Origin of the sequence: Streptomyces bugieae (assembly GCF_036352915.1) — a bacterium.
Classification (GTDB): Bacteria; Actinomycetota; Actinomycetes; order Streptomycetales; family Streptomycetaceae; genus Streptomyces; species Streptomyces endophytica.
This window is the reverse complement of record NZ_JAZBJP010000002.1, coordinates 625517-683187: the sequence shown is the minus strand read 5'-3', so window position 1 is coordinate 683187 and position 57671 is coordinate 625517. Positions and strand designations below refer to the sequence as shown.

Here is a 57671-nt window from a genome sequence, read left to right as displayed (position 1 = left end):
GGTCAGGGAGCGGCCGGCGGCGATGAGCAGGAAGTGGACGAGGAAGCCGGTGTAGCTGGGGGCCCAGACCGGAGCGAGGTTGGCCGCGGTCATGACGACCGCGCCGGCCCGCAGGCAGTTGCGGGTGCCGATGCGGTCGGCGACCAGTCCGGTGGGGATCTCGAAGAGGCAGAACGCGGTGTAGTAGATGCTCTGGATGCCGAAGATCTGGCCGTCGGTGAGGCCCGCCTGTCGTTGGTAGGCGTAGAACACCGGCATCCACCAGAGCAGGTTGAACAGGAGCTGGAAGCCGTTGTTCAGGCGGATGATGCGGCGGGCCCGGGGCGGCAGGGGCGGCGCGTCCGTCGAACTCTTCGCGCGCCCGCCCGCATGACGGAGGCCCCGGGAGCCGGGGAGGTGGCCGCTCACCGGGCGTAGGGGCGGATCTGGACCAGGTGGAAGGCGCCCTGATCGGTCATCAGCCATTCGATGTCCAGCGGCCGGTCTACGTCCGGGGCCATGTCCACGTCCAGGCCAACGTTCTGGCCCATGTCCACGTCCACGCCAACGTTCTGGTCCACGTCCACGTCCACATCCGCGCCAACGTTCCGGTCCCCATCCACGTGCGCGTCACCGGAGCCCACACGGCTGGGGGCGGTGCCGCTGAAGTGGGACTGCAGCAGCCGGCCGGTCAGGGCGAGGTCCGCAAGTCGTTCGCGGGTGGCGGCCGGCAGGTCCTCGGCGGACGAGCCCAGCGCGACGGTGCGGCCACCGCCCTCGACCGTGTTGTAGAGGTACTGCAGCGGCAGCGCGGTGCCGTCGACGACGTTCTCCGGGGAACCGGGCGAGCAGTTGAGGTAGACGTTGCGGAAGTCCGCGCGCCGGGTCGGGTTGCAGGTCACCAGCACGCCGCCGAGGTCCGCGGGCTGATAGCGCTGGATGATCACGCCCATGTAGGTGTCGTCGGGAGAGATGCCCGCCTGGTGGCGCAGCCGGACGCTGCGCGGCGACAGCAGGGAAGCCCACACCTGACGTACCGCGGCGACGAGCTCGTCCGCACCGTGCACCGCCGTGACCGAGTCGTACACCCCCGCTGCCGAGAACCCGGGCAGGTCTTCGGCGTTGGAGGACGAGCGCACCACGAGCCGACCGGCAGCGCCGGACGGGCCGGAGGACAGCCCCCGGAGGGCGGCGGTGATGGCACGGGCCACGTCGTCGGGCATCGGGGCGGCGTGCTGGACGAGGTCCTGAAGTCGCCGACAGAGCGGGTCGATGACGTCGACCGTGACGGCCGTTTCGCGCTCCAGGACGGCCTTCAGCTCGCTGATGGCCTGCTGTATGGCGGGGGAGGAGGTGAGAAAGCGGTGCTGCAGGGCGAACGGAAGGGCGATGCCGTCGGGAGCGGTGACCGTGGCCCGGACGAAGTCCCGTGCGGCGGCGCGGAGTTGCGCGCCCCGCGTGCCCTCGGGAAGGTCAGGAAGGCCAGGACGTCCGGAAAGGCCCAGGCGGGTGGTGAGGTGGGCGTAGAGATCGGCGCGGGGCGGCCTGGGGCGGCCGTAGTACGCGGTCAGGTCGACGGAGCGGCTGGACGATTCACCAGCCGGTCCAGCCGGTCCAGCCGGTCCAGCCGGTCCAGCCGGTCCAGCCGGTCCAGCCGGTCCAGTCAGTCCGGCCCGTGCAGGCTGTTCAGCCGTGTCGCCGGCCAGGACGTGATGCAGTTCCCCGAGGTTGGCCGCCTTGGTGCCGTAGCGGTTCTGGTCGGTGCGGCGCAGTTGGCGCAGGGGCAGCGCGGGTATGTCGGCGTGCAGGAGCGGGGGTTCCAGCCGGATCGGGTGCGAGGGGCGTGGGTCCGACGCATCCATCGTCGACGTCTGGGCGCCCGCCGCAGACGACGGGGAAGGCGACGGGGTGAGCGTCGGGGTCGGTGGCTGGGAGAGCCGTACGAGGGCGATGTCGTCGTCCCGCACCTCGTAGCGGACCCATGCGTCCGCGTCCGCGAGTCCCTCCGCCTCCATCAGCTGGTCCAGGTCGCGGATGATGGCGTTGGGGATGCCCCAGCCGGATGCGAGGACGTTGGTGTGCGAGAGTGGCGTGGTGGGCGCGGTGTTGATGAAGCCGGCGACCCTCGGTACGTCGTCGGGCAGGCACGGCATGGCGACGATGTCGGACCCGCCGAGCGTGCCGGCGCCGGCCGCGTAGACCTCGTACTCCCGGGCGGTGCGGAAGTGGCGCAGCCGGCCGACGGCCTCGCCGGGGTTGAGCGGGGTGCGGGTGCGGCTGCCGAACAGCTGGTGGCTGAGGATCCGCGGCACGCGGACGTCGCTGATCGCGGTGAGGGCGTGTTCCTGACCGTGGTTCGCGGGCTTCAGCAGCAGCGGCAGCCGGCTGTCGAGCCGGTGGCGAACGAACGTGTAGAACTCCTGGAGCATCGGGCCGCTCATGGTGTCGGCCTCGGTCGTCTCCAGTACGAGGAAGGGACGCGCCCGGCGGCCGGTGGGAATCCGGGTGCCCGCACCGGCCGTCCCCGCGCCCATGTCGGTGTGCAGGGAGAGCACGCCCAACAGGAACCTGCGCTCCGGGGCGGCGTAGACCGAGGCGTTGAACGCGTCCAGGCAGGAGTCGAGTTCCGCCAGCTCCATACCCAGGACACGGGTGGCGATGTAGTCGACGTGGAAGGGGTGGACGGCGGCGTCCAGCAGGTGCCAGGTGTTCTCGACGCGGTCGACCACGACCTTCACGTAGGGGTGGCCGGCCAGGGTGCCGCAGAGGGTGTGGAAGAGCGGGAGGGCCAGCTGCGCGCCGATGGTCGTACGGTCTTCGGCTGTCGAGTGGCCGTCAACTGCCGTGCTGTCGTCAACTGCCGTGGGGTCGGGGGCGGTGGTCGTGGCGATGGTCATGGCGAGGGTCATGAGCGTGCCTCCACGGTCTCGGCCTTGCACTGCCCGTCCTTCTCGTCCTTCTCGTCCTTCTCGGCTTTCTCCGTCTTCGTCTCCGTCTTCGTCTCCGCGTCTGTTTCCGTCTCCTTGTGGCTCTCCGCCTGGGGGAGCACCGACGGCAGTGCGTCCATCAGGGTCCGGAAGTCCTGGAGCACGGTTTCGGGGTCGGCGGCGGACAACAGGCACAGCGCGGCCATGGTGTTGGCGCCCGCGGCCGGGTCGTACACCGGGACCGGCGATCCGTCCGGGAGCGAGTTTTCGGCCACCACGGACAGCCGGCTGCCGGCGCTGAGCGGCACCGCGTCCCGTACGGTCGGGAAGTCCCACCGACGGCGGTCCGGCCAGGCGTCACCGGCGCCGTCCACGGCCAGTACGACGAAGGAGCCGGCCGCGCCGCGCGCCTCCTGCGGGGTGAGGGCCCGGGCGGGCCAGGTCACCGGGCGGCCCAGCAGATGGTCGACGAGCATGCCGATGAGGTCCAGGCCGAAGACCTCCTCGATCTGCGGGACGGTCATCGCCCCGCCGAACCGGGCCGCGGTCTCGATGACCCACATCCGGCCGTCGGCACCGAGCTTGATCTCGGTGTGCGTACCGCAGTTCTCCAGGCCCAGCGCGTCGACGGCTTCGCGGGCGAGGGCCACGACGCGCTGCTGGGCGTCGGTCGGCAGCGCGGCCGGGGTGATGCCGGCGCGTTCGGTGAACGGTTCCACCGTCGGCATCCGGCCACTGAGGCAGACCGGTCGGAACACGCCGTCGACGACGACGCCCTCGACGCTGACGTAGTCTCCCCAGCCCGGCTGGTCGAACCAGCCGCCCGCAGTGCCCGGCACGATCTCCTCGACCAGGAAGTCGGCCCCGGCGTCGGCCACGTGCAGCTCGGCGTAGCCCAGTTCGGCGGATTCGGCCATCACCTCGCGGGCCCGCTGCCAGGCGGCCGGTACCTCCTCGGCGGAACGGATGATCCGGTGCGCGGTGGAGCCGGCGCTCCAGGCGGCCTTCAGCAGCAGGGGGAGGCGGAGCTCGGCGGCCGCGTCGTGCAGCTCCCGCTCGTCGGCCACCGGGCGGAACCGCGGTTGCGAGATGCCCCGCCGGCCCCAGGTCCGGCGCATCAGCCGCTTGTCACGGGCGAGCGCACAGGAGGCACCGGCGCCGGCCAGGCCGAGCTTCTCGCAGGCCTCGGCGACCGCGACGACGGCGTACTCGGAGAAGGTGATGACCGCGTCCGCGCCCACGGCCTGGGCCCGGGAGACGATCAGGGACACCAGGTCGCCCCGCTCGGGCCCGGTGGCGGTCCGCACGGACGCGCACCGGCGCTCGGCGGAGGCGGCGACGGTGGGCGGAAGCGTGCTGAGTGCCAGCAGGTGCACTGCCGACCGAGCGGCGACCCGTGACAGGGCATACCCCAAGGGCGGCCCGCCCTTGGCATACACGAACAGCACCGTGCTCACTGGAATCCGTCTCCTTCACAGGCGGGGAGGGCCGTGGGAACGGCCGTTGATGACGCGGCGGCTGACGCCTCGACGCGGTACCTCCAGAGAACCAGCCCGGCGGTGCCCGATCCGCTGTCATGGGCGCCGAACGCTCAGGCAAACGCCAGAGTTGTGGAGTTCGCCGAGCGGCTGTGAAGGTTCTGTGATGCCGTATGGAGCCCGGCGCCCACCAGATCGGCCGAGAACCGGGCATACGGCGTAGCGGCGGGGGATACGCATGCCAAGGGCGAGGGGGCCCGGCGCGCGAGCCGGCCGGGACGCGAGGTAGCCGAACGCCCCGCCCATCTCTCCGTCTCTTCGTCACAGAGAGGCCGTCGTGGACGAGACCGGTCTGAAGTCGCTGCTCCAACACCTTCCGGTGTCCTGGTGGGAAGCCGACCGCGAGCTACGGGTGATCGACAGCGGAGGAGGGGCCTTCGACGACACCCGCACCGCCCAGCGCTTCCTCGACACCGTCACGGACCAATGGCAGGCCGTCGACCAGCCGCACGTCACCGATGCGTCGCAGGTCACCGAGCACGAACGGGCAGCCGACCACCTGCCCGCCGGCAACCACCGGCGGGCACGGTTCGACGGCCGGCTCTTCGACGTGAACTGGCCGCTGGACCCGCCCCGGCAGGACCGCCTCCGCGGCATCGCCGTCGAGGTGTCCGGGGAGGGTCGCGACCCGGCCCCGTCCCCGGCTCCCGCCGTTCCCCTTCCCGCCGCCGCCCGCCGCTACGACGCCTTCGCCGATCTCGCCCCCGCCGCCGCCTTCATCCGTGACCCCGATGGCCGCTACCTCTGGGCCAATCACGCCTACGCGCACCTCTACGGAACGACCCCGGAGCACGTCATCGGCAAGAACGTACGCGAGGTCGACGCCCCGGCCGACGCCGACCGGGTGCTCGCCCTGGACCAGGAGGTGCTGGCCCGAGGCAAACCGGTGCGGCACACCCTCACCTACCACCGCGCGGACGGCGCCACCGGCCACGCGGCCGGCCACCGCTTCCCGGTACGCGAGGGCACCCAGACCTGCGTGGCCGGTATCTATATCGACATCAGCGACCACACCCGCGCCCTCCACCAGCGCCAGCAGGCCGAGGAGAACCTGTACGCGCTGCGCGACCACAGCGGACTGCCGTGTGCCCTGATCTCCGCCGGCGGAAGGATCCTCCAGGCCAGCGCGGCAGCCGCCGAACTCCTGCAGACCCGGCTCTCCGACCTCGTGGGCCGCCGGGCACACACCCTGCTCGCCCCCGCCCCGGAGTTACCCGCACTCCGGAAGGGCTGGCACGCCCTGATAGCCCGCCGCAGCCGGCGCATCCAGACCTCCGCCGTCCTCGTCGACGGCCGCGGCCGCCAGCGCCGCGCCCAACTGCACCTGACCACCGTGGGCCGGGGCCCGTCCCGCGCCGCCAGTGTCTGGGCGGTGATCACCCACCAGAGCCTCGCCCACGAACCCCATCCCGCGCTGACGGCCAGTCAGGTACGCATCCTCTCCCTCCTGGCCGCGGGCCGCAGCAACGCCGAGATCGCCACCTCCCTCCGCCTCTCCCGCCAAACCGTCGACTACCACCTCAGCCGCCTGCGCGACCTCCTCAACGCCCCCACCCGATGCGCCCTGGTCGCCCGCGCCTACGTCCTCGGCATCCTCGCGCCCCAGTCCTGGCCACCCCGCTCGGCAACGGCCGGCCATCCACAGAGCGCCACATGAGGCGAGAGGGCGCCGACGTGATCCTCACCGCTGCGCTCTCGCCGCAGGACCGGCATCCTGATCCAACTCTTGTGGCACTACGCCGACTTGATCAGGACAGGATGAGGCACTCCATGGCAGCGGAACAGCACCCGACCGGTTTTCACCGCGACACCTTCACCCATGACGGAGTCACCCGCGAGGTCCTGCGTCGCGGTACCGGTCCCGCGGTGATCGTGATGGCGGAAATCCCGGGGATCACGCCCAAGGTGCTGGACTTCGCGGAACGGGTGGCCGCCATCGGCTGCACCGCCGTCCTCCCGGTGCTCTTCGGCACGCCCGGCCGCCCTGCCGACTTCGCGGCCGGCCGCCGGCTCAAGTCCGCCACGTACGTGGCCTCTTCCCTGGGCAAGGTGTGCGTGAGCCGCGAATTCACCATGCTCGCCACCGGGAAGTCCTCCCCCGTGGTGACCTGGCTACGGGCCCTGGCCGCCCATGAGCACCAGCGCTGCGGCGGCCCCGGCGTCGGCGCCGTCGGCATGTGCCTCACCGGCGGTTTCGCCCTGGCGATGGCCGTCGACGAGCGCCTCGTGGCCCCCGTCCTGTCCCAGCCTTCGCTGCCCTTGCCCGTCACCAGGGGCCGGGCCGGCGGCATCGACATCTCCAGCGAAGACCTCGCCGCCGTCCGCACCCGCTGCGCACGTGACGGCCTTCAGGTCATGGGGCTGCGCTTCCGCTCGGACCGCCTGGTGCCGGGCGACCGGTTCGCCTTCCTCCGCCGCGAACTCGGCGACGCGTTCGTCGCCGTCGAACTCGACGACGACGCCGCGAACCCCGACGCGGTGCTGCGCCCGCACTCCGTACTCACCGAGCACCTCATCGACGCGCCGGGCCAGCCGACCCGGGCAGCACTGGACGACGTACTCGACCTGTTCCGCAACCGTTTGCTGGAGGGACACGACACCGCCCCGGCCACCCCGGCCGGTTGACTCTCCCACCGTGGGAGACCCAAGGGTGGAGGGCATGCGCGTCGGCGAAGACACGTTCTGGAACATCGGAGAGGTCGCCCGGAAGACCGGGCTGACGGTGAAGCTGATCAGGCACTGGTCCGACCTCGGGATCGTGCCTCCCGCGCGCCGGACGCCCGGCGGCTACCGGCTCTACGGCACCGAGGCCCTGGCCCGCCTCCAACTGGCGCGGACCCTGCGCGGGCTGGGCCTGGGGCTGGCGACCATCCGGGACGTGCTGGAGCGCGAGGACACCTTGACGCAGGTGGCCGCGACCCACATCGACGCGCTGGAGGCGCAGATCCGCACGCTGCGATCGCAGCAGGCCGTGCTGCGCTCCGTCATCCGCCGCGACACCACTGCCGAGGGACTCACCACCATGACCGAGCTGGCGCGCATGTCCGACGCCGAACGCCGCACCATCATCCAGGACTTCGTCACCGAGACCCTGGGGGAGCTGGACGTCCCCACCTACCGGAGGGGCCTGCTGGCGGCCACCCCCGACCTCCCGGCCGACCCCAGCGACGAGCAGGTCGACGCCTGGCTGGAACTGGGCGCACTCGTCCAGGACCCCGCTCTACGGGCCGGTATGCGCCGCATGGCCCGCTACGCCGCCGACCACCGGCCAGGAGAACACGACCCGGCCGCGCTCCAGGCGGCGGAACGGCTCACCGATGACTGGCTGCGGCGGGTGGAAACGGCGAGGAAGCAGGGGATCGCCCCCGACTCACCCGCGGCCGACCCCGTCGTCGCCGCCATCGTGACGGCATGGATACCCACACAGACTGCGCCGGCCGGCGATCCGCACCCGGTCGGGCCCGTCGACGACGCCCGGGCCAGACGGCTTCTCCTGGAACAGCTGGAGGTCGCCTCCGACCCGCACGTCGAGCGGTACTGGCACCTGTTGTGCCTCATCAACGGCGGAACCGCGCGGCCGAGCATGGCCGCCGCCGGCCAGTGGCTGAGAACCGCACTGCGGGCCAACCCCACACCAGGCAGTCGAGCCGCGGAACTCCACACGATGTACGACGCCGACGCGGGGCAGGACACCTGGGGGCCGGCGGGCGTACTCCAGGCCTGCGACGACGTCCTCAACGCCGTCAGCAGGTTGGTCTCCGCGGTCGTCCCGGCCCAGTTCGGCCAACCGACGCCCTGCGCCGACTGGGACGTACGCACCCTGCTCAACCACCTGGTCCGGGAGAACCTGCTCTGGACCGCTCTGGCCAACGGCACTCCCCGCTCCGACTTCACCGCCGATCACCTCGGGGACGACCACATCGAGGCGTTCCGTCTCGCCTCCCGGTCCACCCGGTCCGCCTTCGGCCGCCCAGGCATGCTCGACCAGCGCTACGGCCCCGCACCCGGGCGACGGCTCGTCGAGCAAGTCGTGATCGAGATGCTGCTCCACGGCTGGGACCTGGCCCGGGCCATCGGGCACCCCTTCGACGACGTCCAGCACCTGGCCGAGCTCGCCCTCCCGGTCGTCCAGGAGATCTACGGCGATCTGCCGCGCACCGACGCAGGCTCCTTCGCCCCGCCGCAGCCGGCCCCCGAGGACGCGAGCCCTCTCGACCGCCTGGCCGCCTACTTGGGCCGCAGCATCGGCTGAGGACCGGCCCGGCCGTCCCGGGTGCTGATCCGGGACGGCAGGCGTGGCGACGCGCCTACGGGCGGGCGTAGGGCCGGGTCATGATCTCCATGTTGTGGCCGTCGGGGTCGGCGAAGTAGGCGCCGCGGCCGCCGAACAGGCGGTTTATCCGGCCGGGTTCGGTGTGGTGGGGGTCGGCGAAGTAGGTGACGCCGACCGCTTCGAGACGGGCGATCATGGCGTCGAACTGCGCGTCCGGCACGAGGAAGGCGTAGTGCTGCGGCTGGATCGGTTCGTCGCGCTTCTCGAAGTAGTCGAGCGTGACGCCGTTGCCGAGGTCGACGGGGAGGAAGGGGCCGAACGGCGCGCTGACCGCGAGGCCCAGGATCGCGGCGAGGAACTCGGCCGAGAGCCGGCGGTCACTGGCGTAGACGGCGGTGTGGTTGAGCCGGGCGAGGGTGGTCGGCAGCTCGGAGGTGTGGGCGTGCTGTTGGTCGTACGGCATGGGTGGTGTGTCTCCGGGTCTGGGGAAGTGCTGGGAAGGGCGCCGCGTGGGGGGCGCCGGAGCGAGAAGACACGGAGGAGGGGCGGGGCTCTTGCCCGCCTCGAACTCACGCCGAGGCCGGGAGCCTCACGGTGGAATGGCCCATGGCCGACCCGGCAGTCACCCGGCTGACCTTAGTGATCATCGGGGGCCGGCGCAACGTCGTTTTCGGTCCCCGCGCCGAGGGGGCTAATCACCGCAAAAGGCAACGGACTTGCGTGGCAAAGCAGGACATTTCGCCCACCTCGTAGTCATGAGGGTGATGGCGGGATCCCGTTCAGGTGGGACCGCTTGGATGATCAAAAAGTCGAGGGGTTAGCATATGAGCACCGCCTAGCTCGAAAGATAATCCTGTGACTGTCAACGACGACTCGTTCACCAACTGGATAAACCGCGAGGAGATCGCGGAGTCGATGATCCCGATCATCGGGAAGCTGCAGAGGGAGCGGGACGTCACGGTCCTGCTTCACAGCCGCTCCTTGGTGAACAAGTCGGTGGTCAGCATCCTCAAGACCCACCGATTCGCCCGGCAGATCGCGGGTGAGGAGCTCTCGGTCACCGAGACGATGCCGTTCCTGCAGGCCCTCACCACGCTCGATCTCGGCCCTTCCCAGATCGACCTCGGCATGCTCGCCGCGACGTACAAGGCCGACGACCGCGGTCTCTCGGTGGCGGAGTTCACCGCCGAGGCCGTCGCCGGTGCCACCGGTGCCAACAAGATCGAGCGTTGCGCACCCCGTGACGTCGTGCTGTACGGGTTCGGCCGCATCGGCCGCCTCGTCGCGCGCCTGCTCATCGAGAAGGCCGGCTCGGGCAACGGCCTGCGGCTGCGCGCCATCGTCGTCCGTGGGGGCGGCGAGCAGGACCTCGTGAAGCGGGCCTCGCTGCTGCGCCGGGACTCCATCCACGGCCAGTTCCAGGGCACGATCACCGTTGACGAGGCGAACAGCACGATCATCGCCAACGGCAACGCGATCAAGGTGATCTACGCCAACGACCCGTCGGAGGTCGACTACACGGCGCACGGCATCAAGGACGCCATCCTCATCGACAACACCGGCAAGTGGCGCGACCGCGAGGGCCTGTCGAAGCACCTGCGCCCCGGCGTCGAGAAGGTCGTGCTGACCGCTCCGGGCAAGGGCGACGTCCCGAACATCGTGCACGGCGTCAACCACGACACGATCAAGCCGGACGAGCAGATCCTGTCCTGCGCGTCCTGCACCACCAACGCGATCGTGCCGCCGCTGAAGGCGATGGACGACGAGTACGGCGTGCTGCGCGGTCACGTGGAGACCGTCCACTCGTTCACCAACGACCAGAACCTGCTGGACAACTACCACAAGGCCGACCGCCGGGGCCGCTCCGCGCCGCTCAACATGGTCATCACCGAGACCGGCGCCGCCTCCGCCGTCGCCAAGGCGCTGCCCGACCTCAAGGCGCCGATCACCGGCAGCTCGATCCGGGTGCCGGTGCCGGACGTCTCGATCGCGATCCTCAGCCTGCGGCTCGGCCGCGAGACCAGCCGCGAGGAGGTCCTGGACTACCTCCGCGACGTCTCCCTGCACTCGCCGCTGAAGCGCCAGATCGACTTCACCACCGCCCCCGACGCCGTCTCCATGGACTTCGTCGGCTCGCGCCACGCCTCGATCGTGGACGCCGGCGCCACCAAGGTCGACGGCGACAACGCGATCCTCTACCTCTGGTACGACAACGAGTTCGGCTACTCGTGCCAGGTCATCCGCGTCGTCCAGCACGTCTCCGGGGTGGAGTACCCGACCTACCCGGCGCCGCCGGCGGTCTGATCCCGGCGGACCGTCCGGTCGCACCGCTCCGATCTCTTGGATCCGGCCTGTCTTTCGGTTCTCCGGAAGGCAGGCCGGAGGTGTGTGGACAGGGTGGAGCGGAGACGGCTCCGTGGCCGCTCCTCGCGGGGGTATGACCTGCCCCGGCGGACGGCATGCGCGATCATGAGGCGGGACATACGGACTTCGAGGGGACCGAACGTGACGGATCCGGGGCGGGGCGCGGCGGGTGGCGAGAGCGAGCGCGGGGGGAGGGAAGCCAGGGGCACACGACGAATCCCGCTGCTCCTGATGGTGGCGTGCCTGGCCTATGCGATCGACCTGTTCAGCAAACTGGCCGTGGTGGCGAAGCTGGAACACCACGACCCGGTGAACGTCATAGGCACCTGGCTGCAGCTGCGGGTGATGCGCAATTCCGGAGCGGCCTTCAGCATGGGCAGCGCAAGCACCCTCGTGTTCACGGTGATTGCCGTGGCCGTCGCCCTGGCGATCGTTCGCCTGGCGCGCCGTCTCTACAGCGTCCCGTGGGCGATCGCCCTGGGCCTCCTGCTGGGTGGTGCGCTGGGAAATCTGACGGACCGCCTCTTCCGTACACCCGGCCAACTCCAGGGCGCGGTGGTCGACTTCATCTCGGTCCGCGGTTTCAGCGTGATGAACCTGGCCGACTGGGCCATCGTCTGCGGCGGCGTCCTGATTGTGTTCTTCACCTTCCGAGGGTGGGAACTGGACAACGCCCGCGAGGCGGCGGCCGACAAGGAAAGCTCTTCCGCGCCCTTCCGGCCCTGACGCGCCGCCGGGAACCGGACGGGCGCGGCTCGCCGGCGGCCCGGAGCGTGCGCCCGGTAGCGCATCCATCGCCCTGAGTAATCCTCTGGGCCGCCGGGCCCGCCTCTGCGCACACTGGAGGCATGGGCCGGTCGACCGTGCGCGAGGAGACGGCGGAGCGCGACGACCTGCTGGCGGCAGCCGTCGTCAAGGCCGTTCAGGGGGCGGGCGCCTACGCCGGAAGCATCTTCCTGCGCTCCCGCGACCGCCGCTCCCTGGTGCTCGCCGCGACCTGCGGGGTGCCGCCGTCCCAGCTGGGCGGCTGGAGCCTCGTTCCGGTGAGCAGCCCGATACCGGTCGCCGTCGCGTACGGCTCCGGGCGCACGATCCACCTGGCCGACGCCGACGAGACCATGCGCCGCTTTCCCCAGCTCGCGGTGGCCCTGCCGTACGCCTTCGGCTCCTGCTCCGTACCGGTGGGCGCGGGCGGGGAGACCTTCGGTGCGCTCGCGGTCGTATGGGCCGCGCCGCCCGGCAGCGACGGGCTGACCAAGACCCAACGGCGCCATCTTCGGGCCCTGGCCAACCGCCTCGGCGCCTCCCTGGCGGCCTGCCGCGACCGCAGCGGCGACCCCCTGGAGGGCGATGCGCGCACGGCCCCGGTCGAGACTCCGGCCCCCTCCGCCCCGGCCGTACGGGCCGGCCTGTTCGACTGGAACCTGTCCGCCTCCACCCTCACCGCGGACGACGACTTCTGCGCGATCTTCGGCCTCGACCCCGGAACCTTCGACGCGCGGGCGGAGACCCTCGCCTCTCGTCTCCACCCCGGCGACCGCGCGGCGTTCCGTGCCGCGGCCCGTACGGCGGCCGCAGAGGGGCGGATCGTGTCCCGTACCCTGCGCGTACGCGAGGGCGCGGGCGCCGGGCCGGGCGGTGGCGCGGAAGGCGCCGGTGAGGGGCACGGCAGCGGCGAGGGGTACCGCAGCGTGGTGCTCTGGGGCCGGGTGCCGGATCTGCCGGACGACGACCGGGCGCGCGCCCACCTCGTCGGAGTGGTCGTCGACGCGCGGGCCGGCCGCGCGGCGGCTGCGGCGGTCGAGCGCCTGCGGGACGGACTGTTCTCCCTCACCCCCGAAGGCCGGGTCAGCTACGCCAACCGCAGCCTGGAGCAGTTGCTGGATGTCAGGGGCGAGGACCTGGTCGGGCAGTGCCTGTGGGACGCCCTGCCGTGGCTGTCCGATCCCGCGATCGAGTACCAGCACCGCTCCGCGATGGTCTCGCAGACGCCGACGTCCTTCCTCGTCCGCCGCCCGCCCGACCAGTGGCTCGCCTTCTCTCTCCACCCCGACCCGAACGGCGTCACCGGCCGCGTCGTCCCCACCGGACGCCCCGACGCCGCCCCTGACCTCGCCGAGCCGCCCACCGTGACCGCACCGCCACAGCCGGCCTCTGCGGCCGCGGCGCCGACCCCTCCGGCCCCCTCCACCACCGCGGCCGCCGCACCGGCCCGACTGGGCGTCATGTACCACGTCCTGCAACTGGGCAGTGCGCTGACCGAGGCGGTCACCACCCACCAGGTCTGCGAAGTCGTCGCCCACCAACTCCTCCCGGCCTTCGGCGGCCAGCAACTCGCCCTCTACGCGGTCCGTGACGGCACGATGCACCTGATCTTCCACACCGGCCACCACGAGGGCTTCCTCGACTGGCTGGACGGCATGCCGCTGCGCGCACCCCTGCCCGGCACGGAAACCCTGACCTCCGGCATCCCGCTCTTCATCGAGTCACAGCAGAGCCTCTCCCAGGGCTACCCCGGCATCCCGATCGGCGGCGTGAACTCCTGGGCGTACCTCCCGCTGATCGCCTCCGGCCGCCCCGCCGGCACCTGCGTCCTCGGCTTCGACGAGATCCACCACTTCACGGCCAAGGACCGCAGCGTCCTGACCGCGCTCGCCGGCCTGATCGCCCAGGCACTGGAACGCGCCCGGCTCTACGACTCCGAATTCGCCCTCGCCCGCGGCCTCCAGCAGGCCCTGCTGCCGCACCGGCTGCCCGTCCTCCCCGACCTGCGCACGACGGCCCGCTACCTCCCCTGCACCAGCGGCATGGACATCGGCGGTGACTGGTACGACGTCATCCCGGCCGCCGAGGGCGTGGCCCTGGTCATCGGAGACGTCGAGGGACACAGCATCGCGGCCGCCGCCACCATGGCCCAACTGCGCAGCGCGGTAAGGGCGTTCGTGGCAGTGGGGCACGCCCCGGGCGACGTCCTGGCGGGCGCCAACCGCACCCTCATCGACCTCGGTACCGGCCTCCTCGCCAGCTGCTGCTACCTCCACCTCGACCCGGCCGGCCACCGCGCCTGGGCCGTCCGCGCCGGCCACCCACCGCCCCTGCTCCGCCATCCCGACGGGCACACCGACGTGCTGGACCTGGAAACCGGCCCCCTCCTCGGCGTGGACCACGCAAGCGACTACCCGCGCACCCCCGTCGACCTCCCACCCGGCTCCGTGCTCGCCCTCTACACCGACGGCCTGGTCGAGGAGCGCGGCACCCCCATCGACGTGGGCATCGACCACCTCCGCAGCTCCCTGGCCCACGCCCGCGCCGGCTCCCTGGACGAACTCGCCGACCGCCTCCTCCAGCACGCCCAACGCTCCTCCTACCGCGCCGACGACATCGCCCTCCTGCTCACCGAATACCGACCGGCCGCGACGGGCCGCTAGCCACGGAGGAGGCGTTACGCTGGTCGGGCAGCTGGTTCGCCCTGTCCGCCAGACAGGTGCGTCGTAAGAGGGAACCCGGTGGGATTCCGGGACTGCCCCGCAGCGGTGAGTGGGAACGATCGCCGTCATACGCACTGGGCCCGGACGGGTCTGGGAAGCGACGGCCAGTAGGTGTCCGCCTGCCAGAGTTCCATCGGTGGACGTGCCCGCGAGTCCGAAGACCTGCCCGTTGCCCGCGCGTGAGGGATCGCGTGCGGACATTCCGGTGACCTTCGAGGGCGGGTCGGCGTACAGATCGGACAGTGGCTCGCCGTTGCTGAACTCCTGAGCTGCTCCGTCCGGTTCGTTCGTCCTTCGCGCCCCCGTTCCGTCTCCGGGATCTGTAGGAGACAAGCTCGCGAAGGAGAGTTTCTTGTGACCGAGACAGCGACAGGGACCGGGGCCGGGCAGTCCGCGGCCGCGACCGTTCGGGCCACCGTGTACGGCTACCCCCGGCAGGGCCGGGAACGGGAGCTGAAGAAGGCCGTCGAGGGGTACTGGAAGGGCCGGGTCACCGCCGATGAGCTGCGCCGGACCGCGGCGGAGCTGCGTCGGGCGAACTGGCGGCAGTTGGCCGACGCCGGGATCCATGAGGTGCCGACCGGGGACTTCTCGTACTACGACCACGTGCTGGACACCACCGTCATGGTCGGTGCCGTTCCCGAACGTCACCGCGCCGCCGCCGAGGCGGACCCTGCCCCCAGCTCCCGGCCTCGGCCGAGCGCGGGATGCTCCCTCGACGGCTACTTCGCCATGGCGCGCGGCACGCAGGACGTGGCGCCGCTGGAGATGACCAAGTGGTTCGACACCAACTACCACTACCTGGTGCCTGAACTGGGCCCCGGCACCGTTTTCCGCGCCGACCCCGGCAAGCAGGTCACCGAGCTGCGCGAGGCCCTCGCGCTCGGCCACCGACCCCGCCCGGTGCTGGTCGGCCCGGTCACCTATCTGCTCCTGGCCAAGCCCGCGCCCGGGGTGGCCGCGGACTTCGACCCGCTGACCCTGCTCGACCGGCTGCTGCCGGTGTACGCCGAGGTGCTCGCCGAACTGCGGGCCGCCGGTGCGGAGTGGGTGCAGCTGGACGAGCCCGCGCTGGTGCAGGACCGCACCCCCGCCGAGCTCCACGCCGCCGCCCGCGCCTACCGCGGTCTCGGCGGCCTGACCGACCGGCCCCGACTGCTCATCGCCTCGTACTTCGACCGGCTCGGCGACGCGCTGCCCGTACTGGCCGGCACCCCGGTGGACGGACTCGCGCTGGACTTCACCGGGGCCGCGGCCGGAAACCTCGACGACCTCGCCGCCGTCGGCGGACTGCCCGGCAAGCGGCTGGTCGCCGGCGTGGTCAACGGCCGGAACATCTGGATCAACGACCTCGAGAAGTCGCTGGCCACCCTCGGCACCCTCCTCGGACTCGCCGGCCACGTCGATGTCGCCGCGTCCTGCTCCCTCCTGCACGTCCCCCTCGACACCGCCGCCGAACACGACATCGACCCGCAGATCCTGCGCTGGCTGGCCTTCGCCCGCCAGAAGACCACCGAGGTCGTCACCCTGGCCCGTGGCCTCGGCCAGGGAACGGAAACCATCGCCGCCGAACTGGCCGCCAACCGTGCCGACCTGGCCTCCCGTGCCGCCTCGCCGATCACCCGCGTCCCCGCCGTACGCGCCCGGGCCGCGGCCGTCACGGACCGGGACACCCGCCGCTCGCAGCCGTACGACCGGCGGGCCGCCGCGCAGCGCGCCCACCTCTCGCTGCCGCTGCTCCCGACGACCACCATCGGCTCCTTCCCGCAGACCGGCGAACTGCGCACCGCCAGGGCGGACCTGAGGGCGGGGCGCATCGATGCCGTCGCCTACGAGGAGCGCATCAAGGCCGAGATCCAGGAAGTGATCTCCTTCCAGGAGAAGGCCGGGCTCGACGTCCTGGTGCACGGCGAACCCGAACGCAACGACATGGTCCAGTACTTCGCCGAACAGCTCACCGGCTACCTCGCCACCCAGCACGGCTGGGTCCAGTCGTACGGCACCCGCTACGTCCGCCCGCCGATCCTCGCCGGTGACCTCGCCCGTCCCGAACCCATGACCGTGCGCTGGACGACGTACGCCCAGTCGCTCACCGGCCGCCCCGTCAAGGGCATGCTCACCGGCCCGGTCACCATGCTCGCCTGGTCCTTCGTCCGCGACGACCAGCCGCTCGCCGACACCGCCCGGCAGGTCGCCCTGGCCCTGCGCGACGAGGTCAACGACCTCGAGAAGGCCGGGACTTCGGTCATCCAGGTCGACGAGCCCGCGCTGCGCGAGACCCTGCCGCTGCGCGCCGACGCCCGCCCGGCCTACCTGGCCTGGGCCACCGAGGCGTTCCGGCTGACCACCGGCGGCGTACGCCCGGCCACGCAGATCCACACCCATATGTGCTACGCAGAGTTCGGCGACATCCTCGCCGCCATCGAGGACCTCGACGCCGACGTCATCAGCCTGGAGGCCGCCCGCTCCCACATGCAGATCGCCGGCGAACTCGCCGAGGCCGGCTACTCCCGCGAGGCCGGGCCCGGCGTCTACGACATCCACTCGCCCCGCGTCCCCGGTGCCGACGAGGCGGCGGCGCTCCTGCGCAAGGGGCTGGCGGCGCTCCCGCCCGAGCGGCTGTGGGTCAATCCGGACTGCGGCCTGAAGACCCGCGGTTGGGCCGAAGTGCGGGCCTCCCTGGAGAACCTCGTCACCGCGGCCCGCACCGTCCGCGCCACGCTCCCCGCCGGCTCCTCCTGAGCACCCGGTGAGCGGGCCCCACGTCCGCTGCGGCACGGCAACGCGCCGGACGTGGGGCCCCGACCGCATTGCCGGAAGAGCCTTTCCTACGAGCCCTTGGGGAAGGCGGCGCGCAGCTGAGACCCGTTGCTGAGGAAAGCGGCCGCGGCGAGGGGGACCGCGGAGACGGCCTGGATCAGGGCGAACCAGAGCGGGCAGACGCCGGGGATCATGTCGATGCCCACGATCACGATCGGCATGAGGACCGAGAGGATGCGCACCCGGAGATAGGCCCATCGGGTTCCCCGTGCGGCGAGTACGGTCATCCAGTAGATCACCGCGGCGCTCGCGAGCACCCCGCCCGACCGGCCCCACATGAACGAGGTCACCTGGTGTCCGGTGAGCGCCAGGACGGCGACCGTGATGAGGACGGCCGCGCTGAGCGCACCGTAGGCCGCGACGAGCTTCTTCGCCGTGCCGAAGGCCCGCCGGGTGCGCGGAGGGTGGAGGTGGGCCGTCGCGGCCGTGAGGTGGCCGGTGGTGCCCATGCCGTGCGTGCTGTTGTCCTGCGTGCTGCTGTCGTTCGTGCTGCGTGTCGTCGTCATGGTGTCGACGCTAGGGAGCGCACGAGCGGCCCGGTATGAGCCTGGACGTACTGGTGAGTGGGGCCAGACCCACTACCGGGCCGAACCGGCGGGGATCAGGCTGTGGGCAGCGCACAGTGGACGCACTGGCAACGAGAAGCGACAAGGGATGGTCATGCGAAAACTGGGGTCGTGGGCGGCGGATGCCGGGGTGGGGTTCGTCCGGGCGTGCGTGGTGGTGGCCGTCAGCATGCTGGTGCCGGCCGGGTGGGCGGCCGTCGTGCTGGGGGTCTGGTGGGCGGGGAACCCGTGGGCGTGGACAGCGGTGTTCGTGTGGGCGGCGATCGGCACGCTCGCCGTGTCCCGGCCGCTGTGCCGGACGGTCCGCCGGCTCGTCGCCAGGTGGACGGGCACCGTCATCCCCGCCGGGTACCGGCAGGCCGAGCCGGTGGTGCGGATGTCCACCGGATACTGGTGGAACGGGTTCTCCTACCGGCGCAGCAGCCGGGACGCCCGCCAGGAGCAGCGGTGGCGGCTCTGGTGGAGCGATCCCGCGACCTGGCGCGACCTGCGGTTCATGGCGATCGCGCCGCTCACCATGGGTGTGCTCGCGGCCGTCCCGCCGGCCGGGGTCGCGGCGGCGGTCCTCGGCCTCGGGCAGTCGGAGCTCCTCGTGCGCCTCGCCGGGGTGCTCGGCCTGGCGGTGGCCGTCGCGGGCGCCCCGTACGCCTGGCGGTCCGTCGAGCCGGTGGCCGTCCGCTTCCTGCGCCCGTCGCCCGCGATGGCACTGGCGGACCGGGTGGACGAACTGACGGCCCAGCGCGCGGACACGACCGTCGCGCAGGCCGCCGAGATCCGCCGGATCGAGCGGGACCTGCACGACGGCGCGCAGGCCCGCCTGGTCTCGCTCGGGCTCTCCCTGGCGACCGCGGAGAAGCTGATGGAAACCGACCCCGACCGGGCCAAGGCGCTGATGCGGGAGGCACGGGCCGGCGCCGCCACGTCACTGACCGAGCTGCGCGAACTGGTCCGGGGCGTCAACCCGCCGGTGCTCAACGAGCGGGGGCTCGTCGACGCCGTGCGCGCCCTCGCCCTGGACAGCCCGCTGGAAGCGGACGTCAGCGCCGACCTCCGGCTCCGCCTGGACCCGCCGATCGAGTCCGCCGTGTACTTCGGTGTCGCCGAACTGCTGACCAACGCGGTCAAGCACGCCCGCGCGACCCGGGCCCGGATCTCCCTCGCCCTGGACGGCACCGACCTCGTCGTCGAGGTGGCGGACGACGGCCGCGGCGGTGCCGTCGAGCGCGCCGGCGGCGGACTCGACGGGCTGCGCCGCCGTCTCGCGGTCTTCGACGGCATCCTGGAGATCAGCAGTCCGGCAGGCGGCCCGACCTGCGCAAGAATGGTGGTGCCATGCGAATCGTTGTAGCCGAAGACCTCTACCTCCTGCGCGACGGGATGGTCCGCCTCATCGAGGCATACGGGCACCAGGTGGTGGCGACCGCGTCCACCGGGCCCGAGACGCTCGATGCGCTGGTGTCGTGGCGGCCGGACGTCGCCGTCGTCGACGTCCGCATGCCGCCGACGCAGTCGGACGAGGGCCTGCGGGCGGCCCTCGCCGCCCGCAGGGAACTGCCCGGGCTGCCGGTCCTGATCCTCTCCCAGCACGTGGAACAGCTGTATGCCCGCGAGCTGTTGGCCGACGGCGCCGGCGGCATCGGCTATTTCCTCAAGGAGAGCGTCTTCGACGCCGATCAGTTCATCGACGCCCTGGAACGCGTTGCCGGGGGTGGGACCGCGATGGACCCGGCCGTCATCGCCAAACTGCTCTCCAGCGGTTCCTCGCCCCGCCGCCTGGAACGGCTCACCGAACGCGAACACTCCGTGCTCGGCCTGATGGCCGAAGGACTGTCCAACCAGGCCATCGGCCAGCGCCTCTTCCTCAGCGACAGCGCCATCAGCAAATACACCACCTCCATGTTCGGCAAGCTCGGCATCACCGACGACGACAACAGCAACCGCCGCGTCCTCGCGGTCCTGGCCTATCTGAACAAGACGTGAACGGGAGCATCGATGTACGGACACCAGCGCACCAGGCAGTTCCACGGCCGGCCGGTGGTGGAGTTCGACCCGGACCGCGCTGTCCGTACCGACCCGCAAGGAACGGCCTGGCGTCTCGACGCGGCGATCTCGGGGCCGCCCGAATTCCCCGAGGTCTTCGAGCGCTTCGTGCAGACCGTCGACACCACCCAGGTGACCACCCTGATCCTGGGGTTCACGGGCTTCGACGGCCCGGCCGCCGCCACCCACCTGCTCGACGCCGCGGAGCGGTTCCCCCGACTGGAGGCGCTGTTCCTCGGCGACGAACCGGACTTCTTCTGCATATACCAGACCGACCTCACACCCGTCCTCGAACGCTTCCCGCTGCTGGAGAGGCTGGACGTGCGGGGAAAGCAGGGGTGGGAGCTGAGCCCTTTCCGGCATGCCGCACTGAAGACGCTGCGCTGCGAGTCCTGCTGTCTGCCGTCGGACGTGATGCGGGCGGTGGCGGCCAGCGACCTGCCCGGGCTGGAACGCCTGGACCTCTGGCTCGGTGTCGATGACGGCACGGGCGAGGTGGCCGACGTGTGCGACCTGGCGCCGGTCCTGAGCGGTGAGCGGCTGCCCGCGCTGCGGTCCCTGGGCCTTCAGAACAGCGCGCTCCAGGACGAGATCGCCGAGGAGGTCGCCGAGGCGGCCGTGGTACCCCGTCTGCGGTCGCTGAGCCTGGCCCTGGGAACGCTCACCGACCGGGGCGCGGAAGCCCTGCTCAACGGGCAGCCGCTGGACCACCTGGAGCGGCTGGACCTGCATCACCACTATCTGTCCGACCCCATGATGGAGCGGCTGCGGGTCGCCCACCCGACCACGGACGTCGATCTCGGCGACGCCCAGGGCGAATTCCACGGCCCCTTCGACGACGAGGCCTACAACATGGTCGCGGACGGACGGGACTTCTGAGCGGCGCCGGCGCCGTCATGAGGGATCGGTGGGAACGGCGGTCAGCAGGTCGCGGATGACGGGACCGGCCGAACCGCCACCGGTCACCCCCTGTTCGACGACGCAGGCGAGGGCGACATTGCCGCGGTGCGCCGCGAGCCAGCCGTTGTTGGGTTCGTCGTCGGACACCTCGGCGGTGCCGGTCTTCGCGCCGACCTCGCCGGGCAGACCGGACAGGATCCGGGCCGTGCCGTCCGTGACGGTGGTGCGCAGCATCGCGCGGAGTTGGGTGACGACCTTGCGCGGCAGCGGCGTGGTGGTCGTCGAGTCCTGATTCCTGTGGGTGATCGAGGGCTGGTGGAAGGTGCCGGAGACCGCGGTGGCGATGACCGACGCCATGATCAGCGGGTTGGCCTGGACCCTGCCCTGCCCGATCATCGAGGCGGCCTTCTCGGTCTCGTCACGCGGCGCCGGCACCGACCCGTCGTACGAGGCAATGCCGACGTGCCACTTCTGGCCGACGCCGAAATACCTGCCGGCGACGTCGCCCGGTTCCCGGTTGCCGAGCTTCCCGCGCAGGCTGATGAACGCGGTGTTGCAGGACTCGGTGAAGTCCTTCAGGAAGGTCGCGTTGCGGTGTTCGGACGTCTCCACGTTGTGGAACTCCTTGCCCACCGTGAGGTACTTGGGGCAGTCGACGACGTCGGAGGGCGCGACGGCGCCCTTGAGCAGCAGGGCGCTGCTGGTGACGATCTTCCAGGTGGAGCCGGGCGCATAGGTGCCCGAGACGGCGCGGTTGAAGCCGGACGACGGGGAGTTGGCCATCGCGAGGATCTCGCCGTTGTCGATCCGGAGGGCGACCAGCGAGGCGTTCCTGCCGTGGGCGCCGGAGGCGAGGGCCCGCTCCGCGGCGGCCTGCCAGGTGGCGTCCAGCGTCGTACGGACGGGCCGGCGGGCCGACCGGACGGGCTTCTTCCCGAAGGTGGCCTCCGTGCGTTCGACCTTCCCGGTGGCCCGGTCGACGAGCTGGATCGCCCCGCGCGGGGCGCCGCCGCCCGTACCGGGGTCGAGCTGGTTCAGGACGGGGCTCAGCGAGGGGAACCTGGCGCCCGACAGGGAAGCGCCCTTGCGGTCGGTGACGTCGGGGGTGGCGACCGGTGCCTCGCGTTCGAGGTGAAACCTCTTGGCCCCGCTCAGCCGCGGGTGGACGACCGACAGCGACCAGTCCACCTTCCAGCTCCCGTCGCCCTGCTGGCGCAGCGGAAGCTTCGACCTGTAGGTCCAGGTGCCCAGGTCGGCTATGGGCATCGTGGCGGTGAAGGGGACGTCGACGGTGTCGTCCTCGGCCCGGATGGGCGTCGCCGCGACCGTGAGCGTCGGACGGCGGATGTCGAGCCCGGCGGTGAAGTTCCGCAGCACGTGCTGCGCCGTGGTGGGACTGGTGGTGCGGCCGGCCGCGGCCGGCAGGCGCCCGGCGGCCCAGTCCGCGAGGAAGCCATGAGCCTGGGCCAGGGCCGCGGGCTCGGGTTCGGTGGCGCCCCGGGCGAAGGGGCCGAGCCCCGCCGCGTAGGAACCGCCCGCGACGACCGCGCTCACCACCGCCACCGAGGTGACGGTGCGGACCACGGGGCGCGGTGTGCGACGGCGAGTGGTGGCGGGGGCCGGGTATCGGGATCGGGGCATCGGAAAGTCCTTGGCTGGCAGGGTGGTCGGGAGGGCGCGGCGGGCCGGACGCCGGTCTTCAGAGGTGGAAGAAATCGAGGATCGTGCTGGTCGCGTTCAGCGCCGTGCTGGTGGGTCCGAAGCCCGCCGGCGGCTTGATGCGTGAGCCCGGCCAGGTGTGTCCCGCGTCGTGCATGACGAGGAGCTGGACGGTCGCTCCGGGGGCCTTGAGGCGCCACACGGTGCGGTCGTAGCCGGCCTCGGCCTTCGTCTTGGCCGCGGCGGTCGCCCCGCCCGCGGTCGCGAACGCGGCGGCGCTGTCCCGGGCCGACATGGTCGGGGTGACCGGTTCCTCGCCGGCGGGGGCGGGGGAGGGGTGGGGCATTCCGGCGAGCGGGCGCACGCGATCGGCGGCACCGTAAATGATCATGAGGGGCACCGGACCGGTGGGCTTGACCGCGGCGTCGCCTGTGGGGAGTTCGCCGGACACCGCGGCCGCTCCCGCCAGCAGCCCGGGGCTCTGGGCCGCCACGCGCAGGGCCATCGAGCCGCCGTTGGAGAACCCGACGACGTAGACCCGCTTGGGGTCGGCCCGCTCCGTGCGCACCAGTTCGGCGATGAGCGCCTTGGTGAACCGCACGTCGAGGTCCGGGTCCGGCCGCCGCTCGGTCGCCCGGGTGCCGGCACCCCACAGCTTGCCCAGACCCTCGGGATAGGCGATCAGCATGCCGCGGGCCCTGGCGTCCTCGTCCAGGCGGCTCTGCTCGCGCAGGTACGAGGCGGTGGAGCCGCGGCCGTGGAAGGCGATGACCAGGGGCCGGGTCCGGCCGCCGGGCGCGGTGGGGCGGTGCAGCAGGTACTCCCGCGTACGGCCGTCCACCCGCACCTGCCGGTGGGTGGCATCGGCCTTGGCGGACGGGGAGCCGGCGGCCTTGGTCGGTGACGCCGGCTGCCCGGTCGCACCGCAACCGGCGAGTGCCGGCCCGAGCAGCAGGGCGAGGGCGAGGGACCAGGCGCGGACGGGGCGGCCGCGACGCAGTGTGGGGAAGGCATCCATGTCCTGAGGAGAGCAACGCCCGCCGCATCCTGTCCAAGACCGATATCGATCTCGGATCGATCAATTCTCGATATGATCGCTGGCCATGGACCTGGTTCGGCATCTGGAGTGCTTCGTGGCTGTTGCAGAACAGTCACACTTCGGCCGTGCCGCGGCCGAGCTCGGCATCGCCCAGCCGCCGCTGTCGCAGCGCATCCAGCGGCTGGAGCGGGAGTTGGGGGTCCGGCTGTTCGAGCGCACCAGCCGGCAGGTGACGATCACCGAAGCCGGGACGCTGCTGCTGGCCGAGGCGCGGGAACTCCTCGCCCGCTCCGAGGCGTTCATGGCCACCGCCCGCCGCATCCGGGACGGCGAGACCGGCCTGCTGCGCGTCGCCCTGCTGCCCGACCTGGCCGGCGAGACCGTCGCCGCGGTGCTGGCGGACTTCCCCCGGCACCATGCCGGCCTGGAACTGGAACTGCACGAGCTGTCCACGGCTCAGCAACTCGCCCGGTTCGCCTCGCAGGACCTGGACGTCGGCGTCATCCACCACCCCTGCGACGTCACCGGTCTGGAGCTGGGCCCGGTCCTGCGCCGCGAGTTGGGCGTACTGCTGCCGCGCAGCGCCGCCGCGGCCGCGCTCGACGAGGTGCCGCTCGCCTCGCTCAGCGGGTACGACCTGATCCTCTTTCCCCGCAGCAGCGCCCCGGCGCTCTACGACGACCTGCTGACCACGTGCGCCCGCAACGGCTTCACCCCCGCCGCCGTCCGGCACGGCCAGGGCGCGAGCTTCGTCCGCGGCCTGGTCCTGTCCGCCGGGGCGGTGGCCTTCGGCCCGTACGACACCCAGCCCGCGGACGTCCGCGAGCTGAGCGCGGACGCCGGATCGGGTGTCGTGTGGCGTCCGCTGGCCGGTGCCCCGCTGGCCTGGCGGCACTCCGTCGCCTGGCCGAAGGGCCGTGGCGACGCCGCGGTCGGCGCGTTCGCGGACGCGGCCACGCACGCGCTGCGCACCACCGCCGGCGCGCGGGCCGAGGCGGCCCCGCGACCGCTGCACCTTCGCCCGGCATCGGAGTACTGGCTGTGACCGACACCCCCGCCCGCATCCGGGCGGCCTTCGCCGAAGCCGGCGTCACCGGCTGGCTGCACGCGCTCGACATCGACTCCGGCGCACAACTCGGCGCGGGAGCCGACCAGTTGGTCTGCACGGCCAGCGTGCACAAGCTCTGTCTGCTCGTGACCCTGCACCAACTGGCCGCCACCGGCGCTCTGGACCTCGCCGAACCCGTCGAGTGCCCGCCGGTCGGGCGCACCGCGGGTCCCACCGGACTGGCCGCGATGCTCGACCCCGTCCGGATGTCCGTGCGCGATGTCGCGTATCTGATGATGGCGGTCAGCGACAACGCCGCCGCCGACCTCCTGCTGGGGCGCGTCGGCCTGGATGCCGTCAACCACACCACGCAGCGCCTCGGCCTCGGCGGCACGCACGCCGTCCACACCTTCGGCGAACTCTTCGCCACCATACGCAGGGACGCCGGTCCCGGCGGCGCCCGGGCGCTGACCGACCCGCACGTCATCACCCGGCTCCGGGCCCTCGACCCGGCGCGCACCAACCGCAGCACCCCGCGCGACATGACCCGCCTGCTCGGCGCCGTCTGGCGCGACGAGGCCTGCACCCCCGAACACGGCGCCGCCATCCGCCGCATCCTCGGCCTGCAGGTCTGGCCGCACCGGATGGCTTCCGGCTTCCCCTTCGACGACGTGCACGTGGCGGGCAAGACCGGCAGTCTGCCGACCGTGCGCAACGAAGTCGGCGTCGTCGAGTACCCCGACGGCGGCCGCTACGCCGTCGCCGTCTTCACCCGCACCGCCAACACCGCCGCCACCCTGCCCGCGGCCGACGCCGTCATCGGCACGGCCGCCCGCATCGCCGTCGACGCCTTGCGGGCTCCGTAGCCGGCCGTTCTCCTCGCGCCTTTCCGTCCCGGTATTTGTCTGGACCTATCTTGTGTAGGTTCCACAACTTCGAGGCCGTCGAATCGGCCCACTTCCCGATCTTTTCACTGCTCAGACACTGGCATGCTCGAAGCGGGTCGTTGCAGACCTTGTAAGTTTCCTATGCCCTTAGGAGGAGCGGGGATGGCCGCGACGGATCAGGTGCTGGTGACCGGTGTCGGTGCGATGACGCCCTTGGGCGGTGACGCGCCGTCGACCTGGGCGGGCCTGCTGGCGGGGAAGTCGGGCGTGCAGGCCCTGAACGAGGAGTGGGCCGCGGACCTCCCGGTCCACATCGCCGCCAAGCTCTCCGACGACCCGGCGGCCGCGCTGCCCCGGACCCAGGCGCGGAAGCTGGACCGCGTGGAGCAGATCGCCCTGGTCAGCTCCCGTGAGGCCTGGCAGGACGCCGGCGCCCCGGACGTCGACCCGGTGCGGCTCGCCGTCGTCATCGGTACCGGGACCGGCGGCATGCTGACCACCCTCGGCCAGGACGACCTCTTCGAGACGTCCGGTGCCCGCCGGCTCTCGCCGTTCGCGGTCCCCATGCTCATGGCCAACGGCCCCGCCGCCTGGGTGAGCATGGACCTCGGCGCCAAGGGCGGCGCCCGCACCCCGGTCAGTGCCTGCGCGTCGGGCGCCGAAGCGCTGGCCATGGCGCTGGACCTGATCCGTGCCGACCGGGCGGACGTGGTGGTCGCCGGCGGGGTGGAGGCGTGTCTGCACCCCTTCACCCTCGCCGCCTTCGCCCAGATGAAGGCCCTCTCCCCGCAACACGAGCACCCCGAGTCCGTCTCCCGGCCCTTCGACGTGGCCCGCAGCGGCTTCGTCATGGGCGAGGGCGGATGCGTGATGGTGCTGGAACGCGCCGAGTTCGCCCGCGCCCGGCGGGCCCGCACCTACGGCACGCTGGCCGGTGCCGCCATCACTTCGAGCGCGGACCACATCACCGCCTCCAACACGGAGGGCCAGGTCCACGCCATCGACGCCGCGCTGCGGGACGCCGGGGTGAGCCCCCGGGACATCGGCCAGGTGCATGCGCACGCCACCTCCACCGAGTCCGGCGACCTGGCCGAGGCACAGGCCATCGGCCTCGCCGTCGGGGACCACGCCCCGGTCACCGCGACCAAGTCGATGACCGGTCACATGCTCGGCGCCTCCGGCGCGGTGGGTGCCCTGTCGGCGCTGCTCACCCTCCGGGACGGCGTCGCACCGGCCGTACGCAACCTCGAACGGCTCGATCCCCGGGTCGAGTTGGACGTGGTGCGGGGCGAGAACCGGACCGGTCGGTGGCACGCCGCGCTCGCCAACTCCTTCGGCTTCGGCGGTCACAACGTCAGTCTCGTGTTCACCGTGTGACGTCGTCCGCGGTCGTCAGGCGGCGCGGCCGCGCCGGGTGACCACCAGGATGGCCATGTCGTCCGCGTGCACGCCCTCGGTCCAGCGGCCGACGTCCTCCGTCAGGGCCTCCACCAGTTCGTCGGGGTCCTCGAACGGCCGCTGGAGGCGCGCGGAGTCGACGGGGTCGTAGAACGTGCCGTGGCTGTCCCGCGCCTCGGTGACGCCGTCGGTCACCAGCAGCAGCGACGCGCCCGGGGGCAGGTGCACCACATCGACCGACGCGGAGCCGGCCGGGGCGAGCTCACCCAGTCCCACCCCGAGGGGCAGTTGCGGGGCGGTCGGGTCGAGCCGCACGATCCGGCCGCCGTGCACCAGGTACGGCGGTGGATGCCCGCGGTTCACCAGGCTCAGCGCCGCACCGTCGGCGGAGACCTCGGCCAGTACGGCGGTGGTGAAGCCCTCCGTCGAGATCAGCGGGCCGCTCCGGGCCGCCTCCCTTGCCAGCGCCTCGTCCATCCGCTGCGACAGCGCGGCCAGGGTGGAGGCGTACTCGGCCTCCTGGCGGAACGCCCCGATCGCCACCGACACGGCGGCGACGGCCGCGATCCCCTTCCCCCGCACGTCCCCGATGATCATCCGCACCCCGAAGGGCGTCTGCTGCACCGCGTAGAGATCGCCACCGATCCGCGCCTCGGCCTGCGCGGCCGTGTACCCCGCGGCCACGGCCACCGGGCCCACCTCCCGCGGTGGGTCCGGGAGCACCGCCCGCTGGACCGCCTCCGCGACATCCCTCGCCCGCGCCAGATCGCGGCCCTGCCGCACGATGAGCCGGTTGACCACGAGGGCCAGCACACCGATCAGGCCGACCACGGCCAGATCGACCAGCAACGGCGTCGCCGGGCGCTCCCGTTCGACGTCCACCGCCACCGAGACCACGCAGGTGACGCACACGACGGCGAACGCGGAGCGGAAGGACAGCGTGGCGCCCGCGATGAGCGGGGCGGCGGCCAGCAGCGGCAGCCCCGTGTACGGCTCGGGCGCCAGGAGATCCAGCAGCACACCGACCACCAGCACCAGCGCCGCGAGGATCCACGGCACCTTCGTCAGCGTGGGTTGCAGGACCTTCACCGCGCCTCTCCTGCTGCCGGGCCGCGCTCGCGGACCGGAGGGTACGGGCCCGCCGCCCCGGGTGGGAGCGGGCGGGGCCCTTCTCCCGGGCAGGCTCCCTCATTCCGGCAGGCGGCGCATCTCCTCGACCCGCAGCCCGAGGTCCTGGAAGCGGGCGAGAAGCCCGTACAGGTGGGCCTCGTCCGTGATCGTGCCGAAGAACAGCGTCTGCCGGGAAACCGGTTCCGTCTCGAGTTCGGGGAACGCCTCGGACAGGAGACGGGAAACGTCGCCGGTCACCCGGAATTCGTAGCGCATGGTCGTGTCGCTCCCCACCGCCGGGGGCACCTTCAGCAGCAGCGTGCGGCCGGCGGCGGACGATGCCACCACCCGGAACAGGTGGGACCCGGCGGACGGTCACGGCGTCAGAGCACGTGCAGTTCCCTGGCCCGTTCCACCGCGTCCCGGCGCCGGGAGACGCCCAGCTTGCGGTAGACGCTGCGCAGGTGGGTCTTGACGGTGTTGACGGAGAGGCGGAGCTCGTCGGCGATCTCGTCGGCGGTCATCATCCGCTGCACACACCCGAGCACCTCGCGTTCCCGGCCGCTGAGGGACTGCACCGGGCCGGGGAGGTCCGCGCCTCCCCGCGCCGCGAGCCAGGCGCCTCGGGCCGGTGCGGTGGTGGTGCCGTCGATGCCGCCCAGCAGATGGCGCAGCCAGGGTCCGGCGTCGGTGAAGGGCCGGCGCAGCCGCTCGGGCCGGGCGGCGTCCAGCGCGTCGCCGAGCAGACGCCGAGCGGTCGTCCGGTCGTCCGCCAATACGGCGGCATGGGCGCGTACCAGCTGGAGGGCCACCCGGTCCGGCAGGCTCAGGTCCGCCGAGCCGCCGGCACGGGCCAGCAGCCGTCGGACCCGGTCCGGGTGCCCGGCGACGAGGTGGGCGCCGGCCAGGGCGATGAGGGGGGCCGGTCCGTCGGCGGGGACGTCGTGCACGGCGGCGACGGCGGCCCGGTGGTCCCCGCGGGCCAGCTCCACGACCGCGCGGGTGAGGGCGAGCCGCTGGGCGGGCCACGGCTCGTCGGCGGCGCCCGGAGCGGGGAGCGCGTCGAGGGCCGCCTGCCAGCGCCCGCACGACAGCTCCAGGCGGGACCGCAGGACGGCTGCCTCGGCGGCCAGGACCGGGTCGTCGGGCACGTCGGGGCAGGCCAGGGCCTGTTCGAGGCGGCGGTGGGCGACCTCCCGGCCGTCGCGTTCGTCCCGTTCGAGCGCGACCACGGCCAGAGCGAGGCAACCGGCCCCCGAGCGCCGGTCCGGGCCGACGCCTTGATCGTCGGCGCGGGCCAGCGCCCGCAGCGCGTGGTCCTCCGCGGCCGTCAGGGCGCCCTCGGCGCTCTCGGCCAGCGCGAGCAGGCCCAGCGCCCGGTGGTGCAGCGGCAGGGTCGCCTCGGTCGTGCAGGCGTCGACGGCCCCGGCGGCGAGGCGGCGGGCCTCGCCGAGGCGGCCGGCACCGAGGAACGCCCGGGCGAGCCCGTGCAGCCGCAGCGCCTCGATCTCGGGATGCGCCCGGACCAGCCCGAGCGGCAGCTGCCGCAGCAGGTCCGGGACGGCCCGGGCGGCCTCCTCGGCCGCCCCGGGCCGCCGGCCGTCACCGTCACCGCGCCGGCCGCGCTCCGGCCGCCGGCTTTCCTCCGGCCCGCACAGCAGGCGGAGGAGGACGTGGGTGAGCGCGACCTCCGGGTCGGGCTGCGTGCCCTGCCCGTGCAGCTGTCGCTCGGCCCTCTCCCGTTCGGCCACGGCGAGGTGCGTACGGCAGCCCGCGCGGTCCTGCTGCGCCAGCCGGCACGCGGCGGCCACCAGGGCCGGTTCGGCTCCCGGCACGGAAGACGGCATACCGGCGAACGCGCCCTCCACCCGCTCGGCCTCCGACGTGGCGAGCAGGGTCCCGACCAGCAACTGACGGACGGCGAGCGAGGCGCCGTACTGCCAGTCCCCGGCCTCCGCGGCGTGCTCCAGCGCCTCCGTGACACGGTCCGCCCCGGCGAGCCAGCGGGCCGCACGGGCGTGGAGGCGCGGGGCGAGACCGGGGTGCCGGATCCGCAACTGGGTGCGGAGCACCTCCGCGAACAGGGGGTGGACCCGGCACCAGGTGGTGCCGGGCACGGGCTCGACGAAGGCGTTGTCGTGCGTGAGCCGGGCCAGGATCGCCTCCGCGTCACCCCCGCCGCCGAGGGCGTTCGCCAGGTCCGGGTGGATGCGGTCGAGGACGCTGGTGCGCAGCAGCAGCTCCGTGGTGGCGGCGGGCTGCGCGTCGAGCACCTCCGCGAGCAGATAGCCGGACACGGCCTGTTCGGAGCGGACGAACGAGCGGACGAACGCGGCCGGATCGCCGGTCCGGCACATGGCCAGGACACACAGGCGCAGCCCGGCGGCCCACCCTTCGGTGCGCCGCGTGAGGGCCTTGGCGACGTCGTCGGGCGGCCGGAGACCGTGCCGGCGCAGCAGCACCGCCGTCTCGTGCGGGGTGAAGGCCAGGTCGGCACCCCGGATCTCCGCGAGCCGGTCCTCGGCCCGATAGCGGTGCAGCGGCAGCAGGGGATCGACACGGCTGGCGATGACCAGTCGCCACAGCGGCCCGGCGTGGTCGAGGAGGAACTCCAGACCGGCCGGAACGCGCCGGCCCGCCACCTTCTCGAAACCGTCGAGGACCAGGACCACGGGTGCGGGCAGCCGCTCCGTCGCGGCGGCGAGCCGGGTGAGCAGGGAGGTGCCGGCATCACCGGGGGAGGAGGGCATCCCGATGCCGTCGGGCAGCCGGGGGAGGGCCCGCCGCAGGGCTTCCACGACGTAGCTCCAGAAGACGCCCGGCGTGCGGTCGTACGTGTCGAGCGTCAGCCAGGCGACCGGCCCGGGGGACCCGCCGCTCCGCGCCCAGGCGGCGGCGAGGGTGGTCTTTCCGGTGCCCGCCGGGCCGGTGACCAGGGTCAGCGGCCCCGCTGTGCCCGCGCTGAGCCCGTCGAGCAGCCGGTGCCGGGGGACATGGGCCCGCGGGGCGGCGGGCACCGTCAGTTTGGCGTCGAGCAGGGGGTCGCCGGACCAGGGCAGCGCCGCCCGCGGACCGGCGTCCGGGAGCGCGCGTCCGGTCGAAGCCATCCGATCACCACCGTGCAGCAGGCCCGGCGGCCCCCGCTCCGCACCCGTCCACCACTCCGTCCACCACGCCGAGCCCGGCCGTCCCGGCGAACCCGGCGTGTCCCTGCACCTCCATCTTCGTCACCACCGGCCGGTGATCGCACGACGGCCGCGCGGTGCCCCTGGCCGGGCGGGTGACACACCCCGTGGCCGAGGGAGCGTGGGGCACCGGGCGGCTCTAGGGTGCGATCAGGAGTCGCTCGCCCCTCATCGGGGAGCACCGGAACGTGGAGAGGTGCAGGCGTGCAGCGATGGCGAGCCTTGATCGTCCTCGGGACGGCGCAGTTCCTGATGGTGCTGGACACGTCGGTGATGAACGTCTCCATCAGCAGGCTGGTCGAGGACTTCGACACCGAGGTCACCGCGATCCAGGCCGTCATCACGCTCTACACCCTGGTCATGGCCGCCTTCATGATCACGGGTGGGAAGCTCGGCGACGCGTTCGGGCGCCGCCGGGTCTTCACCGTCGGACTGATCGTGTACGCGGTCGGCTCCGCCCTCACCTCGCTGGCACCGTCGCTGTGGGTGCTGGCCGTGGGCTGGTCCGTGATCGAGGGGCTCGGCGCCGCACTCGTCCTCCCGGCCCTCGCGGCGCTCGTCGCCGGCGCGTACCGGGGCCGGGAGCGGTCGGTCGCGTACGGCGTCATCGGCGGCCTGGCGGGTGCCGGCATCGCGGTGGGGCCGCTGCTCGGCGGGTGGGTGACGACGTATCTGACCTGGCGGCTGGTCTTCGCCGGCGAGGTCGTGGTGGTCGTCGCCATGCTGTGCGTGGTCCGGTGGATCCCGGACGCCCCGCCGGGGCCGCGCACCAAGCTGGACACGGTGGGCGTCGCGCTGTCCGCGGCCGGGCTGGCCCTCGTCGTCCTGGGCGTGCTGCAGAGCAGCTCCTGGGGATGGCTGAAGCCGCGCAACCCTCCCTTCACCCTGTTCGGCTTCGCCCCGACGTTGTTCGTCATCGCCGCCGGGGCCGCCCTGCTGTGGTTGTTCTGTTCCTGGGTGCGGCGACAGCAGGAGCGCGGACGGAGCCCGCTGGTCAGGCTGTCCCTGTTCGCCATTCCGCCGCTGCGCTCCGGCCTGACCATGCTGCTCTGCCAGAACCTCGTCCTGCTCGGCCTGTTCTTCGTCATCCCCCTGTACCTCCAGGTCGTCCAGGGCCTCAACGCGTTCCAGACCGGGGTCCGCCTGCTGCCGGTGTCGGTCACCATGCTGGTGTCCGCCATGACCGGCCCGCTGCTCGGCCGGATCGCGGCACCCCGCACCGTGGTGCGCTGCGGTCTGCTCGTGCTCGTCGTGGCGGCCGGGTGGCTCCTCGCGACGATCGAGCCCCGGATCGACAACCTCTCCTTCGGCCTGGCCATGGCCGTCCTCGGCCTGGGCATGGGGCTGCTCGCCTCCCAGCTGGGCAACATCACCCAGTCCAGCGTCGGGGAGACCGAACGCAGCGAAGCGGGCGGACTGCAGTACACCGCGCAGAACCTCGGGTCGTCCCTCGGCACCGCGCTCATCGGATCCCTGCTGATCGGAGCCCTGGTCAGCGCCTTCACCACGCAGATCGAGGACAACCCGAAGATCTCCGACGCGGCACGTCACCAGGCCGGCATCGCCATGGAGGCGGGGGTCAGCTTCGTGAGCACGGACCAGGTGCGCGCGGCGGCGGAACGTGCCGGGCTGCCGCCGTCCGAAACCGATGCGCTGGTCGACTCCTACGCCACGGCGCAGCTGAACAGCCTCAAGGCCGCCGTGCTGGCCGCCGCGGCCGTCCCGCTCGTCGCCTTCCCGTTCACCCGCCGGCTGCCGGCGGAGTTGCCGGCCAGAGGAGCCGCCCACTCAGCCGGCGGCTGACCCACGGCCCGCGGGGAGGGCGAGGGTGCCCAGGCGCCGCCAGTCCAGCCGCGGCCGTGCCGGCGGGACGCCCGGACGGTGCCGGGGCACCCGGACCCGTAGCGCGGCCGGCTGCGAGACGCAGCGCACGGGAGTGGGCAGCGTCAGCGACTCGCCGTCGACGCCGACCCGCACCTCCGGCCGGTCGGCGTCGACCACGAGCGCCTCGGCGGTCACCGAGACCAGCCCCTGCGCGTGCCGGCCGCGCAGCAGACCGGCCGCCTGGACCGCACTGTCGACCGTCACGCTCAGCATGCCCAGCACACCACCGTCGAGCCGGTCGCGCCGGCCCAGCCCCGCACGATCACCGACCCGGTACGGGTTGTTGCTGACCAGCACGGCCTGCGGCCCGTCGACGCCGACGTCCCCGGCGCTGACCGCCAGCCGCGGCCCGTGCTGATGGGTCAGCACATCGGGCAGCAGCCGCAGGAGGGTGCCGACCTTGTCGTCGCGGTACGCCGGGCTCTGCACGACCTCCGCGTACGCACCGAAGGACGCGTTGTTGACGAAGGCCCGTCCCCCCACCCGCCCGAGGTCCACCCGGAACTCCACCCCGTCGGTCAGCGCCTGCAGGCTCAGTGACGGGTCGTCCCGGTCGAGCCCCAGGTCCAGCGCGAAGTGGTTGCGCGTCCCGGCCGGGATCACCATGAACGGCACGTCGTGCTCCGCGGCCACCGCCGCCACCAGAGCCTGTGTGCCGTCACCACCCGCCACCCCGAGCAGGTCGGCCCCACGGGCGAGGGCGTCGCGGGCGAGCGCGGCCACGTCCCCGTGGTGGGCCGCGTCGAGCAGCAGCACCTCCGCGCCCAGCGCCTCCGCCTTCTCCCGCAACCCGAAACGCCCCACCTTCCCGCCACCGGAGCGCGGATTCATCAGGAGGCAGGCGCGCTCGGGCGGCCGCACCGGACGGCCGGGGGACGCCCGCGCGACGGCATCCGCCCGCAGCGCGGCCCAGCCCGCCGCGGCGGCCAGCACCCACAGCGCCAACGAGACCAGCACCAGCCAGAGCAGACGCGCCGCCACGTACGACACGAGCACCGCCACCGGCGCCAGCAGGGCCAGGACCAGCGCCACCCCGCGCGCCACCCCCCGGCGGGACAGCGCCCACCATCCGGCCGCCACCGAAACCGCCAGGCCGGCCGTCCCCAGGGCCACCAGCACGAGGCTCCGGAGCCCCGCGACGGACAGCAGGAGCACCGTCGCGCCGACGCCCGCCACGATCGCCAGCCGCGCGCTCCAGCGCTGTGCCGCCCGTCCGGGCGCGGCGACACGTCTCATGGCATCTCCTGGGCTCGTGGCGTCTTCCGGGCTGCTCGTGGAGCCTGCCGGCTCGCGGCCGGGGTCCCCGGCGGCTCGCCGCCGGTGGTCGTGGCTTCATGGTGGCGGCCCGATGCAGCCGGCACCGTCACCCGCAACGGGTGAGGCAGGCCGGGCGGGCGGCACGCAGAGTGGCAGTGCCGCCGGGTGCAGGCCGTACCAGTGGCGGCGGACCGCACCAGCCGTCCACCCGCCGGGCCCGCACCACAGGCCAGCCCACCACCACGGCTGAGCAGCGGGCCCGGCGCCACGGGGACAGCGGAGGAACTGGAGCCGGATGAACGGCGGCAGACGGACCACCGACCGGTCGCGGCCGGCCCGGCCGGACGACTCGGTGATCGTGCAGGCCCAGGCGCTGTTGCCGATGATCTGGGCCGACCCCCAGCACATGCCCGAGCAACTGGCCTTCTTCGCGGTGCGGCGGTTCGGTCCGCGGGCCGCGGCCGCCATGGCCCGGCGCAAGCAGCACAAACCGCAGGCCGGGGACGACGAGCTCGCCGGGGACGCCGTCGCCCACGGAACGCGGATGTCGATCGCCGACGGCGCCGTGCTCGGTGGGCCCTTCGTGGTCCTCATGCCGGTCAGTTTCGTGGCGGCGCTGCTCTCCCAGGCCCAGATGATCCTCGAACTGGCCGCGCTCGCCGGACAGGACCCCCGCAACGAACGCCGCGTGGCGGACCTGCTGGTCCTACAGGACGTCTACCCCTCCACCGAGGCCGCCGAGGCCGCCCTGCCCGAGGTGCCGCGCCATCCACAGGGCGGCCGGGGCCGGCTTCCCCGCCGGACCCGGTGGTCCCTGCTCGTCAGGATGGCGGCGATCCTCGGCATCACGGGTGGCGGCGAGAAGCCGAGCAGACTCCAGCGGGCGATGTCGACGGCCCTGATCGGCGCCCTCTTCCTCGTGGGCATGGTGCTGCCGTTGATCTGGATGCCGGCCCTCGCGTGGTTCTACCGGCAGAACTGCCTGCGGCTCGGTGCGAAGGCCGTGCAGTTCTACACCCCGGGGGCCGCCGGGGACCTGGTCAGGCACCGGCGCGGCATCACCCGCGTGCCCCGGGCGGTCGGCATCGCCGCCATCCTGCGCTTCCTCGCCCTGACCGTGGTGCCCTTCCTGGCCGCCGCCGCGGTGGTGCTGGCCGGGGTACGGGTCGTCGGCGGATTCTGGGGCACCGCCCTGCTCGTGCTCTTCGCGGCCTCCCTGCTGGCCGCGGGTGTCTGGTTCGTACGGCAACGGTCACGACTGGCCGAGGAGGAAAGGGACGGGCCATGAGGACGGACGCACCCCACCCGACACCTGCCGAACGCGCCAGGCGCGGCAAGGCGGCGCGCGAACGCGTACCGCGCTCGTCCCACGCCGAGTTCGAGCCCGGGCCGGACCGGCCCGACCCGGTCGAGGTCCTCGACCGGCAGAGCGCCGGACGCGTGCCGGACCTCGTCCCGGTCCGCTACGGGCGGATGCTGGAGTCGCCGTTCTCCTTCTACCGCGGCGCCGCGGCCCTGATGGCCGCGGACCTCGGCAACCGTCCCCGCACCGGGATCGAGACCCAGCTGTGCGGCGACGCCCACCTGCTGAACTTCGGGCTGTACGCCTCGCCGGAACGCCATCTGGTCTTCGACGTCAACGACTTCGACGAGACCCTGCCCGGCCCGTGGGAGTGGGACGTCGAGCGCCTGGCCGCCAGCATGGCGATCGCGGGCCGCGACAACGGCTTCGCGGCCGCACAGCGCCGGGACGTCGTCCGCGCCACGGTCCGCTCCTACCGGCAGACGATGCGCGGCTTCGCCGGCATGCGCAACCTCGACGTGTGGTACGCGCAGTCCGACACCGACCACCTGCGCGTGCTGTTCGCCGACCGGCTCGGCGAGCGCGGACGCCGGCGGCTCGCCCGGACGCTGGAGACCGCGCGCAGCCGGGACCACCTGCAGTCCTTCGAGCGGCTCACCGAGGTCGTCGACGGCACCCGTCGGATCGCCGCCGACCCACCCCTGATCGTCCCGCTGGGAGACCTGCTGACCGATACCCACCGCGCCGAACTCGAAGGACACCTCCGCCGCCTCATCGAATGCTACGGCCACAGCCTCTCCGCCGACCGCCGGCACCTCCTCGGGCAGTTCCGGATGGCCGACGCCGCCCGCAAGGTCGTGGGGGTCGGCAGTGTGGGCACCCGCTGCTGGATCGTGCTGCTGCTCGGCAGGGACGACGACGATCCGTTGTTCCTTCAGGCCAAGGAGGCCGACCCGTCGGTCCTGGCGCCCTACGCGGGCCCGTCGGCGTACGCCAACGAAGGCGAACGCGTGGTGCACGGACAGCAGTTGATGCAGGCCGTCAGCGACATCTTCCTGGGCTGGGAACGCGTCACCGGCATCGACGGACGCCAACGCGACTTCTACGTACGGCAGTTGCACGACTGGAAGGGCAGCGTCCGCACCGACCGGATGCCCCCCGACCGGATGCGGCTCTACGGAGAGCTGTGCGGCGCGACGCTGGCCCGTGCCCACGCCCGGTCCGGCGACCGGATCGCCATCGCGGCCTATCTGGGCAGCAAGGACGTCTTCGACCAAGCCCTGGCGGAGTTCGCCGAAGCCTACGCCGACCGCAACGAGCGCGACTTCCGGGCACTCGCCGAGGCCGTGCACCCCGGCCGCGCCGTCGCCCGGGGGGATTGAACAGCGCGGCCCACCGGTACGCCTCCGGTCACTGGCTCTTCCACTCGGGCGGCCGGCGCTCGTCCGGCGGCCGGTCCGTCATGCTCTCGCGCAGCGACGGGCGGCGGGCCACCGCCCGTTCGTACCACCGGCCGTACCGGTCGGCCAGGACGACGGACGAGAGTCCGTGCAACAGGATGCTGAGCCCGATGGTGACCGCGATCACGGTGCCCGGCCGGGCACCGGGTGCCGTTTCGGCCGCCACGAGCAGGCCGAGGACGAGGGATGGCAGACCGCGCGAACCGAACCAGGCGGTGTAGAGCACGGTGGGCGCGCGCAGCCCGCTTCCCGCGAACGCCAGGGCGGTGGGCAGCAGCCGGACGACGGTCAGGCTCAGCACCGCATAGCCGACGACGCTCCAGGTCAGCCGGGTGAGCGCGGGGCCGAGCAGCACCGCGCCGAAGACCAGGAAGCTCAGTGCGGCCAGCAGCGCGGCCAGGTGCTCGACCGCTTCCAGCGTGTCGTCCTCGCCGGCGGGCACGGTGCCGGGCCGCGCCGGTGGGCGCAGGGCGACCGAGAAGACGAGCCCCGCCACCCAGGCGGCGACGAAGGGACTGCCCTCCGTGGCCGCCGCGAGCGCGGCCGCTCCGGTGGCCAGGGCCAGCGGAAGGATGCGCCGCCACTCAGAGGTGATCGCGTCCGCGGCGCGCGACCGGCGCAGCAGCCACCCCCCGAGGCCACCGACCGCCAGCCCCAGCGCGGGGCTGAGCAGCAACACCCGCTCCAGGATCCCCACCACTCCCTGGTGCGCGGCCGCGGTGCCGGGCAGCCCGGCGAGGAGGACGGCGAAGAGCGGCAGGACCAGGCACTCGTTCAGGCCGCACTCGGCGTTGAGCCCGTGCCGCACGACCGCCGGGATGCGCGGGGCGAACACCGCGCTCTTGCTCACGGAGGCGTCGGTGGGCGCGAGGATCACCGCGACCAGCGCCAGTTCCCAGCCGCTCAGCCCCGGGAGCAGCAGCCACGCCAACAGGGCGCCGCCCACGATCGTCAAGGGCAGTCCGACGGCGAGCAGGCGGGCGGGGAAGAACCAGCCGCTGCGGAACTCCTCGGAACGGACGGTGGCGGCGTCGGAGAACAGGACCAGCGCCAGCGCCGCCTCGACGAGTGTGAGCACCGGCCCGGCGTCGTGCTCCAGGTCGAGCAGCCCGAGACCGACCGGGCCGATGAGCACGCCGGTCGCGGTGAACACCATCGGGGCCGACACGGAGCGTACGGCCAGTCGCCGGGAGACCAGGGCGTACCCGCCGGTGACCGCGGCCACCGCAGCGACGGCCCATCCGCCGTTTCCGCTCACCTGTGCTCCTTCGGTCGCAGGGAGCGTAACGTCGGGAGCTCGCCGATCGCCGCAACAAGGGCGGAGCCCGGCGGCCGGGTCCCCTGAGTGGATGCGCCTGCGCCGCCGGCATCCCGGAGGCGCCCCAAGGTCACCTGGAACGAGTGATGGCTGCCCGCTCCGCACGCGGCAGGCTACGAGGGAACTCCGTCGGCCTGTGTCTGCCCGCGTTGCGGGGCCGCAGCCGGGCAGTACGCACCCGCGGCCATCCGGCCGCCTCAGGCAGGGGCCGGTTCAGGGAGGAGCCGCGCATGTCCACCCCCGCCACCCCCGGCCCGAACGGCCCGGACGAAGGCCGCGACCGTCCGGCCGGTGACCGTCCCCTGGGCCCCGCCGAGCGCAAGGAGTACGAGCGGCTCCGGCGCGCGTCCCACGTACAGCACCGGAAGCTGCGCATCGCCTGCGCGGCCGTCCTCCTCGTGCTGGCCTTCGTGCTGGCCCCGCTCGGTGCCGTCGCCGCCTGGGCGGAGTCCCAGGTCTCCGACGCCGGCCGGTACGTACAGACCGTCGCCCCGCTGGCCCGCGATCCGGCGATCCAGACCGCGGTGACCAATCGGCTGACCAACGACGTGGTCAAGAAGCTCGACGTCAAACGGGTCACCGACGCCCTCGCGAAGTCCCTCGCCCAGCGGAACGCGCCGCCCGTGGTCGTCAACCAGACCAGGCGACTGGGCGGCCCGCTGCAGAACGCGGTGACCGATGTGGTGCACAAAGTGGTGTACAAGGTCGTCACCAGCGACGAGTTCGCGAAGGTCTGGGACGCCGCCAACCTGCGCGCCCACGCGGCCGTGGTCAAGGTCCTCACGGGCGAGGGCAACAGCGCCGTTCAGGCCCGCGGCGACACCGTCGTCCTCAACATCGGGACCGTCGTGGACAAGGTCCAGCAGCGACTCGTCGACCGCGGCTTCGAGAAGGCCAAGTACATCCCCGACGTCGACCGGCAGGTCGTCCTGCTGAAGACGGACAAGCTCCAGCAGGCGCAGAACGCCATGATGGTGCTCGACATCGTCGGTGTCTGGCTGCCCGTGACGGTCCTGGTGCTGGTCGTACTGGCGGTGTGGACGGCGCCGGCCCACCGGGTGACGCTGCTGACCGCGGGCGTCGGGCTCGCCGTGATGATGCTCCTGCTCCTGGTCGGGCTCGCGGTCGCGCGCCGCCAGTACCTCGATTCGGTGCCCCCGAGCACACAGACCCAGCAGGCCGCGGCGGCCGTCTTCGACACGCTGGTGCGCTTCCTGCGGAACAGCACCTGGACGGTGTTCGTCGTCGCCGTGATCACCGCGATCGCCGCCTACCTCTACGGGCCCGGCCGCGCCGCCCGCGCGGTACGCTCCGGCGCCGCCAGGTCCACGGGCGCGGGCGGAAGAAAGCTCGCCCGCATCGGCCTGCGCACCGGGGGAGTGGGCCGGTGGCTGGATGCCCACCGGGCCTGGACGACCGGGATCGTCATCGCGATCGGTGCACTGGTCCTGGTGCTGTGGAACTACCCCACACCGGCCTCGGTCGCCCTCGTCCTCGGCATCGTGCTCGTCGTGCTGGTGCTGCTGGGCGTGCTCGCCGCGACCGCCACTCCACCGTCCGGCGCTCCACCGACGCCGGCGCCGGCCGGTGCCCCACCCGGCCCAGGCCCCGGCCCCGGCCCAGGCCCCGGTCCCGGTCCTGGCCCCGGTCCCCGTACGGACGACACACGGCCCGGCCCGCACACGGACGCCGCGCCGCCCGGCCCGCACACGGACGACTCCCCGCCCGACCCACCGGTTCGCCCGTAGCGGGTGATGCCGCCGACGGCCGGTGCGCGCGACGGTGAGGGCGTACCACTGGTGATCGGGCTGGTGATCAGGAGAGAGTGATGGCTGAGTACTTGGCGTACGACTATCCGGTCCTCGGTGCCTTCTGGACCGTGATGTGGATCTTCCTGTGGATCTGGTGGTTGGTCCTGCTGTTCCGCATCATCGTCGACATCTTCCGCGACCGGCGGATGAACGGCTGGGCGAAGGCCGGCTGGCTCATCTTCGTGATGGTCATCCCGTTCCTCGGCGTGCTCGTCTATGTGATCGCGCGCGGCCGCCAGATGGGTGAACGCGAGATCGACCATGCGCGTGCACAGCAGGAGGCCATGAACGCCTACATCCGGGACGTGGCGGGAGGCCCCGCCGAGGACGTGGACAGGCTGGCCAAACTCTCCGAGCTCAAGAACAAGGGCGACATCACGGAGGCGGAATTCCAGCGGGCGAAGGACAAGATCCTCCACTAGCGAGGGTCCTCCAACGGCGCCGCTCGCCGCTACGCCGCCCCGCGGGACGCCCGCCATAGCGATGGCCCCCGCCGCATGCCGGGGCGGGGGCCTGTCCGTCGGTGAGGAGCCTCGTTCGTCAGCGCGGGGCCTCGTTCGTCAATGGGCGAAGGGCGGTTCGAAGCAACCCGACTCCAGATACGGCCCGTTGACCTGCACCTGGTAGTTGGTCTTCTGCACGAACGCGGTGACGCAGGCGTCGTTGTGGACGCGGAGGCCGATCCGGGCGCCTTCGTGCGTGACGTAGTGGTCGTTCTCGAAGCGGGGTTCCATGCCCCGCACGTCGAGTTTCCCGCCGAGCTGCTCACCCTTGGCGCCGGTCCGCTGCTCCTGGTACCCGAGCGCGAGCATCGCCGCGCGGACGCTCCTGGGGTCCCACTTCCCCTGCTTCCAGAGGCGTTTGAGGACCGGCTCGATGCGGTCGGCCTCCCGCTGCGCGTCCTTCCGGCTGGCCGGGGACATCTCACGGGGTTGCCGCCCGGCGTTGTTCTCGTTGTAGTGCGGGGCTCCGTCGTGGGCCCCGGGCTCCACATAGGGGGAGGCGCCGGGGCCGGACGGGCTGGGGCTCGGGTGGGAACTCGCGCCGGGGGAGGTGCTCGGCGCGCCGGCTGCGACGCGCTGCTGACCACAGGCCGTCAGGGATGTCGCGGCGCTCAGGAGGAGAAGTGCGGCGGCGACGCGTCTTCGCCGTTGGGACGTGAGGAGGGGTAGGGACATGCGGTCACTCTGCCATGACCGTGGGGATATCGGCGGTCGTACCCCCATCCCGACGTCCCGGCCGTCATGCCCGGTTCCGTTGGGGCTGTTGGGTCAGTGCGGCGTTGGCGGCATCGAGGATGTTGCCGAAGGTGCCGGTGAGGATCGGTCGTAGGAGGAGCCGGGTGAGCGGACGCCCCAGCAACGGGAGGCGCACCTCGGCGCGGGTGGTCCAGCACACCTTCGTGCCGCCGTCGACCTCGGTGAACGTCATGCGGCCGAGTTCGTGCCGGGACGGCGGCAGACTGCGATCGACGACGTACTCGGTGGCGTACGGCGGGTCGTAGTGCGTGATGCGCTCCCGGAACCAGCCCACCAGCCAGAGGTGACTGCGCACCGCGCCGACCCCGTAGGGCGCGCCCTCGCCGTGCCGGGTCAGCCGGCAACGCAGCACCAGCGGCGAGCTCGTGTAGTGGGTGGTGGTGGTGAGCCAGGCGAAGACCTCGTCGATCGGGGCGTTGATGACGCGTTCAACGGTCACGGTTTGCACGACTGGGTACTCCTCTGTCGAGTGGGCACACCGCGTCCGCGCGGTGCAGCTTGTCCGGGTTGCGCATGCCGTAGAGGCCGGTGATCCGTCCGTCGTGGATCTCGAACGCGACGAGCCAGTCGAGTGCGTCGCCGGTGACGAACCGTGCCGCGGGCATGCCGTTGTACGTGGCGGACTCGGTGCGGGTCGTGGCGGCGCTGGTGCGCACCACGCCGCAGACGAACCGGGCGACATCGGCGGGGCCGACGATCGGGCGGCGGGCGGCGGCCACCTTCCCGCCGCCGTCGGAGAGCACCACGACATCCGGCGCCAACAGGTCCATCAGCACTTGGACTTCGCCGGTCGTCGCCGCGAGCAGGAACCGCTGGATGATCTCCCGGCTGTCGGCGGAGTCGGGCGCGAAGCGGCGGCGCCGCGCGTGGACGTGCCCGCGTGCGCGGTGGGCGATCTGCCGGACGGTGGTCTCGGCCTTGCCGATCGAGGCGGCGATCTCGCCGTGGGTGTAGCCGAACACGTCGTGCAGCACGAACACCGCGCGCTCGGTCGGGTTCAGCGTCTCCAGGACGAGCATCATGGCCATCGACACCGACTCGGCCAGGATCGCGTCGTCGCCGACCTCCGGCGCGGTGCGGATCGGCTCGGGCAGCCACGTGCCGACGTACTCCTCCCGCCGCGCCTTGACCGCGCGCAGGTGGTTGAGGGCCTGCCGGGTCACCGTACGGACCAGGTAGGCGCGCGGATGCTCGACCGCGGCCGGATCGACCGTGCGCCACCGCAGATAGCTCTCCTGCAGCACGTCCTCGGCGTCGGCCGCGCTGCCCAGCATCTCGTAGGCGATGGTGAACAGCAGCGGACGGTGCGCGGTGAAGGCGTCCTCAGCCACACCCGGCTCCTCTCTTCGGCTGCCCATCGAGACACCCCGCACCGGCAAACCGTGACAGCCCGCTGCCGTGATGCGCTTCACAGGCGGAGCCCCACGTCCACATCAATGAGTGGCGGTCATCGAGGGCCGTTCTGGTCACCGACCTCGCGCTCCACCGCGGCCAGGTAACTCCGGGCTTCGGCATGCCCGTTGTCGGCCGCCCGGCGCAGGTGGGGGACGGCCTCCCCCGGTTCGTCGCGCTCGTCCAGGCGTACCCCGAGCTCGAACATCGCCGCGACGTTCCCGGCCTCGATCGCCTGGAGGCAGACCTCGTCGATCTCCTCCTCATCGGCGACCTCGGCCAGCACGTTGAGGTAGTTGTGGAACGAAATCGAGTCGCGGCGGTCGAGGTCGAAGGCCCGTTGGAGCAGTTCCACGCCCGCACCGTGCGGTACTTGCAGATCGTGGAGTTCGAGGACGGCGAGCTCCGTCAGCAACTCGGCGTCGTCGGGCGTGACGTCGAGAGCCGTGCGGCAGCGCTCCTTGAGCTCCTCGATTTCCGCTTCGGACAGCTTGTCCAGATCCATCTGGTTCCCTTCCCTTTATTCTCCGCCCACCGCCTCGACCCATGACTCGGGCAGTCCCAGGAAGCGCAGCGCGTCGGGCAGGGTCGCTCCGGGGACGGACGCCGAGCGGGCGGCCTCTTGGTAGTGGGCCCGGGCCCCGGCCCGGTCGCCGCGGGCCTCCGCCGCGCGGCCGAGCCCGGCCAGCGCACGGACCCGGTGGCCCAACCCCTTGATCCAGTGCGGGTCGAGCTGCGCCAGGGCCTGTGCGTAGAGCTCCTCCGCAGCGGCCGTGTCCCCCTCCAGGAGGGCGAGGTCGCCCCGTGCGCGCCGGGTGGCCGCCGTGGCCGAGGCGCTGCCGGCCCGTCGGGCGAACTCGGCGGCCCGGGCGTAATCGGCGCGCGCAGCGGCCGGGTCGGCGTCGATGCGCTGGTCACCCCGGTTGACCAGCAGGTCGGCGCAGTCTTCCCACGCGCCCAACTGCTCGGCGAGGGTGAGGGCCTCCTCGGTGAGCACGCGCGCCTCCTCGCGGGCGCCGCGCGCGCCCGCGAGACCGGCCAGCGCGTCCAGGGCCAGCGCGGCACCCCACCGCTCACCCAGTGCGCGGAACCCTGTCACCGCGGCACGGAACGCCGAATCGGCCTTCTCCCTCTCCCCGTTGCCGAGGAAGCCGAAGGCGGACACGTAGTGCGCGGCCGCGCGCACCCACGGCTCGGGGCGGTCGCGTTGGGCGGAGACGAGGGCCAGGGCGGCGGGCGCGTCGCCGTCACCGGCGTTGTGCATCATCCACAGCAGCAGAGCTGCCGGATAGCGACCCGGCTCGGGGCCCGACCACGCCGCTCCCAGGGCCCGTTCGGCCGGGACCCGGTGACGGCGCCACACCTCGCGGCCCGCCGGGCCGGACGCCGCGAGCAGCACACAGATCGCGTACGCCTCGTCGTGCCCGTCCGGCGGAGCATCCCCCACGGCATCGAGCAGCGCGGCCGCCTGCGGCGCCAGCGCACCCGAGACACCTCGGATCCACAGGTACGTCGAGGCCGAGGCGAGCAGCTCCGCTGCGGCCCCGGTCTCACCGGCCGCCACGGCCCACTCCACGGCCGCCACCAGGTCGGAGTGCTCGGCCGCGAGGACCGCCAGCCACCCGAGCTGCTCGTGCCGGCGCAGCCACGGTTCGGCGGCGCGGGCCAACTCGAGCAGCGTCCGGGCATGCGCCTGCCGTACCGCCGCCGTTTCCCCCGCGGCGTCCAGCCGTTCGCCGGCGTAGGCGCGGATCGTCGCCAGCATGCGGTAGCGGCCGCCCGCCCACTCCAGCAGCGACTTGTCGGCCAACGACTCCAGCGTTTCCTCGTCGGTGTCACACACCCGCAGCGCGGACTCGACACCCGCCCCCTCGGCGAACACCGCGAAGCGCCGCGCGGCCCGCGCCTCCGGCCCGGACAGCAGATCCCAGCTCCAGGCGATCACCGAGCGCAACGTCCGGTGCCGCTCGTCCACCGCCCGGGTGCCGCGCGCGGCCACGGCGAGCCGGTCGGTCAGCCGCGCCGCCAGCTCGTCGAGGCCGACCGTGCGCAGCCGGGCCGCCGCGAGCTCGATGGCCAGCGGCAGGTTGTCCAGCGCCACGCACACCCGCCGTACGGCCTGCGGGTCGGGGACGAAACCGCGTCGCACCGCCCGGGCCCGGGCGGTGAACAGCTCCACGGCCGCCCCGTCGTCGAGCGGCCGGACGGGATGGAGGTGCTCACCGATGACGCCCAGCGCCTCCCGGCTCGTCGCCAGCACCTTCAGTCGCGGACACGCCGCCAGCAGGCGCGCCGCCGACGCGGCGACCTCCTCGACCAGATGCTCGCAGTTGTCCAGGACGAGCAGGAGCGCCCGCCCCGACAGCGCCGCGACCAGACGCTCCAGCGGATCCCCGTCACCGGCCGCCACATGCAGCCCCCGCTCCCGCAGGCCGAGGGCGCGCAGCAGCGCCTGCGGTACGAGGGCGCCGTCGCGCAGCGCGCCCAGCTCCATGAAGCAGACCTGCTCGGTCTCCGCCGCGCAGACCTCCACCGCCAGCCGGGTCTTCCCGACGCCGCCCGGCCCGGTCAGCGTCACCAGCCGTGCCTCGCCGAGGAGTTCGGCGATCGCGGCCACCTCGCCGGCCCGGCCGACGAAGGCCGTCAGCGGGGCGGGCGGTGCGATGGGGGAGGGGGACGGATCGGCACTCAGCAGTTCGTGGTGCAGCCCGACGAGTTCCGCGGACGGATCGGTGCCCAGCTCCTCGGCGAGGTGCCGCCTGGTCCGCTCGAACACCACCAGCGCCTCGGCCTGCCCCCCGTCGGCGAACAGCGCCCGCATCAGCAGCGCGGCCAGCCGTTCCCGGAGCGGATGGCGGTCGAGGAGTTCACGCAACTCCGGTACCACCGCGCGGTGTTCGCCCAGCCGCAGCGCGGCCTCGATCCGGTCCTCGTGCACGGAGAGCCGGAGCTCCTCCAGCCGTGCGGCGGCGGCCCGGGCCGGTTCGCTGTCGGCGGCGTCGGCGAGCGCCGGCCCCCGCCACAGCTCCAACGCCTCCTGCAGCAGGGCGGCCGCCCGCTGCGCCTCGCCCTCCCGCAGCGCCGTCCGGCCCTGCTCCGCCAGCCGTTCGAACCGCCCGGCATCGATGTCGTCGACGGGGACGACGAGGCGATAGCCCGCCCCGGTCCGTTCGATCGCCGCCGCCTCGCCCAGGGCCGAGCGCAGCCGGGAGATCTGGGACTGCAGCGCGTGCGGCGACGGTGTGCCCTGCGGCCCGGTGCCGTCGGCCAGCCGGTCGGCCGGGACGACGTCCCCGGGCCGGACGAGCAGCAGGGTGAGCAGCGCGCGCCGTGCGGGTCCGCCCAGGGAGACCTCCGCCCCGTCGTCGCCCCACATCAGCGTCCCGCCGAGGATTCCGAAGCGCATGTGGGTGATTATCCACAGCGCCGGCGGGTGGTGATCCACCCGCACCGGTCAGACGATCGGGCCGAGATACGTACCGCCGGAGACGTCGATGGTCCGGCCGGTGATCCACCGCCCCTGCGGTCCCGCCAGGAATCCGACGACATCGGCCACGTCCTCGGGCTCACCGATGCGCCCCAGCGCGGTGATCGCCTCGAGCCCGGCGACCACCTCGGGCACGGACGTGTAGGCCGCGGTCAGATCGGTCCGTATTGCGCCGGGCGCGACCGTGTTCACCGTGATCCCGCGCCGGCCGAGCTCATTGGCCAGCGACGGGGCCAGCGACTCCAGCGCCGCCTTGGTGACGGTGTAGCCGATCTGCGTGGAGACCGCGAACCGGCTGGCCGTGGATCCCATGTTGACGATCCGGCCGCCGTCGTTCAGCAGCGGCAGGGCGCGCTGGATGACGAAGAACGGTGCGGTGACGTTGACCGCGAGCAGCCGGTCCCACTCCTCACGGGTCACCTGCGACACCGAACTCCCCGAAGAGATGCCCGCGTTGTTGACCAGGATGTCCAGCCCCCGCCCCGCGAGCCCGGCCGTCAGCTCCTCGAACAGCCGGTCCACCGCGCCGTCCGCACCGAACCGGGCCCGCACGGCGAAGGCCCGTCCGCCCGCCTCCTCGATCCGGGCCACGGTCTCCCGGGCCGCCCCCTCATCACCCCCGTAGTGGACCGCGACCCACGCGCCCTCGGCAGCCAGCCGCAGCGCCACCGCCCGGCCGATTCCCCGCGACCCGCCCGTCACCAACGCCGTCTTCCCCGTCAGTGCACCCGTCGTCGCAACCATGGTCAGCCCCTCACTCGGCGGCCGGTCCTCTCTGCGGAACCGGCGATGCCCCCACACTGCCGACGCCGCCTCACCGCACGCTCACCGTCCGCTCACCGGGGCTCCGGCGAGGAACGGGAAAACACATCCGCCCGGGCACACGAAAGTGCCCGGGCGCACATGTGTGCCCGGGCTGACAAAACTGCCCGGGCACACACATGTGCCCGGGCCGGGCCGTCTCCTCCGGTGAAAGTGGAAGGGCTGTCGGAGGAAGCGACCCGGCCCGGGTGTTGTGGTACGGGTTTCAGTGACCTCCCGGGTGGTGCCGTGGCGTTGGGGCCACTCCCGGGACGACTCCCGTCCTAGCCGGCCATGCCGCCGCCGCCGGTGTGAATGCCACCGGCCGGCCGGTGGTGCTTCTTGTGGTGCTTCTTCTTCTTGTGGTGCTTCTTCTCGACGTGCTTGACGTGGTGGCGCTCGAAGTGACGGTGCTCGACGTCGTGGCGGAGAAGCACCACGTGCCGAGACTCGTTGATGCAGGTGTTGCCGAAGGCCGGGTTCAGCACACCAACGATGTCGACGGTGTTGCCGCACACGTTGACCGGAATATGGATCGGGATCTGAATGAGGTTGCCCGACACCACTCCCGGGGACCCGGCCGCAACGCCGGACGCGTCACTGTCTGCGAACGCTGCCGACATGCCGCCCAGCGCAGTGCTTGCCGCCAGAGCGGCAATAGCCGTCACTCGCGTGAAGCGTGACATAAGCAAATCTCCCGATCGATCGCGGCGGCTCGCTGCCGCCTCCTGTTATTTCCTTTCGGCAGCTCTGGGCTTCCTATGAAGGGTTTGAGATCATTTCACTCTCTTGATTCACCCTGATGGCTCGCCTTGACGCCGGTGGCCGGCAGGCTCGGGGCCGCGGTGCTGTGCGGCAGGGCCATACGGGGAACCAGTGCGACCACCCCTGCTTCTCCCCCACGGGCGTGCCCGCCGCCTTGGGGTGTCTCGCCCAGCCGGATCAGGGATACGGGTCGCGACGTCGCGGCGGGCGGACCTTCGTGAACGGCGTCGCCGGCATCAGGGCGACGGCCGCGAGCGCCGAGGAAAGGCCGATGGCGTCGAACGAGTGGATCGCCGCACCTCATCGAACACCCGTCCTTATGCTGACGCCATGATCGATGTACCCCTTTCAGCGCTGGAAGTCGCGATGGTCCAAACGGGCACCCGGGCCGAGGAGACCCTGCGCGACACCGCCCCCTTCGCTCGGGAGATGGAACGGCTGGGCTACCACCGGATCTGGTACGCCGAGCACCACCATTCCCCGGCCATCGGGGCGTTCCCGCCCGTCGTGCTGACCGCGCACGCCGCCGCCGCGACCTCGGCCATCCGTCTCGGTTCGGGCGGAGTGCTGGCGCCCAACCACGCACCCCTCATGCTGGCCGAGCAGTTCGGGGCGCTGGCCGCCCTCCACCCGGACCGCATCGACCTGGGCATCGGCCGCGGACCCGGCACCTTCGACGAGACCATCGCCCGGGCGCTACGCCGCGGGGCCGGGCCGACGACCGACGCGGAGTACCAGGACGACGTGGCCGCGGTCCTGTCCTTCCTCGTCGACGAAGTCGCACTCGACCCGCTGCCGGAACCCTGGCTGCTGGCGTCCAGCACCGCAGGTGCCGCACTCGCCGCACGCCTCGGCCTGCCGATCGCCCTCGCCCACCACATCCGGCCGGACAACACCCGAGCGGCGGTGGAGCGCTACCGGGCGGAGTTCACCCCCTCCCGCTGGTGCGAGCGTCCTCGGGTGCTGGTGTGCGTGGAGACCGTCTGCGCCGAGACGGAGGAAGAAGCCGCGTGGCGCATCGGACCGATGAACGTCGTCAAGGCCGGTCTCCTCAAGGGCCTGAGCGAGATTCCCTTCCCCACGCCCGAGGAAGCGGCCACCCACCCCTTCACGCCGCAGGAACAGCAGGCGCTGGCCGGCTTCCGCGCCCAGCAAGCCGTCGGGACACCCGAGACCGTCCTGCGCCGGCTCGGCCAACTGGCCGAGGAGACCGGAGCGGACGAACTGATGCTGACCACGCCCGTGTACGACCTCCGCGACCGCGTCCGTTCCTACGAACTCATCAAGAAGCACGCCGAGGCGACGACAGCACCGTAGGGACCATGTGTCGCGGCCGGATCGCCGATCGCCGACAGTCACGTACCTCTCATACCTGAGAGCTAGTCGGCGAATGCGCTCCCCAGCGGGACGCGGGGCAAAAGGGCTGATCCCTAGCTTCTGTGACCGGAAGTACGACCGGCTTCCGGTACGGAAGGATCGATCATCATCATGGCGTCCCGCCCGCGCACCAGACGTCCGCTGCGCACCCTGCTTGCCGTTCTTGTCGCCTCCGCCGTGGCGGTGCCCGTTTCCGGTGCGGCGCGTCCCTCGGCCGTTCCGGCGCCGGTGCCGGCCCCGCTCGCGCCGTTGCGGGCGGCCACCGCCGGGGCGCTCGCCGGGCGGTACGCCGTCAACCGTGCCGGGATCCGGGCGGCGGAGCGGATGGCCGCCCGCCACGGCGACCTGGCGCGGGCCGCCGCGCTGCGGGCCATGGCGTCGCCCGCGCGGCAGTTCCTCGCCTTCGACGGCCGCGACGGGGGCCGTACCGTCGAGGTGTTCGGCGATCTGGCGCGGGCCCGGCGGATCGCCGTGCTGGTGCCGGGCTCGGACACCGGCCTCGACACGTACGGACGGCTGCGGGCCGGTGCGACGGCGCTGCAACGGCAGTTGGGTGACCGGGCGGCCGTCATCGCGTGGCTGGGATACCGGACGCCCGGAACGGTGAGCGTCGAGGTGGTCTCGCCGGCGCGTGCGACCGCCGCCGCGCCGCAACTCCGGTCGTTCGTCGCCCGGTTGAGGCCGGCGGTGGGTGCGGGAGTGCGGATCACCGTGTTGTGCCACTCGTACGGGTCGGTGGTGTGCGGCCGGGCCGCGGCCGGGCTGGCGGTGGGGGACATCGTGCTGTACGGCAGTCCGGGCACCGGGGCCGACAGTGTGGCCGGGCTGCACACCCGGGCGAGGGTGTGGGCCGGGCGCGGGGACGACGACTGGGTGGCGGAAGTGCCGCACGGGCGGCTGCAACTCCCCTTCGCCACCGTGGGGTTGGGTGCCGACCCGGTCTCGCGTGGGTTCGGCGCCCGGGTGTTCGCGGCGGGTGCGGGCGGGCACAGCGACTACCTCAAGCCCGGTTCGCTGTCCCTGGCCAATCTCGCGCGGATCGTCGACGGGCAGGCCCCGGTCGGGAGGGGCCGCCGTGCTGCGTGAGGTCGTCCGGCGGGTCAGCGCCGCCCTGCGCCACCTCGTCCGGCGGATCGATGCGGCGACCCCGGTCGGCCGTGACCGGACCGTCGACGCGCTGCGCGCCCTCGCCATCCTCGGGGTCGTGCTCGGACACTGGACGGTGACCGCCCTGGTCGCCGACAGCGGTACGGTGCGCGCCGTCAGCCCGCTGCACTTCCTGCCCCAACTCACCCCGATTTCCTGGGTGTTCCAGACGCTGGCGGTGTTCTTCCTGGTGGGCGGGCAGGTGGGTGCGCAAAGTTACGCCGCGGCCCGGGCCCGCGGCGAGTCGTACGGGCGGTGGCTCGGCGCCCGGCTGTCCCGGCTGTTCCGGCCGGTCGCGGCGGTACTGGTGGTGTGGAGCGTGGTGGTCGCTGCGCTGCTCGCCTCCGGGGTGCGGCTGGAGACCGTGCATACGCTGGGCAAGCTGGTGCTGTCGCCGCTGTGGTTCCTGCTGGTCTTCACCGCGTTGACGGCCGCGACACCACTGGTCGCCGGGCTGCACCCGCTGTGGCCGCTGGCCGTCGTGCTGCATGTCGATCTGATCCGGTTCGGCCTGGGCGGGCCCGGGTGGCTCGGGTGGCTCAACGTGGCCGCGGGGTGGCTGGTCCCGTACTGCCTGGGGGCGGCCTGGGCGCGGGGCGGGCTGCGGGACCGCACGACCGGGTGGACGCTGCTGGTCGGCGGCGCCGCCGTCACCGCCGGGCTCGTCGCGTGGGGCGGCTATCCGGCGTCGATGGTCGGGGTGCCCGGTGCCGCGATCTCCAACCTCAACCCGCCCACCCTCGCCTCCGTCACCTTCGGACTGGCCCAGTGCGGGGCGGCCCTGCTGCTCGTCGAGCCGCTGCGGCGGGCGCTGCGGCGCCCTGTGCTCTGGGCGGCGGTGGCGCTGATGAACCTCTCGGCGATGACGGTCTTCCTGTGGCACCAGACCGCGATGATGGCGGTGACGGCGATCGGGCTGCTCGCCGGTGACCCGCTGCCCGGCCTGCACACGATGCCCGACGGGGCCGGCTGGGTGCCGGCCCGGCTGGGCTGGCTGCCGGTGTTCGCGGTGGCGCTGGGCGTGTGCTGGGCGGCGTTCCACCCCTACGAGCAGGGGCGGCGGAAGCGCCGCGGTGGCGGCCGGGTCGTACGCGAGCGGCCAGCCGTTCCGTCGGGGGAGTGCCCACCCGCCGCGGTGGCGGAGGCCCGGCGTGTCTAAGGTGACGTCCGTGAAGACGGGGGGATGGCGTGGCCGGCGGCCGCAGCTCGGGGCGCCGCTGCGGGGACTGCGGGCGCTGCGGCGGCTGCCGCGTACGCTGGGCGAGGACCTGTGCACGACCCGGGGCGCGCCGCTGCCGCGCCTCCCGGGGCCCAGCTGGCTGGACTGGCTGCCGGCGTTCGGGACGCTGTGGGTGCTGACCGCCGGGTTCCTGGCCGCGTTCGCCGTGGACTCGCTCCACGGCTGGCACGGGATGGACGACGGCTACGCCCTGCTGTTCGGTGGGGGCGAGGCGGTGGCGCTCGTCGTCGCGATGGTCCGTCCGGTGCCCGCCTGGTGGGCGGTGACCCTCGTCATGGTCGTCGTGGCGCGGGCCTCCGAGGCGAACGTCGACCCGGACGTGGTGTTCCCGTGGACGGTCGAGGGGATCGCCACGCAGAGCGGGGTGTTGCTGCTGCTGGCGTTCCGGCACCGGCTCCGGGTGGCGGTCGAGGCGCTGGTGATCACCCTCGTGGCGGGGGTGGTCTGCGCCGGCTTCGTCACCCGGCCGCACAATTTCGACGTCGGTCGCGCGGTACCGGTCCTGATCACCGCGGTGGTGGTCGGCGCCGCGCTGCGCGGCCGCTGGGTGGCTCGGGCCGAACTCGCCGAACAGGAGGTGCTCACCGCCGAGGAGCGGGCCCGGCGCACCCTCCTGGAGGAGCGCAGCCGGATCGCGCGCGAGCTGCACGACGTGGTCGCCCACCACATGTCCGTCATCTCCATCCAGGCACAGGTCGCCCCGCACCTGGTCGAGAATCCGTCGGACGAGCTGCGGGAGAACCTCGCGGGCATCCGGGAGAACGCCGTCGAGGCGCTGGCCGAACTGCGGCGCGTCCTGGGCGTGTTGCGCTCCGAGGAGGCCCTGGCCCACGGGACCCGGCACGCCCCGCAGCCCACCCTCGACCGACTGGACGAGCTGATCGGCAAGGTGCGCGACGCCGGGGTCGAGGTCACCGCCGAGTCGACGGGCACACCGCGGCCGCTGGCACCGGGCGTGGAGCTGTCGGCGTACCGCATCGTGCAGGAGGCGCTGAGCAACGCGATGCGGCATGCGCCGGGCGCGGCCGTACGGGTGACCCTCGGCCACCACCACGAGGGCCTCACCCTGCGGATCACCAACTCCGCGCCGACCGGGCCCGTCCCGCGTTCACCGGGTTCCGGGCACGGGCTGCTCGGGATGCGCGAACGGACCGCCATGCTCGGCGGCGAGCTGGCCACCGGCTATGCGCCAGACGGCGGTTACGAAGTCACCGCGTACCTGCCCGCCGACGCCGCCCGGCCCGCCACCACCCTTCCGACCCTCGCTCCGGCTCCCGCAAAGGACACCCCGTGACGACCATTCGCGTGCTCATCGCCGACGACCAAGTGATGGTCCGTCAGGGCTTCACGGTGCTGCTCAACGCGGAGCCGGGGATCGAGGTGGTCGGTCAGGCCGTGGACGGCCTCGACGCGCTCGACAAGATCGCCGAACTCGCGCCGGACGTCGTCCTGATGGACGTCCGGATGCCCCGGCTCGACGGCATCGAGGCGACCCGCCGGATCACCGCACCTGCCGGCGCCACCGTCAAGGTCCTGGTGCTGACCACCTTCGACCTCGACGAGTACGTGTACGAGGCGTTGCGCGCCGGCGCCTCCGGGTTCCTGCTGAAGGACGCCTCGGCGGCGGAACTCGCCCACGCCGTCAGGGTGGTGGCGTCCGGGGACGCGCTGCTCGCCCCGAACATCACCAAGCGGCTCATCACCGAGTTCTCCCGCGTCACCCGCACCACGCGGGCCCCGCTCAAGGCCCGGGCCGGCGATCTGACCGAGCGGGAGACCGAGGTGCTGTCCCTGATCGCCCAGGGACTGTCGAACGGCGAGATAGCCGAGAGCCTGGTCGTGGCGGAACAGACGGTCAAGAGCCATGTGGGCCGCATCCTGACCAAACTGGGCCTGCGCGACCGGACGCAGGCCGCGGTGTTCGCCTACGAGACGGGGCTGGTGCGGCCGGCGGGCTATTGAGCCGTGGCGGCCGGAGCTCCTTGCCGCTCAGGGGCGAAGGCCGCCGTTGCGTCAGCGGGCCCTGGGCCGGTCGAACCAGACCGTGGCGAACGTCGGCACCAGTCCTGCCCAGAACAGCACCTGCGGCAACGGCCGTTCGGTCCAGGGGATTTCGGCGATCAGCAGGGCACACAGCACGGCCCAGGCCGCCTGGGCCACCACGACGCGGGACCATCCGTGGCGGCGGATCAGTGACCGCACGTTGAGCCGGACGCCGGCGCGCCGCCGCCGGTAGCGCAGCAGTCCGCCGACGAGCCAGATGGCGGTCATCGGCACGAGGTACCACAGGCGCTGGCCGAGCGGCAGTGGCAACTCCCGCTGCACCTCGCCGTCGACCGCGAACAGGTCCACCATCGCCCCGGCGAGGCCGACGCAGAGCAGGGCGAGCCACCGCACCCCGCGCAGCATGCGGTACGTCGCCCGGTCCAGACCGCGCTGGAGCTCGGCGGAGTCCGGTACGGCGGCGAGCCCGCCGGCGTACAGGTCGGCGGCCTGGGCGGCCCGGACGCCCGGGGCCTCGGCGGCCTTCCGGGTCTGCCGGGCCAGGGCCTCGGCGTGGGTGGGGTCGATCCGGAGAATGGCGCGGTTGAGCTGCTCGGCGAGCGTCCGGTCGCCCGAGAAGTCGGCGATCTGCTGGGCGACTTCGTGGGCGTAGACCTCCTCGGGGCCCAGCCGCAGCGCCTCCCTGGCCAGCTCGGCCGCCTCGCGCAGGACCTCGGCCATGTCCTCGTGCCGGAGTTCCCGGGCGCCGGTCGCCCGGGCGTGCCGGACCATGGACATCCGGCTCACGGCGTTGGCGAGCATCGCGTAACCCAACCAGTGGTGCGGGTCGGCCCGGACCGCCTCGCGCAGTACGGGCTCCGCCTCGCGCCAGGCCCTGTCGGGTATCCGGGTCAGCGCCCGGGCACGGAGGATGAGCCCGCCGAAGTCCCCGGGCGCCAGCTTGAGCGCCTCGTCGGCGGCGTCCAGGGCACGTTCCGGCTGCTGGGTGTTGAGATGGCAGTAGCCGATCTTGATCCAGGCGCCGGTGTCGTCGGGGTTCTCGGCGAGGTGCTGGGCGAGCAGGGCCAGGGCCTGGTCGTAGCGGTCGAAATCGATGAGGGCCTGGGCCTTCTCGATCGCCGGATGCACTGTGGTCACAGCTTGCGCCTCTTCTTCAGATAGGCCACGAGGTCGTCGTACATCCCGCCGTCGTTGGCGTACATCGCCACATTGCGGGCGGCCGCGAACCACGGCTCGGTCGACGGCGCGATCTGCCCCGCCGCGGTCAGCAGGTCCGCCATCCCGATCAGGCGTACGGTCCCGGTACGCGCCGAGTCCAGCAACGCGTGCTCGGCCGCCGCCTCGCAGACATGGGCCAGATCGGCGCCGGACAGGCCGTCCGTGGCCTTGACGAGCTTGCCGAGGTCGACGTTCTCGATGGGCCGTTCCCGCAGGTGGTAGCGGAGGATCGCCTCCCGGGCCGGCGCGTCGGGCGGCAGCACCAGCAAGGTCCGGTCCAGCCGGCCGGGCCGGCGCAGGGCGATGTCCACGTCCCAGGGCACGTTGGTGGCGGCGAGCACGAACACGCCCTCGTTCGCCTCCGCCTCGACGCCGTCCAGCTCGGTCAGCAACTGGTTGACGGTGTTGCGCATACCGGCGCTCTGCGTACGGCTGCGCTTGCCGCCGAGCGCGTCGAGTTCGTCCAGGAAGACCACGCACGGGGCCTGGCGGCGGGCCGTCTGGAACAGCTCGTGCATATTGCGCTCGGAGTTGCCGATCCACATGTCGAGCACGTCGTTGACCGACACGGACAGAAAGCTCGCCCCGAGCTCACCGGCGACGGCCCGCGCGATGAAGGTCTTGCCGCAGCCGGGCGGCCCGTACAGCAGGAGTCCGCCGCGCAGACTCTTGCCGTACAGGCGGCGCAGCTCCGGATTGCGCAACGGCGCCAGGAAGGCCGCCTCCAGCCGCTCCTTGACCTGCTGCATGCCGCCCACGTCGGCGAGCCGGACGGTTCCCGGCCGCTCCACCTCCCAGGCGGCCGCCTCCCCGGGATCACCGCTGCCGTCGACGCTGAGCGGCGCCTCCACGAACCGCGGCGGCACGGCATCACCGACCTGGTCCTCGGCGGCCTTCCAGTCGAAGGTGGGGCGGGAGGCCGGGGTGGGGCCAGGGGCTGGGGTGGGGGTGGAGGCCGGGGCTGGGGGGCCGGCCGGGACGTCCGGTCCCAGGGGCTGCGGTGTCGACGGAAGCGCGGCCTCCCGGGGCTCGGGCGCCGAAGTCCCCGTGAGGGCCCGGGTCATCAACTCCCGTGCCTGGGAGTCGGTGGGCGCGTGCTGCAGTGCCACCGCCACCTCGCCCACCGCGGCGTCGCCGAGTCCCGCGGTCAGCAGCAACTCGGCGAGGTGCAGCCGCAGGGGTACGTCATCGGGCGCCGCGGCAACGGCCGAACGCATGCTCTGTATGAGGGGGGATTCCGCCGACATGGCCCACACTTTACGGAGCCCGCGCGCGCGGCCGGCGAGTGGCCCGGCTGAACCGGTGTCAGCGCGTCCGGGGGCGGCTTCTGGGGGCTGCAGAAGCCGATAGAGCCGTCATTCCCACGGCGCCGGTGGTGAAGGTCTGGGATGAGCCGACGGTGCCGCGACTGTGGGCCTCGCGTCCAGACGTCAACCCGTTGTCCCACCAACACTGTTGAGGCGCCCTCCATGGGGTCATACCTTGGCCCACCTGCCATCAAGGTTGAATGCATGGATCGGCGTCTCGAACTGCACGCTCCATTGACCCATGGAAAAACCACCCAAGACCAGTTTCACGTTTTGGGTCTCCAGAGCCGAAGTGGGATCGGCCGCTGAGACAGTGCGCAAGTTGGCATCGAGTTCCCGCGGAGGGATGGGGAAGTTCGAACTTTCCAGGACGCCGGCGTCCAACTGCTGGCTGCTGTTGGAAGTTGAGATGCCGGTGACGTCCGAACTGAAGAAATTGAATGCTCCTGCGAAGGTACTCCCGAGGCCCGAGACCCCGGTATCGATGAATCGCTGGAAATCGAACCGTATTTGGGGGCTTCCGTTGACGTCTTCGATCTCCATGCGCACCGGGAAGAGCCCTACCTTGTCAGTCGGCACGAACATGATTCTCTCCCTTTCGCTGCGAATCCTCTCCGTCGGAGAAGGTGGTGGCGCATAAATCAGCGTCAGGCAGTTATTCACTGTGGAAACCAGTTCTGCTCTCATGGAACGCCGGATGGGTATGAACCGCCAGTCGGCCTTGCCGGGGCGCAGCCAGGGATTTGGGTGCCGTCCGTGGGGATGGTTGAACGGCGGTCCCCGAATATGCGCGGACGGTCAGCCATGGCTGGCGTCCGCCGCGGACCGTCCGCGTACGGCGCAGCTCCGGTGCGCGACGTCGGCCTACCCCACCGCAGGGCCGCACAGGGCTGCTGGGCAGGCGTCCAAGGCGCCCCACCCCGTCCAGCGAGCGACCGCCCCCCGCCCCGATGACCGGGCCCTGAGATAGTGATCGCTATTGACATAGTGAACACTATCTGTAGTGTGGAAAGCATGAGCGCGGATGCCGATCACACCCCGAAGCGCCGGCCGACCAGGGCGGAGGCCAAGGCCCGCACCAGACGGCTGCTGCTCGACGCCGCGGCGCGCACGTACGCGCGCAAGGGGTTCGCCGGTGCCTCCGTGGAGGAGATCGCCGAGGCGGCGGGATTCTCCATCGGCGCGGTCTACTCGAACTTCGGCAGCAAGGACCGGCTGTTCGTGGAGCTGCTCAAGGAACGCGCGAGCGAGCAGGTGTCCCGGGCGACCGAGATCGTGGCCCACGCGCAGACCGGCGACGACCCGGTCCCGGCACTCGGCCGGCTGCTGGCGAACGCCGCCGACAAGGACCCGGACTTCGCTCCCCTCCAGGCCGAGTTCTGGCTCTACGCGGTGCGCAACCCCCCGCTGCTGGAAACGCT

General features: G+C 72.6%; 45 protein-coding genes, 1 pseudogene and 1 riboswitch (2 of these 47 running past the window's edge). Of the genes and pseudogenes, 24 read left to right on the top strand and 22 right to left on the bottom strand.

Annotated features, from left to right (window positions below; all coding sequences use genetic code 11):
- The 3 genes in view from V2J85_RS08125 to V2J85_RS08115 are tightly spaced (each overlapping or abutting the next) and all read right to left on the bottom strand, a layout consistent with a single transcriptional unit that may run on beyond the window.
- Positions 1 to 408, bottom strand: partial view of an MFS transporter gene (locus tag V2J85_RS08125; RefSeq protein ID WP_330821069.1) — the beginning only. Its footprint begins 1074 nt before the window's first position; the window shows 408 of its 1482 coding nt (coding positions 1-408); it begins with the start codon at positions 406 to 408; its stop codon lies beyond the left edge, outside the window.
- On the bottom strand, positions 405 to 2888 hold the full coding sequence (locus tag V2J85_RS08120) for a PEP/pyruvate-binding domain-containing protein (protein ID WP_330821068.1): 2484 nt from the start codon (positions 2886 to 2888) through the stop codon (positions 405 to 407). The genes V2J85_RS08125 and V2J85_RS08120 overlap by 4 nt, the downstream gene beginning before the upstream one ends.
- Positions 2885 to 4363, bottom strand: a complete 1479-nt coding sequence (locus V2J85_RS08115) for an ATP-grasp domain-containing protein (RefSeq protein ID WP_330821067.1) — start codon at positions 4361 to 4363, stop codon at positions 2885 to 2887. The genes V2J85_RS08120 and V2J85_RS08115 overlap by 4 nt, the downstream gene beginning before the upstream one ends.
- A gap of 358 nt (positions 4364 to 4721) precedes the next feature.
- Between V2J85_RS08115 and V2J85_RS08110 the strand changes: the two genes are divergently transcribed.
- The 3 genes from V2J85_RS08110 (at position 4722) to V2J85_RS08100 (ending at position 8696) form a co-directional block, all read left to right on the top strand.
- Positions 4722 to 6101: a PAS domain S-box protein gene (locus tag V2J85_RS08110; RefSeq protein ID WP_330821066.1), complete on the top strand. Its 1380-nt coding sequence runs from the start codon at positions 4722 to 4724 to the stop codon at positions 6099 to 6101.
- Between the two features lie 113 nt (positions 6102 to 6214).
- Positions 6215 to 7069 carry a dienelactone hydrolase family protein gene (locus V2J85_RS08105; RefSeq protein WP_261954043.1) on the top strand — a complete coding sequence of 285 codons (855 nt, stop codon included), beginning with the start codon at positions 6215 to 6217 and terminating at the stop codon, positions 7067 to 7069.
- 34 nt (positions 7070 to 7103) lie between these two features.
- On the top strand, positions 7104 to 8696 hold the full coding sequence (locus V2J85_RS08100) for a TIGR03086 family metal-binding protein (RefSeq protein ID WP_261954042.1): 1593 nt from the start codon (positions 7104 to 7106) through the stop codon (positions 8694 to 8696).
- 55 nt (positions 8697 to 8751) lie between these two features.
- On the opposite strand, the gene V2J85_RS08095 is transcribed toward V2J85_RS08100, so the two are convergent.
- Positions 8752 to 9180, bottom strand: a complete 429-nt coding sequence (locus V2J85_RS08095; protein WP_261954041.1) for a VOC family protein — start codon at positions 9178 to 9180, stop codon at positions 8752 to 8754.
- 392 nt (positions 9181 to 9572) lie between these two features.
- Between V2J85_RS08095 and V2J85_RS08090 the strand changes: the two genes are divergently transcribed.
- The 4 genes from V2J85_RS08090 to metE all read left to right on the top strand — a co-directional run bounded on the left by V2J85_RS08090 (position 9573) and on the right by metE (position 17311).
- Positions 9573 to 11021, top strand: coding sequence for a glyceraldehyde-3-phosphate dehydrogenase (locus V2J85_RS08090; protein WP_261954040.1), 1449 nt, complete (start codon positions 9573 to 9575; stop codon positions 11019 to 11021).
- A 165-nt stretch (positions 11022 to 11186) separates the two neighbouring features.
- On the top strand, positions 11187 to 11807 hold the full coding sequence (gene lspA / locus V2J85_RS08085; RefSeq protein WP_419836754.1) for a signal peptidase II: 621 nt from the start codon (positions 11187 to 11189) through the stop codon (positions 11805 to 11807).
- 122 nt (positions 11808 to 11929) lie between these two features.
- A complete protein-coding gene (locus V2J85_RS08080) occupies positions 11930 to 14509 on the top strand; it encodes a GAF domain-containing SpoIIE family protein phosphatase (RefSeq protein ID WP_261954038.1) in 2580 nt (859 codons plus the stop codon).
- Between the two features lie 15 nt (positions 14510 to 14524).
- Positions 14525 to 14753, top strand: a riboswitch (cobalamin riboswitch).
- 170 nt (positions 14754 to 14923) lie between these two features.
- On the top strand, positions 14924 to 17311 hold the full coding sequence (metE, locus tag V2J85_RS08075; RefSeq protein WP_330821063.1) for a 5-methyltetrahydropteroyltriglutamate--homocysteine S-methyltransferase: 2388 nt from the start codon (positions 14924 to 14926) through the stop codon (positions 17309 to 17311).
- Between the two features lie 86 nt (positions 17312 to 17397).
- On the opposite strand, the gene V2J85_RS08070 is transcribed toward metE, so the two are convergent.
- Positions 17398 to 17895 (bottom strand): hypothetical protein, encoded by a 498-nt coding sequence (locus V2J85_RS08070; protein ID WP_330821062.1) that lies wholly within the window; start codon positions 17893 to 17895, stop codon positions 17398 to 17400.
- 154 nt (positions 17896 to 18049) lie between these two features.
- Here V2J85_RS08070 and V2J85_RS08065 point away from each other — a divergent pair, with 154 nt between their 5' ends.
- The 3 genes from V2J85_RS08065 to V2J85_RS08055 are packed head-to-tail and all read left to right on the top strand — an operon-like array spanning position 18050 to position 20874.
- Positions 18050 to 19303 carry a sensor histidine kinase gene (locus V2J85_RS08065; protein WP_330821060.1) on the top strand — a complete coding sequence of 418 codons (1254 nt, stop codon included), beginning with the start codon at positions 18050 to 18052 and terminating at the stop codon, positions 19301 to 19303.
- A complete protein-coding gene (locus V2J85_RS08060; protein WP_261954034.1) occupies positions 19288 to 19935 on the top strand; it encodes a response regulator transcription factor in 648 nt (215 codons plus the stop codon). Before V2J85_RS08065 ends, V2J85_RS08060 begins: the two co-directional genes overlap by 16 nt.
- 12 nt (positions 19936 to 19947) lie before the next feature.
- Complete coding sequence (locus V2J85_RS08055) at positions 19948 to 20874, top strand: STM4015 family protein (protein ID WP_261954033.1); 927 nt, start codon at positions 19948 to 19950, stop codon at positions 20872 to 20874.
- A 15-nt stretch (positions 20875 to 20889) separates the two neighbouring features.
- Here the strand turns inward: V2J85_RS08055 and V2J85_RS08050 are convergent, their stop codons facing one another.
- Both V2J85_RS08050 and V2J85_RS08045 read right to left on the bottom strand, forming a co-directional pair.
- Entirely contained in the window at positions 20890 to 22536 is a 1647-nt protein-coding gene (locus tag V2J85_RS08050) for a penicillin-binding transpeptidase domain-containing protein (RefSeq protein ID WP_330821059.1), read from the bottom strand.
- A gap of 58 nt (positions 22537 to 22594) precedes the next feature.
- Positions 22595 to 23572 carry a CE1 family esterase gene (locus V2J85_RS08045; RefSeq protein ID WP_261954031.1) on the bottom strand — a complete coding sequence of 326 codons (978 nt, stop codon included), beginning with the start codon at positions 23570 to 23572 and terminating at the stop codon, positions 22595 to 22597.
- Between the two features lie 85 nt (positions 23573 to 23657).
- Here V2J85_RS08045 and V2J85_RS08040 point away from each other — a divergent pair, with 85 nt between their 5' ends.
- From V2J85_RS08040 to V2J85_RS08030, 3 genes are all read left to right on the top strand, one after another.
- Positions 23658 to 24638 (top strand): LysR family transcriptional regulator, encoded by a 981-nt coding sequence (locus V2J85_RS08040; RefSeq protein ID WP_330821058.1) that lies wholly within the window; start codon positions 23658 to 23660, stop codon positions 24636 to 24638.
- On the top strand, positions 24635 to 25507 hold the full coding sequence (locus V2J85_RS08035) for a serine hydrolase (RefSeq protein ID WP_410011212.1): 873 nt from the start codon (positions 24635 to 24637) through the stop codon (positions 25505 to 25507). The genes V2J85_RS08040 and V2J85_RS08035 overlap by 4 nt, the downstream gene beginning before the upstream one ends.
- A gap of 183 nt (positions 25508 to 25690) precedes the next feature.
- Positions 25691 to 26905 carry a beta-ketoacyl-[acyl-carrier-protein] synthase family protein gene (locus tag V2J85_RS08030; RefSeq protein WP_330821057.1) on the top strand — a complete coding sequence of 405 codons (1215 nt, stop codon included), beginning with the start codon at positions 25691 to 25693 and terminating at the stop codon, positions 26903 to 26905.
- A 15-nt stretch (positions 26906 to 26920) separates the two neighbouring features.
- Here V2J85_RS08030 and V2J85_RS08025 read toward each other — a convergent pair whose 3' ends face one another.
- From V2J85_RS08025 to V2J85_RS08015, 3 genes are all read right to left on the bottom strand, one after another.
- On the bottom strand, positions 26921 to 28015 hold the full coding sequence (locus tag V2J85_RS08025; RefSeq protein ID WP_330821056.1) for a PP2C family protein-serine/threonine phosphatase: 1095 nt from the start codon (positions 28013 to 28015) through the stop codon (positions 26921 to 26923).
- A 99-nt stretch (positions 28016 to 28114) separates the two neighbouring features.
- Entirely contained in the window at positions 28115 to 28312 is a 198-nt protein-coding gene (locus V2J85_RS08020; RefSeq protein ID WP_261957293.1) for a hypothetical protein, read from the bottom strand.
- A gap of 107 nt (positions 28313 to 28419) precedes the next feature.
- Entirely contained in the window at positions 28420 to 31143 is a 2724-nt protein-coding gene (locus tag V2J85_RS08015; protein WP_330821055.1) for a winged helix-turn-helix domain-containing protein, read from the bottom strand.
- Between the two features lie 282 nt (positions 31144 to 31425).
- Here V2J85_RS08015 and V2J85_RS08010 point away from each other — a divergent pair, with 282 nt between their 5' ends.
- On the top strand, positions 31426 to 33024 hold the full coding sequence (locus tag V2J85_RS08010; protein ID WP_330821054.1) for an MFS transporter: 1599 nt from the start codon (positions 31426 to 31428) through the stop codon (positions 33022 to 33024).
- On the opposite strand, the gene V2J85_RS08005 is transcribed toward V2J85_RS08010, so the two are convergent.
- Complete coding sequence (locus V2J85_RS08005) at positions 33010 to 34341, bottom strand: diacylglycerol/lipid kinase family protein (RefSeq protein ID WP_261954025.1); 1332 nt, start codon at positions 34339 to 34341, stop codon at positions 33010 to 33012. The two genes, V2J85_RS08010 and V2J85_RS08005, sit on opposite strands and share 15 nt — an antisense overlap.
- A 316-nt stretch (positions 34342 to 34657) precedes the next feature.
- Here V2J85_RS08005 and V2J85_RS08000 point away from each other — a divergent pair, with 316 nt between their 5' ends.
- Complete coding sequence (locus V2J85_RS08000; protein ID WP_261954024.1) at positions 34658 to 35650, top strand: hypothetical protein; 993 nt, start codon at positions 34658 to 34660, stop codon at positions 35648 to 35650.
- On the top strand, positions 35647 to 37047 hold the full coding sequence (locus V2J85_RS07995; RefSeq protein WP_330821053.1) for a DUF2252 domain-containing protein: 1401 nt from the start codon (positions 35647 to 35649) through the stop codon (positions 37045 to 37047). Before V2J85_RS08000 ends, V2J85_RS07995 begins: the two co-directional genes overlap by 4 nt.
- Positions 37048 to 37075: 28 nt before the next feature.
- On the opposite strand, the gene V2J85_RS07990 is transcribed toward V2J85_RS07995, so the two are convergent.
- The gene (locus V2J85_RS07990) at positions 37076 to 38383 is read right to left on the bottom strand and encodes a cation:proton antiporter domain-containing protein (RefSeq protein WP_261954022.1); all 1308 of its coding nucleotides are present in this window, start codon (positions 38381 to 38383) and stop codon (positions 37076 to 37078) included.
- Positions 38384 to 38673: 290 nt separating this feature from the next.
- Here V2J85_RS07990 and V2J85_RS07985 point away from each other — a divergent pair, with 290 nt between their 5' ends.
- Positions 38674 to 40191 (top strand): hypothetical protein, encoded by a 1518-nt coding sequence (locus V2J85_RS07985; protein ID WP_330821051.1) that lies wholly within the window; start codon positions 38674 to 38676, stop codon positions 40189 to 40191.
- Positions 40192 to 40271: 80 nt separating this feature from the next.
- Entirely contained in the window at positions 40272 to 40676 is a 405-nt protein-coding gene (locus V2J85_RS07980; protein ID WP_261954020.1) for an SHOCT domain-containing protein, read from the top strand.
- A gap of 138 nt (positions 40677 to 40814) precedes the next feature.
- Here V2J85_RS07980 and V2J85_RS07975 read toward each other — a convergent pair whose 3' ends face one another.
- From V2J85_RS07975 to V2J85_RS41245, 7 genes and pseudogenes are all read right to left on the bottom strand, one after another.
- Complete coding sequence (locus V2J85_RS07975; protein WP_261954019.1) at positions 40815 to 41432, bottom strand: hypothetical protein; 618 nt, start codon at positions 41430 to 41432, stop codon at positions 40815 to 40817.
- 64 nt (positions 41433 to 41496) lie between these two features.
- Complete coding sequence (locus V2J85_RS07970; protein ID WP_261954018.1) at positions 41497 to 41961, bottom strand: SRPBCC family protein; 465 nt, start codon at positions 41959 to 41961, stop codon at positions 41497 to 41499.
- Positions 41942 to 42844, bottom strand: coding sequence for an RNA polymerase sigma-70 factor (locus V2J85_RS07965; protein ID WP_330821050.1), 903 nt, complete (start codon positions 42842 to 42844; stop codon positions 41942 to 41944). Before V2J85_RS07965 ends, V2J85_RS07970 begins: the two co-directional genes overlap by 20 nt.
- Positions 42845 to 42960: 116 nt before the next feature.
- Positions 42961 to 43410: a hypothetical protein gene (locus V2J85_RS07960; RefSeq protein ID WP_330821049.1), complete on the bottom strand. Its 450-nt coding sequence runs from the start codon at positions 43408 to 43410 to the stop codon at positions 42961 to 42963.
- A gap of 15 nt (positions 43411 to 43425) precedes the next feature.
- The gene (locus V2J85_RS07955; RefSeq protein ID WP_330821048.1) at positions 43426 to 46311 is read right to left on the bottom strand and encodes an ATP-binding protein; all 2886 of its coding nucleotides are present in this window, start codon (positions 46309 to 46311) and stop codon (positions 43426 to 43428) included.
- A 48-nt stretch (positions 46312 to 46359) separates the two neighbouring features.
- Positions 46360 to 47136: an SDR family NAD(P)-dependent oxidoreductase gene (locus tag V2J85_RS07950; protein ID WP_261957590.1), complete on the bottom strand. Its 777-nt coding sequence runs from the start codon at positions 47134 to 47136 to the stop codon at positions 46360 to 46362.
- Positions 47137 to 47642: 506 nt separating this feature from the next.
- Positions 47643 to 47816, bottom strand: a pseudogene (locus V2J85_RS41245) (chaplin); the annotation flags it as partial.
- Positions 47817 to 48288: 472 nt separating this feature from the next.
- On the opposite strand from V2J85_RS41245, the gene V2J85_RS07940 reads away from it, so the two are divergent.
- The 5 genes from V2J85_RS07940 to V2J85_RS07920 all read left to right on the top strand — a co-directional run bounded on the left by V2J85_RS07940 (position 48289) and on the right by V2J85_RS07920 (position 53683).
- Positions 48289 to 49275, top strand: a complete 987-nt coding sequence (locus tag V2J85_RS07940) for an MsnO8 family LLM class oxidoreductase (protein WP_330821047.1) — start codon at positions 48289 to 48291, stop codon at positions 49273 to 49275.
- 171 nt (positions 49276 to 49446) lie between these two features.
- On the top strand, positions 49447 to 50421 hold the full coding sequence (locus V2J85_RS07935) for an alpha/beta hydrolase (RefSeq protein WP_330821046.1): 975 nt from the start codon (positions 49447 to 49449) through the stop codon (positions 50419 to 50421).
- Between the two features lie 25 nt (positions 50422 to 50446).
- Positions 50447 to 51640: an acyltransferase family protein gene (locus V2J85_RS07930; RefSeq protein ID WP_261958391.1), complete on the top strand. Its 1194-nt coding sequence runs from the start codon at positions 50447 to 50449 to the stop codon at positions 51638 to 51640.
- Between the two features lie 10 nt (positions 51641 to 51650).
- A complete protein-coding gene (locus V2J85_RS07925) occupies positions 51651 to 53015 on the top strand; it encodes a sensor histidine kinase (protein ID WP_330821045.1) in 1365 nt (454 codons plus the stop codon).
- Positions 53012 to 53683 carry a response regulator gene (locus tag V2J85_RS07920; RefSeq protein WP_261957594.1) on the top strand — a complete coding sequence of 224 codons (672 nt, stop codon included), beginning with the start codon at positions 53012 to 53014 and terminating at the stop codon, positions 53681 to 53683. The genes V2J85_RS07925 and V2J85_RS07920 overlap by 4 nt, the downstream gene beginning before the upstream one ends.
- Positions 53684 to 53734: 51 nt before the next feature.
- Here the strand turns inward: V2J85_RS07920 and V2J85_RS07915 are convergent, their stop codons facing one another.
- From V2J85_RS07915 to V2J85_RS07905, 3 genes are all read right to left on the bottom strand, one after another.
- Positions 53735 to 54862, bottom strand: coding sequence for a tetratricopeptide repeat protein (locus V2J85_RS07915; protein WP_330821044.1), 1128 nt, complete (start codon positions 54860 to 54862; stop codon positions 53735 to 53737).
- Entirely contained in the window at positions 54859 to 56190 is a 1332-nt protein-coding gene (locus V2J85_RS07910; RefSeq protein WP_330821043.1) for an ATP-binding protein, read from the bottom strand. Before V2J85_RS07910 ends, V2J85_RS07915 begins: the two co-directional genes overlap by 4 nt.
- Before the next feature lie 228 nt (positions 56191 to 56418).
- Positions 56419 to 56835 (bottom strand): hypothetical protein, encoded by a 417-nt coding sequence (locus V2J85_RS07905; RefSeq protein WP_261957597.1) that lies wholly within the window; start codon positions 56833 to 56835, stop codon positions 56419 to 56421.
- 429 nt (positions 56836 to 57264) lie between these two features.
- Between V2J85_RS07905 and V2J85_RS07900 the strand changes: the two genes are divergently transcribed.
- A protein-coding gene (locus tag V2J85_RS07900; protein WP_261957598.1) for a TetR/AcrR family transcriptional regulator crosses the window boundary here: on the top strand, positions 57265 to 57671 show its 5' portion. The gene runs 394 nt beyond the window's last position; only the first 407 of its 801 coding nucleotides appear in the window; its start codon is at positions 57265 to 57267; the stop codon falls past the right edge of the window.

What these genes read in the sequence shown, in the direction of transcription:
- V2J85_RS08095 (WP_261954041.1), bottom strand. Translation starts at nt 9,180, where the DNA reads ATGCCGTACGACCAACAGCACGCCCACACCTCCGAGCTGCCGACCACC.
- V2J85_RS08080 (WP_261954038.1), top strand. Translation starts at nt 11,930, where the DNA reads ATGGGCCGGTCGACCGTGCGCGAGGAGACGGCGGAGCGCGACGACCTG.
- V2J85_RS07950 (WP_261957590.1), bottom strand. Translation starts at nt 47,136, where the DNA reads ATGGTTGCGACGACGGGTGCACTGACGGGGAAGACGGCGTTGGTGACG.
- V2J85_RS07995 (WP_330821053.1), top strand. Translation starts at nt 35,647, where the DNA reads ATGAGGACGGACGCACCCCACCCGACACCTGCCGAACGCGCCAGGCGC.
- V2J85_RS08100 (WP_261954042.1), top strand. Translation starts at nt 7,104, where the DNA reads ATGCGCGTCGGCGAAGACACGTTCTGGAACATCGGAGAGGTCGCCCGG.
- V2J85_RS08000 (WP_261954024.1), top strand. Translation starts at nt 34,658, where the DNA reads ATGAACGGCGGCAGACGGACCACCGACCGGTCGCGGCCGGCCCGGCCG.
- V2J85_RS08060 (WP_261954034.1), top strand. Translation starts at nt 19,288, where the DNA reads ATGCGAATCGTTGTAGCCGAAGACCTCTACCTCCTGCGCGACGGGATG.
- V2J85_RS08040 (WP_330821058.1), top strand. Translation starts at nt 23,658, where the DNA reads ATGGACCTGGTTCGGCATCTGGAGTGCTTCGTGGCTGTTGCAGAACAG.
- V2J85_RS08120 (WP_330821068.1), bottom strand. Translation starts at nt 2,888, where the DNA reads ATGACCCTCGCCATGACCATCGCCACGACCACCGCCCCCGACCCCACG.
- V2J85_RS08020 (WP_261957293.1), bottom strand. Translation starts at nt 28,312, where the DNA reads ATGCGCTACGAATTCCGGGTGACCGGCGACGTTTCCCGTCTCCTGTCC.
- V2J85_RS08070 (WP_330821062.1), bottom strand. Translation starts at nt 17,895, where the DNA reads ATGACGACGACACGCAGCACGAACGACAGCAGCACGCAGGACAACAGC.
- V2J85_RS08030 (WP_330821057.1), top strand. Translation starts at nt 25,691, where the DNA reads ATGGCCGCGACGGATCAGGTGCTGGTGACCGGTGTCGGTGCGATGACG.
- V2J85_RS07940 (WP_330821047.1), top strand. Translation starts at nt 48,289, where the DNA reads ATGATCGATGTACCCCTTTCAGCGCTGGAAGTCGCGATGGTCCAAACG.
- V2J85_RS08045 (WP_261954031.1), bottom strand. Translation starts at nt 23,572, where the DNA reads ATGGATGCCTTCCCCACACTGCGTCGCGGCCGCCCCGTCCGCGCCTGG.
- lspA (WP_419836754.1), top strand. Translation starts at nt 11,187, where the DNA reads ATGAGGCGGGACATACGGACTTCGAGGGGACCGAACGTGACGGATCCG.
- V2J85_RS08055 (WP_261954033.1), top strand. Translation starts at nt 19,948, where the DNA reads ATGTACGGACACCAGCGCACCAGGCAGTTCCACGGCCGGCCGGTGGTG.
- V2J85_RS08105 (WP_261954043.1), top strand. Translation starts at nt 6,215, where the DNA reads ATGGCAGCGGAACAGCACCCGACCGGTTTTCACCGCGACACCTTCACC.
- V2J85_RS07985 (WP_330821051.1), top strand. Translation starts at nt 38,674, where the DNA reads ATGTCCACCCCCGCCACCCCCGGCCCGAACGGCCCGGACGAAGGCCGC.
- V2J85_RS08015 (WP_330821055.1), bottom strand. Translation starts at nt 31,143, where the DNA reads ATGGCTTCGACCGGACGCGCGCTCCCGGACGCCGGTCCGCGGGCGGCG.
- V2J85_RS07975 (WP_261954019.1), bottom strand. Translation starts at nt 41,432, where the DNA reads ATGTCCCTACCCCTCCTCACGTCCCAACGGCGAAGACGCGTCGCCGCC.
- V2J85_RS08005 (WP_261954025.1), bottom strand. Translation starts at nt 34,341, where the DNA reads ATGAGACGTGTCGCCGCGCCCGGACGGGCGGCACAGCGCTGGAGCGCG.
- V2J85_RS07980 (WP_261954020.1), top strand. Translation starts at nt 40,272, where the DNA reads ATGGCTGAGTACTTGGCGTACGACTATCCGGTCCTCGGTGCCTTCTGG.
- V2J85_RS07935 (WP_330821046.1), top strand. Translation starts at nt 49,447, where the DNA reads ATGGCGTCCCGCCCGCGCACCAGACGTCCGCTGCGCACCCTGCTTGCC.
- V2J85_RS07905 (WP_261957597.1), bottom strand. Translation starts at nt 56,835, where the DNA reads ATGTTCGTGCCGACTGACAAGGTAGGGCTCTTCCCGGTGCGCATGGAG.
- V2J85_RS07955 (WP_330821048.1), bottom strand. Translation starts at nt 46,311, where the DNA reads ATGCGCTTCGGAATCCTCGGCGGGACGCTGATGTGGGGCGACGACGGG.
- V2J85_RS07910 (WP_330821043.1), bottom strand. Translation starts at nt 56,190, where the DNA reads ATGTCGGCGGAATCCCCCCTCATACAGAGCATGCGTTCGGCCGTTGCC.
- V2J85_RS08065 (WP_330821060.1), top strand. Translation starts at nt 18,050, where the DNA reads ATGCGAAAACTGGGGTCGTGGGCGGCGGATGCCGGGGTGGGGTTCGTC.
- V2J85_RS07960 (WP_330821049.1), bottom strand. Translation starts at nt 43,410, where the DNA reads ATGGATCTGGACAAGCTGTCCGAAGCGGAAATCGAGGAGCTCAAGGAG.
- V2J85_RS08050 (WP_330821059.1), bottom strand. Translation starts at nt 22,536, where the DNA reads ATGCCCCGATCCCGATACCCGGCCCCCGCCACCACTCGCCGTCGCACA.